Source organism: Sphingopyxis sp. H073 (assembly GCF_001468395.1).
Lineage (GTDB): Bacteria > Pseudomonadota > Alphaproteobacteria > Sphingomonadales > Sphingomonadaceae > Sphingopyxis.
In genome coordinates this window covers 387,956-441,922 of sequence record NZ_LNSG01000001.1, presented here as the reverse complement: position 1 = coordinate 441,922, position 53,967 = coordinate 387,956, and the positions used below count along the sequence as shown (strand labels likewise).

Annotated in this window: 60 protein-coding genes (1 of these 60 running past the window's edge); 27 read left to right on the top strand and 33 right to left on the bottom strand. The window is 65.7% G+C overall.

Annotated features, from left to right (window positions below; all coding sequences use genetic code 11):
• Positions 1-92: 92 nt before the first annotated feature.
• From ATE64_RS02265 to rpmF, 3 genes are read right to left on the bottom strand one after another with little or no spacing between them, the layout of a single operon-like run.
• Positions 93-1,058 carry a beta-ketoacyl-ACP synthase III gene (locus ATE64_RS02265; RefSeq protein WP_058454538.1) on the bottom strand — a complete coding sequence of 322 codons (966 nt, stop codon included), beginning with the start codon at positions 1,056-1,058 and terminating at the stop codon, positions 93-95.
• The gene (gene plsX / locus ATE64_RS02260; RefSeq protein WP_058454539.1) at positions 1,055-2,089 is read right to left on the bottom strand and encodes a phosphate acyltransferase PlsX; all 1,035 of its coding nucleotides are present in this window, start codon (positions 2,087-2,089) and stop codon (positions 1,055-1,057) included. Before plsX ends, ATE64_RS02265 begins: the two co-directional genes overlap by 4 nt.
• Positions 2,090-2,111: 22 nt before the next feature.
• The gene (gene rpmF, locus ATE64_RS02255; RefSeq protein ID WP_053553947.1) at positions 2,112-2,288 is read right to left on the bottom strand and encodes a 50S ribosomal protein L32; all 177 of its coding nucleotides are present in this window, start codon (positions 2,286-2,288) and stop codon (positions 2,112-2,114) included.
• 430 nt (positions 2,289-2,718) lie between these two features.
• Between rpmF and ATE64_RS02250 the strand changes: the two genes are divergently transcribed.
• Complete coding sequence (locus ATE64_RS02250) at positions 2,719-3,159, top strand: MAPEG family protein (protein WP_082657542.1); 441 nt, start codon at positions 2,719-2,721, stop codon at positions 3,157-3,159.
• Between the two features lie 6 nt (positions 3,160-3,165).
• Here the strand turns inward: ATE64_RS02250 and ATE64_RS02245 are convergent, their stop codons facing one another.
• Genes ATE64_RS02245 through ATE64_RS02230 form a run of 4 tightly spaced genes read right to left on the bottom strand, consistent with a single transcriptional unit; the run spans position 3,166 to position 5,831 of the window.
• Positions 3,166-3,837 (bottom strand): MBL fold metallo-hydrolase, encoded by a 672-nt coding sequence (locus tag ATE64_RS02245; RefSeq protein WP_058454540.1) that lies wholly within the window; start codon positions 3,835-3,837, stop codon positions 3,166-3,168.
• A gap of 53 nt (positions 3,838-3,890) precedes the next feature.
• Complete coding sequence (locus tag ATE64_RS02240; protein WP_058454541.1) at positions 3,891-4,439, bottom strand: TIGR02281 family clan AA aspartic protease; 549 nt, start codon at positions 4,437-4,439, stop codon at positions 3,891-3,893.
• A gap of 40 nt (positions 4,440-4,479) precedes the next feature.
• On the bottom strand, positions 4,480-5,091 hold the full coding sequence (locus tag ATE64_RS02235; RefSeq protein WP_156416426.1) for a hypothetical protein: 612 nt from the start codon (positions 5,089-5,091) through the stop codon (positions 4,480-4,482).
• An 11-nt stretch (positions 5,092-5,102) separates the two neighbouring features.
• On the bottom strand, positions 5,103-5,831 hold the full coding sequence (locus ATE64_RS02230) for a folate-binding protein YgfZ (protein ID WP_058454543.1): 729 nt from the start codon (positions 5,829-5,831) through the stop codon (positions 5,103-5,105).
• Between the two features lie 59 nt (positions 5,832-5,890).
• Here ATE64_RS02230 and pyrC point away from each other — a divergent pair, with 59 nt between their 5' ends.
• Positions 5,891-6,913 carry a dihydroorotase gene (pyrC, locus tag ATE64_RS02225; RefSeq protein WP_058454544.1) on the top strand — a complete coding sequence of 341 codons (1,023 nt, stop codon included), beginning with the start codon at positions 5,891-5,893 and terminating at the stop codon, positions 6,911-6,913.
• Between the two features lie 100 nt (positions 6,914-7,013).
• On the opposite strand, the gene rarD is transcribed toward pyrC, so the two are convergent.
• Both rarD and ATE64_RS02215 read right to left on the bottom strand, forming a co-directional pair.
• Positions 7,014-7,931, bottom strand: coding sequence for an EamA family transporter RarD (rarD, locus tag ATE64_RS02220; protein WP_058454545.1), 918 nt, complete (start codon positions 7,929-7,931; stop codon positions 7,014-7,016).
• 19 nt (positions 7,932-7,950) lie between these two features.
• Positions 7,951-8,172 (bottom strand): hypothetical protein, encoded by a 222-nt coding sequence (locus tag ATE64_RS02215; protein ID WP_058454698.1) that lies wholly within the window; start codon positions 8,170-8,172, stop codon positions 7,951-7,953.
• Positions 8,173-8,352: 180 nt separating this feature from the next.
• Here ATE64_RS02215 and ATE64_RS02210 point away from each other — a divergent pair, with 180 nt between their 5' ends.
• From ATE64_RS02210 to ATE64_RS02195, 4 genes are all read left to right on the top strand, one after another.
• On the top strand, positions 8,353-8,751 hold the full coding sequence (locus ATE64_RS02210; RefSeq protein ID WP_058454546.1) for a glycine zipper 2TM domain-containing protein: 399 nt from the start codon (positions 8,353-8,355) through the stop codon (positions 8,749-8,751).
• A gap of 160 nt (positions 8,752-8,911) precedes the next feature.
• Positions 8,912-9,463, top strand: coding sequence for a GNAT family N-acetyltransferase (locus ATE64_RS02205; RefSeq protein ID WP_058454547.1), 552 nt, complete (start codon positions 8,912-8,914; stop codon positions 9,461-9,463).
• Positions 9,460-9,906 (top strand): DUF1330 domain-containing protein, encoded by a 447-nt coding sequence (locus ATE64_RS02200; RefSeq protein ID WP_058454548.1) that lies wholly within the window; start codon positions 9,460-9,462, stop codon positions 9,904-9,906. Before ATE64_RS02205 ends, ATE64_RS02200 begins: the two co-directional genes overlap by 4 nt.
• A gap of 86 nt (positions 9,907-9,992) precedes the next feature.
• Positions 9,993-10,742, top strand: coding sequence for a hypothetical protein (locus ATE64_RS02195; protein WP_058454549.1), 750 nt, complete (start codon positions 9,993-9,995; stop codon positions 10,740-10,742).
• Between the two features lie 198 nt (positions 10,743-10,940).
• Here the strand turns inward: ATE64_RS02195 and ATE64_RS02190 are convergent, their stop codons facing one another.
• Positions 10,941-11,123 carry a CsbD family protein gene (locus ATE64_RS02190; RefSeq protein ID WP_058454550.1) on the bottom strand — a complete coding sequence of 61 codons (183 nt, stop codon included), beginning with the start codon at positions 11,121-11,123 and terminating at the stop codon, positions 10,941-10,943.
• A 114-nt stretch (positions 11,124-11,237) separates the two neighbouring features.
• The gene (locus ATE64_RS02185; protein WP_058454551.1) at positions 11,238-11,957 is read right to left on the bottom strand and encodes a Crp/Fnr family transcriptional regulator; all 720 of its coding nucleotides are present in this window, start codon (positions 11,955-11,957) and stop codon (positions 11,238-11,240) included.
• Between the two features lie 125 nt (positions 11,958-12,082).
• Between ATE64_RS02185 and ATE64_RS02180 the strand changes: the two genes are divergently transcribed.
• Entirely contained in the window at positions 12,083-13,474 is a 1,392-nt protein-coding gene (locus ATE64_RS02180) for a DUF1254 domain-containing protein (RefSeq protein WP_058454552.1), read from the top strand.
• A gap of 110 nt (positions 13,475-13,584) precedes the next feature.
• On the opposite strand, the gene ATE64_RS02175 is transcribed toward ATE64_RS02180, so the two are convergent.
• Positions 13,585-14,355 (bottom strand): bifunctional sulfur carrier protein/thiazole synthase protein, encoded by a 771-nt coding sequence (locus ATE64_RS02175; RefSeq protein ID WP_058454553.1) that lies wholly within the window; start codon positions 14,353-14,355, stop codon positions 13,585-13,587.
• The gene (gene thiS, locus ATE64_RS22370; protein WP_058454554.1) at positions 14,352-14,555 is read right to left on the bottom strand and encodes a sulfur carrier protein ThiS; all 204 of its coding nucleotides are present in this window, start codon (positions 14,553-14,555) and stop codon (positions 14,352-14,354) included. Before thiS ends, ATE64_RS02175 begins: the two co-directional genes overlap by 4 nt.
• A gap of 81 nt (positions 14,556-14,636) precedes the next feature.
• On the opposite strand from thiS, the gene ATE64_RS02165 reads away from it, so the two are divergent.
• From ATE64_RS02165 to ATE64_RS02150, 4 genes are all read left to right on the top strand, one after another.
• A complete protein-coding gene (locus ATE64_RS02165; protein ID WP_058454555.1) occupies positions 14,637-15,077 on the top strand; it encodes a type II 3-dehydroquinate dehydratase in 441 nt (146 codons plus the stop codon).
• Positions 15,078-15,144: 67 nt separating this feature from the next.
• Positions 15,145-15,630 carry an acetyl-CoA carboxylase biotin carboxyl carrier protein gene (gene accB, locus ATE64_RS02160; protein ID WP_058454556.1) on the top strand — a complete coding sequence of 162 codons (486 nt, stop codon included), beginning with the start codon at positions 15,145-15,147 and terminating at the stop codon, positions 15,628-15,630.
• Positions 15,631-15,640: 10 nt separating this feature from the next.
• The gene (accC, locus tag ATE64_RS02155) at positions 15,641-16,999 is read left to right on the top strand and encodes an acetyl-CoA carboxylase biotin carboxylase subunit (protein WP_058454557.1); all 1,359 of its coding nucleotides are present in this window, start codon (positions 15,641-15,643) and stop codon (positions 16,997-16,999) included.
• A 156-nt stretch (positions 17,000-17,155) separates the two neighbouring features.
• Entirely contained in the window at positions 17,156-18,526 is a 1,371-nt protein-coding gene (locus tag ATE64_RS02150; RefSeq protein WP_058454558.1) for a L,D-transpeptidase family protein, read from the top strand.
• A 40-nt stretch (positions 18,527-18,566) separates the two neighbouring features.
• On the opposite strand, the gene ATE64_RS02145 is transcribed toward ATE64_RS02150, so the two are convergent.
• Complete coding sequence (locus tag ATE64_RS02145; protein ID WP_156416427.1) at positions 18,567-19,313, bottom strand: murein L,D-transpeptidase catalytic domain family protein; 747 nt, start codon at positions 19,311-19,313, stop codon at positions 18,567-18,569.
• Positions 19,314-19,483: 170 nt separating this feature from the next.
• On the opposite strand from ATE64_RS02145, the gene ATE64_RS02140 reads away from it, so the two are divergent.
• Positions 19,484-19,828, top strand: a complete 345-nt coding sequence (locus tag ATE64_RS02140; RefSeq protein WP_058454560.1) for an arsenate reductase family protein — start codon at positions 19,484-19,486, stop codon at positions 19,826-19,828.
• 97 nt (positions 19,829-19,925) lie between these two features.
• Here the strand turns inward: ATE64_RS02140 and rplA are convergent, their stop codons facing one another.
• From rplA to sugE, 6 genes are all read right to left on the bottom strand, one after another.
• Positions 19,926-20,624 (bottom strand): 50S ribosomal protein L1, encoded by a 699-nt coding sequence (gene rplA, locus ATE64_RS02135; RefSeq protein ID WP_058454561.1) that lies wholly within the window; start codon positions 20,622-20,624, stop codon positions 19,926-19,928.
• Positions 20,625-20,628: 4 nt separating this feature from the next.
• Positions 20,629-21,060 (bottom strand): 50S ribosomal protein L11, encoded by a 432-nt coding sequence (rplK, locus tag ATE64_RS02130; protein WP_058454562.1) that lies wholly within the window; start codon positions 21,058-21,060, stop codon positions 20,629-20,631.
• A gap of 155 nt (positions 21,061-21,215) precedes the next feature.
• Positions 21,216-22,142: an acyl-CoA thioesterase II gene (locus ATE64_RS02125; protein WP_082657540.1), complete on the bottom strand. Its 927-nt coding sequence runs from the start codon at positions 22,140-22,142 to the stop codon at positions 21,216-21,218.
• A gap of 40 nt (positions 22,143-22,182) precedes the next feature.
• Positions 22,183-22,719, bottom strand: coding sequence for a transcription termination/antitermination protein NusG (gene nusG, locus ATE64_RS02120; protein ID WP_058454563.1), 537 nt, complete (start codon positions 22,717-22,719; stop codon positions 22,183-22,185).
• A 31-nt stretch (positions 22,720-22,750) separates the two neighbouring features.
• The gene (gene secE / locus ATE64_RS02115) at positions 22,751-22,948 is read right to left on the bottom strand and encodes a preprotein translocase subunit SecE (RefSeq protein ID WP_058454700.1); all 198 of its coding nucleotides are present in this window, start codon (positions 22,946-22,948) and stop codon (positions 22,751-22,753) included.
• A 205-nt stretch (positions 22,949-23,153) separates the two neighbouring features.
• Positions 23,154-23,474, bottom strand: a complete 321-nt coding sequence (gene sugE, locus ATE64_RS02110) for a quaternary ammonium compound efflux SMR transporter SugE (protein WP_058454564.1) — start codon at positions 23,472-23,474, stop codon at positions 23,154-23,156.
• A gap of 283 nt (positions 23,475-23,757) precedes the next feature.
• On the opposite strand from sugE, the gene ATE64_RS02105 reads away from it, so the two are divergent.
• From ATE64_RS02105 to ATE64_RS02095, 3 genes are all read left to right on the top strand, one after another.
• Positions 23,758-24,972, top strand: a complete 1,215-nt coding sequence (locus ATE64_RS02105; RefSeq protein ID WP_058454565.1) for a TetR/AcrR family transcriptional regulator — start codon at positions 23,758-23,760, stop codon at positions 24,970-24,972.
• A 202-nt stretch (positions 24,973-25,174) separates the two neighbouring features.
• Entirely contained in the window at positions 25,175-26,074 is a 900-nt protein-coding gene (locus ATE64_RS02100) for an SDR family NAD(P)-dependent oxidoreductase (RefSeq protein WP_058454566.1), read from the top strand.
• A 26-nt stretch (positions 26,075-26,100) separates the two neighbouring features.
• On the top strand, positions 26,101-27,330 hold the full coding sequence (locus ATE64_RS02095; protein ID WP_058454567.1) for an acetyl-CoA C-acetyltransferase: 1,230 nt from the start codon (positions 26,101-26,103) through the stop codon (positions 27,328-27,330).
• Positions 27,331-27,521: 191 nt separating this feature from the next.
• Here the strand turns inward: ATE64_RS02095 and ATE64_RS21455 are convergent, their stop codons facing one another.
• Positions 27,522-28,490: a retroviral-like aspartic protease family protein gene (locus ATE64_RS21455; RefSeq protein WP_058454568.1), complete on the bottom strand. Its 969-nt coding sequence runs from the start codon at positions 28,488-28,490 to the stop codon at positions 27,522-27,524.
• Between the two features lie 204 nt (positions 28,491-28,694).
• On the opposite strand from ATE64_RS21455, the gene ATE64_RS02085 reads away from it, so the two are divergent.
• Positions 28,695-29,789: a histidine kinase gene (locus tag ATE64_RS02085; RefSeq protein WP_167541729.1), complete on the top strand. Its 1,095-nt coding sequence runs from the start codon at positions 28,695-28,697 to the stop codon at positions 29,787-29,789.
• On the top strand, positions 29,786-30,532 hold the full coding sequence (locus ATE64_RS02080) for a LytTR family DNA-binding domain-containing protein (protein ID WP_058454570.1): 747 nt from the start codon (positions 29,786-29,788) through the stop codon (positions 30,530-30,532). Before ATE64_RS02085 ends, ATE64_RS02080 begins: the two co-directional genes overlap by 4 nt.
• Before the next feature lie 184 nt (positions 30,533-30,716).
• Here the strand turns inward: ATE64_RS02080 and ATE64_RS02075 are convergent, their stop codons facing one another.
• The 4 genes from ATE64_RS02075 to ATE64_RS02060 all read right to left on the bottom strand — a co-directional run bounded on the left by ATE64_RS02075 (position 30,717) and on the right by ATE64_RS02060 (position 38,502).
• Positions 30,717-31,946: an MFS transporter gene (locus ATE64_RS02075; protein ID WP_058454571.1), complete on the bottom strand. Its 1,230-nt coding sequence runs from the start codon at positions 31,944-31,946 to the stop codon at positions 30,717-30,719.
• Positions 31,947-32,045: 99 nt separating this feature from the next.
• Positions 32,046-34,412, bottom strand: a complete 2,367-nt coding sequence (locus ATE64_RS02070) for a TonB-dependent receptor (RefSeq protein WP_058454572.1) — start codon at positions 34,410-34,412, stop codon at positions 32,046-32,048.
• A complete protein-coding gene (gene pgmB / locus ATE64_RS02065) occupies positions 34,406-37,375 on the bottom strand; it encodes a beta-phosphoglucomutase (RefSeq protein ID WP_231729013.1) in 2,970 nt (989 codons plus the stop codon). Before pgmB ends, ATE64_RS02070 begins: the two co-directional genes overlap by 7 nt.
• A gap of 131 nt (positions 37,376-37,506) precedes the next feature.
• Positions 37,507-38,502: a substrate-binding domain-containing protein gene (locus tag ATE64_RS02060; RefSeq protein ID WP_082657538.1), complete on the bottom strand. Its 996-nt coding sequence runs from the start codon at positions 38,500-38,502 to the stop codon at positions 37,507-37,509.
• Positions 38,503-39,250: 748 nt separating this feature from the next.
• Here ATE64_RS02060 and ATE64_RS02055 point away from each other — a divergent pair.
• The 3 genes from ATE64_RS02055 (at position 39,251) to ATE64_RS02045 (ending at position 41,131) form a co-directional block, all read left to right on the top strand.
• The gene (locus ATE64_RS02055; protein WP_058454573.1) at positions 39,251-39,796 is read left to right on the top strand and encodes a GNAT family N-acetyltransferase; all 546 of its coding nucleotides are present in this window, start codon (positions 39,251-39,253) and stop codon (positions 39,794-39,796) included.
• A gap of 52 nt (positions 39,797-39,848) precedes the next feature.
• The gene (locus ATE64_RS02050; protein ID WP_058454574.1) at positions 39,849-40,865 is read left to right on the top strand and encodes a zinc-dependent alcohol dehydrogenase family protein; all 1,017 of its coding nucleotides are present in this window, start codon (positions 39,849-39,851) and stop codon (positions 40,863-40,865) included.
• A 65-nt stretch (positions 40,866-40,930) separates the two neighbouring features.
• Positions 40,931-41,131: a hypothetical protein gene (locus ATE64_RS02045; protein WP_058454575.1), complete on the top strand. Its 201-nt coding sequence runs from the start codon at positions 40,931-40,933 to the stop codon at positions 41,129-41,131.
• A gap of 27 nt (positions 41,132-41,158) precedes the next feature.
• On the opposite strand, the gene ATE64_RS02040 is transcribed toward ATE64_RS02045, so the two are convergent.
• From ATE64_RS02040 to ATE64_RS02030, 3 genes are all read right to left on the bottom strand, one after another.
• A complete protein-coding gene (locus ATE64_RS02040) occupies positions 41,159-41,572 on the bottom strand; it encodes a response regulator (protein WP_058454703.1) in 414 nt (137 codons plus the stop codon).
• A gap of 136 nt (positions 41,573-41,708) precedes the next feature.
• Positions 41,709-42,503 carry a universal stress protein gene (locus ATE64_RS02035; protein ID WP_058454576.1) on the bottom strand — a complete coding sequence of 265 codons (795 nt, stop codon included), beginning with the start codon at positions 42,501-42,503 and terminating at the stop codon, positions 41,709-41,711.
• Between the two features lie 138 nt (positions 42,504-42,641).
• Entirely contained in the window at positions 42,642-43,301 is a 660-nt protein-coding gene (locus ATE64_RS02030; RefSeq protein WP_058454577.1) for a BON domain-containing protein, read from the bottom strand.
• Positions 43,302-43,597: 296 nt separating this feature from the next.
• Here ATE64_RS02030 and ATE64_RS02025 point away from each other — a divergent pair, with 296 nt between their 5' ends.
• Positions 43,598-44,083, top strand: a complete 486-nt coding sequence (locus ATE64_RS02025) for an Hsp20/alpha crystallin family protein (RefSeq protein ID WP_231728992.1) — start codon at positions 43,598-43,600, stop codon at positions 44,081-44,083.
• 103 nt (positions 44,084-44,186) lie between these two features.
• On the opposite strand, the gene ATE64_RS02020 is transcribed toward ATE64_RS02025, so the two are convergent.
• Together ATE64_RS02020 and ATE64_RS02015 are read right to left on the bottom strand one after the other, a co-directional pair.
• On the bottom strand, positions 44,187-45,164 hold the full coding sequence (locus ATE64_RS02020; protein ID WP_058454578.1) for a L,D-transpeptidase: 978 nt from the start codon (positions 45,162-45,164) through the stop codon (positions 44,187-44,189).
• Positions 45,165-45,168: 4 nt separating this feature from the next.
• The gene (locus ATE64_RS02015; RefSeq protein WP_058454579.1) at positions 45,169-45,852 is read right to left on the bottom strand and encodes a Crp/Fnr family transcriptional regulator; all 684 of its coding nucleotides are present in this window, start codon (positions 45,850-45,852) and stop codon (positions 45,169-45,171) included.
• Between the two features lie 278 nt (positions 45,853-46,130).
• On the opposite strand from ATE64_RS02015, the gene ATE64_RS02010 reads away from it, so the two are divergent.
• From ATE64_RS02010 to ATE64_RS01995, 4 genes are read left to right on the top strand one after another with little or no spacing between them, the layout of a single operon-like run.
• Positions 46,131-46,379, top strand: coding sequence for a YdcH family protein (locus ATE64_RS02010; RefSeq protein ID WP_058454580.1), 249 nt, complete (start codon positions 46,131-46,133; stop codon positions 46,377-46,379).
• Positions 46,379-46,711, top strand: coding sequence for a TraR/DksA C4-type zinc finger protein (locus tag ATE64_RS02005; protein WP_058454581.1), 333 nt, complete (start codon positions 46,379-46,381; stop codon positions 46,709-46,711). The genes ATE64_RS02010 and ATE64_RS02005 overlap by 1 nt, the downstream gene beginning before the upstream one ends.
• Positions 46,712-46,733: 22 nt before the next feature.
• Positions 46,734-48,011 carry an MgtC/SapB family protein gene (locus ATE64_RS02000; protein WP_156416430.1) on the top strand — a complete coding sequence of 426 codons (1,278 nt, stop codon included), beginning with the start codon at positions 46,734-46,736 and terminating at the stop codon, positions 48,009-48,011.
• Between the two features lie 58 nt (positions 48,012-48,069).
• Positions 48,070-49,389, top strand: coding sequence for a divalent metal cation transporter (locus ATE64_RS01995; protein WP_058454583.1), 1,320 nt, complete (start codon positions 48,070-48,072; stop codon positions 49,387-49,389).
• On the opposite strand, the gene ATE64_RS01990 is transcribed toward ATE64_RS01995, so the two are convergent.
• The 3 genes from ATE64_RS01990 to ATE64_RS01980 form a co-directional block, all read right to left on the bottom strand.
• Positions 49,386-49,709 carry a LuxR C-terminal-related transcriptional regulator gene (locus ATE64_RS01990; RefSeq protein ID WP_058454584.1) on the bottom strand — a complete coding sequence of 108 codons (324 nt, stop codon included), beginning with the start codon at positions 49,707-49,709 and terminating at the stop codon, positions 49,386-49,388. The two genes, ATE64_RS01995 and ATE64_RS01990, sit on opposite strands and share 4 nt — an antisense overlap.
• A 72-nt stretch (positions 49,710-49,781) precedes the next feature.
• On the bottom strand, positions 49,782-50,396 hold the full coding sequence (locus tag ATE64_RS01985; protein ID WP_058454705.1) for a response regulator: 615 nt from the start codon (positions 50,394-50,396) through the stop codon (positions 49,782-49,784).
• A complete protein-coding gene (locus tag ATE64_RS01980; RefSeq protein WP_058454706.1) occupies positions 50,386-52,260 on the bottom strand; it encodes a PAS domain S-box protein in 1,875 nt (624 codons plus the stop codon). The genes ATE64_RS01985 and ATE64_RS01980 overlap by 11 nt, the downstream gene beginning before the upstream one ends.
• Positions 52,261-52,590: 330 nt before the next feature.
• Between ATE64_RS01980 and ATE64_RS01975 the strand changes: the two genes are divergently transcribed.
• Positions 52,591-53,175 carry an NAD(P)H-dependent oxidoreductase gene (locus tag ATE64_RS01975; RefSeq protein ID WP_058454585.1) on the top strand — a complete coding sequence of 195 codons (585 nt, stop codon included), beginning with the start codon at positions 52,591-52,593 and terminating at the stop codon, positions 53,173-53,175.
• A 52-nt stretch (positions 53,176-53,227) separates the two neighbouring features.
• Positions 53,228-53,967, top strand: the beginning of a protein-coding gene (locus ATE64_RS01970; protein ID WP_082657537.1) for an MBL fold metallo-hydrolase. The gene runs 970 nt beyond the window's last position; only the first 740 of its 1,710 coding nucleotides appear in the window; it begins with the start codon at positions 53,228-53,230; the stop codon falls past the right edge of the window.

Genomic DNA, 53,967 nt, shown 5'->3' with positions numbered 1-53,967 from the left:
AAAAGCGAATAAATCCGCCAAACTGAAATGGATGGAGCGAAGAGTTGATGCGACGGGCGTGTTCCGAAGCCCGACTCGCCCGTCGGGTGCCGTCAGACGCGCAGGATCGCCGCGCCCCAGGTAAAGCCGCCACCCATCGCTTCGAGGACGACAAGGTCGCCGCGCTTGATCCGCCCGTCGCGCACCGCAAGGTCGAGCGCGAGCGGAACCGAAGCCGCGGAGGTGTTCGCATGTTGATCGACGGTCAGCACCACGCGCTCGGCAGGAAGGCCGAGTTTCTTCGCGGTCGCATCGATGATCCGCTTGTTCGCCTGGTGCGGGACGACCCAGTCGATGTCGTGCGCCGAGAGTCCGACATCCTCCAGCACCTCGCCCAGCACAGCGGCGAGGTTGGTGACGGCATGGCGGAATACCTCGCGGCCCTGCATCCGGACGTGGCCAACGGTGCCCGTGGTCGACGGACCGCCGTCGACATAGAGCATGTCGGTATATTTGCCCTCCGCGTGGAGGCGCGTCGCCAATATGCCGCGATCGTCCTCGACGTCCTCGGCCGAGAGCACGACCGCGCCCGCGCCGTCGCCGAACAACACGCAGGTCGTGCGATCCTCCCAGTCGAGGATGCGGCTGAAGGTTTCGCTGCCGATGACGAGCGCATGTTTCGCGGCGCCGGTCCGCAGCATCGAGTCGGCGACCGATACGGCGTAGAGGAAGCCCGAGCAGACCGCGGCGACGTCGAAAGCGATGCAGTCGGGCGCGCCGAGGATCGCCTGCACCTTCGTGGCGCTCGCCGGGAAGGTGTTGTCGGGGGTCGCGGTTGCAACAATGATGAGGCCGATGTCCGCGGGCTGGAGCCCGGCGGCCGCCAGCGCCTGCTTCGCCGCGTCGGCGCCGAGCGTCGCGGTCGTCTCGTCGGGTTCGGCGATATGGCGAAAGCGGATGCCGGTGCGCTCGACGATCCATTCGTCGCTGGTGTCGACGCGCTTCGCCAGTTCTTCGTTCGAAACGCGGGTACGCGGCAAAGCCGAGCCGGTGCCGGCCAGAATGGCGCGAAGCGTCATGCCGCGTCGCCGCTGCGGAAATTCGCGAGATCCTCGGTCACCTGACGCGTAATATCCTTCTCGATCAGTTCGGCGCAGAGGTGGACGCAATTCGCAACGCCCTTCGCGTCGGCGCTGCCGTGGCTCTTGAGCACGACGCCATTGAGGCCGAGGAACACGGCGCCATTGTGGTTGTTCGGATCAAGGTGATGACGCAGCAACTCGGTCGCCGGGCGCGAGATCAGGAAGCCGATCTTCGAGCGCGTCGACGAGGTGAAGGCGCGGCGCAGGAGGTCGGTGACGAAGCGCGCCGTCCCCTCGATCGTCTTCAGCGCGATATTGCCCGAGAAACCATCGTGGACGATGACGTCGACGTCGCCGCGCGACAGCTTGTCGCCCTCGATGAAGCCGGTGAACTGCATCGGCAGCCCGTGGGCCTCGCGCAGCAGCGCTGCGGCATCGCGGATCTCGTCGGTGCCCTTGAGCTCCTCGGTACCGATGTTGAGCAGCGCTACGCGCGGGCGTTCGAGCCCCATCGCGGTACGCGCGTAGGCAGCGCCCATGACCGCGAACTGCACAAGATTATTGGCGTCGCATTCGGTGTTCGCGCCCAGGTCGAGCATGACGACGTCGTTGTCGCCAAGCGTCGGGAGCAGCGCCGCGAGCGCAGGGCGGTCGATCCCCGGCATCGTACGCAGCGCGAGCTTGGCCATCGCCATCAGCGCGCCGGTATTACCCGCCGACACCGCGCCACCGGCGTCGCCGCGCTTCACCGCGTCGATCGCGAGCCCCATCGAGGTGCTCTTCGCCTTGCGGATCGCCTGGCTGGGCTTGTCCTCGCCGGTCACGACACCATCGGTGTGGATGATATCCGACGCGGCGCGCAGGTTCGGGTGGTTTTCGAGCGCGGCCTTGATCTGTCCCTCGTCGCCGACGAGGATAAAGCGCAGGCCATCGTGCTTGTGGCGCGCCATAGCGGCGCCGGCGAGCATCATGCGCACGCCGACGTCACCGCCCATCGCATCGATCGCGATTCGCGGTGTGAGGCTCATCCGAACGCTCTCCGGCTAGGTCTTAGGCGCCAGCCACCACTTCGCGGCCATTGTAGTGACCGCAGGCGTTGCAAAGATTGTGCGGGCGCTTCAGCTCGCCGCAGTTCGGGCATTCCTGAAAGGCTTCGACCTTCAGGCTGTCGTGGCTACGACGCATACCGCGCTTCGAGGGCGAGGTTTTTCGCTTGGGAACGGCCATTTTATATCCTGCATTCTGAACTGTTTATACGAATCGGCGAACCCGGACATGTCGCCCCCGTTGCCGGGAATGACTGGCCCGCCCGCCGTGCGAGGGTCGTTTCCGCCTGATAAGAGACAGAAAAACGTCCGCCGGAGGGTGCCTCAACGCCTGTTGGTGTCGGGTGCCGGATCGGGCGCGGCTATAGCGTTTTTGCCCGCAAAGGCAACCCCCGAGGCGATACGGGATCAAGACCCTTTCTTCGTCACTCTCGAACGAGACGCGCGGCTCGGGCGACTTGATCCGGGGTCCGTGCCCTCAGCGCCGCCGTGGATCCCGGATCGGGTCCGGGATGACGAAGCGATACAGGCGCCCCTTGCCCTCCCCCGCCCGCGATGCCACAGCTTCGTCACCGCCGGAATACCGGCCAACGACAAGGGGGGAAGCCATCATGATTATCTTGCCGATCAGCCTGACGATCGCCGCGGGGGCGGCCTTGCTCAACCTGTGGCTCAGCGTCCGCGTGGGACGCGTGCGGACCAAGGAAAAGGTCTTTATCGGCGACGGGGGCAACGACGCGCTCACGCGCCGGATGCGGGCGCACAGCAATTTCGTCGAAAACACCGCCTTCGTGCTGATTCTGCTCGCGCTGGTCGAACTCGGCGTCGGCTCGTCGATGTGGCTGTGGGGCGTCGGCGCGCTTTATCTGGTGGGCCGCATTCTTCACGCGCTCGGGATGGACGGCATGATGTGGGGCCGCATGGCTGGAACGGTGATCACGATGCTGACACAGCTCGGCCTCGCGATCACGGCGCTCGCGATCGTCTATCTGACCCCTACCAGCGTCACCGCGACGAAGATCGTCGAAACCGAAGTCGCTGCGCCGAAATAGACGGGTCTAGCCTGCCGTCCCCATAGCCATGTCGCTTACATAAGGATTGGTACGCCGCTCCTGCGCGAAGCTGCTGTGCGCGCCATGGCCGGGCAGGAAGATGGTGTCGCCGCCGAGCGGCCACAGCTTTTTGGTGATCGAATCGAGCAGTTGCTGATGATTGCCGCGCGGAAAGTCGGTGCGGCCGATCGAGCCCTGGAACAGCACGTCGCCGACGATCGCGAGCTTCGACGGGCGGTGATAGAAGACGACATGGCCCGGCGTGTGGCCGGGGCAATGGATGACGTCGATCTCGAGATTGCCGACGGTCACCTTGTCGCCGTCGACCAGCCAGCGGTCGGGCTCGAACGGCTCGCCCTCCATGCCGAAGCGTTCGCCCGCGGTCGCCAGGCCCTCGATCCAGAAGCGGTCGTCCTCATGCGGCCCCTCGACCGGCACGCCAAGCTCCTTCGCGAACACACCGGCCTGCCCGCAATGGTCCATATGGCCGTGGGTGACGAGGATCTTCTCGATCTCGACTCCCGTCTGGCGGATCGCCTCGCGCAGCTTGGGCAGATCGCCGCCGGGATCGACGAGCGCGCCCTTGTTGGTTTCGGTGCACCAGAGCAGGGTGCAATTCTGCTGGAAAGCGGTGACCGGGACGATGGCGGCCTTGAGCGGAGGATTGGGAGCATTCATGTCCCCGATGTGGGGAAATGCGACGAAGATGGCAAGTCCGCGAGGTTCCGCGCCTATCGCAGCGTCATCGTGTCGCCCTCGACATTCACCTTGCCCAATTTCGCCAGATAGCTCTGGCCGAGCAGCGAAACGCCCATGTCGGCGTCGATCACCGCGGCCTGCACATCGCGAACCTCGATGCCGTCGACCTCGACGCTGCGCAGCGTCGTGATACGCATCGGCACCTGCCCGCCCGCGGTCTGCGCCATGTCGCCGACGGGCAGCCGGTCGACATCGATGCCGACCGCCTCGGCATCGCGGCGGGTCAGCGCAATCATTGACGCGCCGCTGTCAACCATCATGCGAACCTGCCGCCCGTCGATCTCGACATCGGCATAGAAATGCGAGTCGGGCGCCCGGGTGAGACGCGCCTCGCCCGAATGCGACCCGCCGGCCGGCGCCGATGAGGACCAGCTGCTCTGCCCGCGCTTTTGTGTCGTGAAGTTGCTCTGATTGGCATGTTTGGCGGCGGGCGCCTCGGCAGACGGCCGGTCGGCAAAGCCCACCAGACCCACCGAGCCCGCCACGACGATGACGGCAAAGGTAACGAAGCGCCCCAACATGCGGCCGCTTGTCGCAGATCGGGGTTGGGGAATGGTTAAGTCAGCCGCGCTCGACGAAGGCGCGCCAGCGCGGCACGCCGCCGCGCATCGAATAGGCGATGCGCGCGCAGGCATAAGGCCGCCCGGCGCTATTGTCGGCCTCGGCAACGGTGGCAGGCCAGCTCCTCCCGCCCGCCGCCGACCAGCAGACGAGCGCCTCCGCCTCGGGCCGCGCTGCGATCTCCGCACGATCGGCAAGCGAATAGCTCGCGGGAACGGTCCAGCCGAAGATGCGGCGTTCGAGCGGGTTGCCGGAGGCGAGGAGCGGAGCGAAGGCCGCGCATTTGTCGGCGAGCAGCGTCGCGGTCGCCTGCCGGTCGGCCTCGCCGAGCCAGCGACCGCCGAAGAGCGGCTGCCAGGCGCCCGAACGGAGCGCGGGGAGCAGGTCATCCGCCGCCGCCTCGAAGCGCGCGCGCCACGGCGAATCCGGCGCGAGCGGAGCAAGGCGCGCAGGTTCGGTCGCCGCTTCGGGTTCGATCGCGATCAGCGGGGCGCTGTCCGTGGCGGCAGGAGCCACACAGCCGCTTTCCGCGGCGGCCGGCGTGGCGATGAAGGCGGCGACAAGCGCCGACGGGATCAGCAGGGCGCGCATGGCGGGGAGATTAGCACGCATGCCTGTACCTGTCATGAGCCGGCCGCGGTCAAGGCCTCGCGCATCCAGTAAGGCGCGGCGGCCGGAGCGATCGCCTCGACCCGGCGATGCTCGACCGACCAGCCGAGGTTGGGCCAGGCCACGACCTGCCGCTTTTCGTCGGCTTCGGCAACCGGCACAACGAAAAGGCGGCGATTGACCTTTTGCCGCCAGTTCATCCGCGCGGTATTTTCCTGCCCGACATAGCAGCCCTTGGTGAAGCTGACGCCATTCAGCTCGGCGGCATTGCATTCGAGCCAGAGCGTCGTCCCGTCACCGAGTTCGGCGCGCCCTTCGGTGACACCGAGCGACAGGCGATGCGCCTTCCATGCGGCATCGGCGCCCTTGCCCTCGTCGGCGGGCGCCAGCCAACGCTGGCCGAGATCGGAAAGGCGCGGATCGACGACGCCAAGGTCGCCTTCCTTCGCCCAATGCACGGCAAGCCCTTCCTCGCGCCCGATCGTGATCGCGCGGCGCAAGCGATAGAGGGTTAACCGCTTCGCTAGCGCTTCCGCGGCGTCGGCCTCACAGTCGATCAGCACGTCGCCTTCGTCGCCCCAGATCAGGAAATCGAACAGCACTTTCCCCTGCGGGGTCAGCAGCGCCGTCCAGACAGGCAGATTGCCCGAGACATCGTTGGTGACGAGTCCCTGCAGAAAGCCCCGGACATCCTCGCCCGAAAGACGAATGAGGGCGCGGTCGTTGAGGGTGGTATTGGCCATGCCGATAATCTAGGGACGCCCCAGCCAAAGCCAAGCCCCACTTGCTCGTGAGTCTCCCGATGACCGACCGCCTGACGATCCGCCGCCCCGACGACTGGCATGTCCACCTTCGCGACGGCGCGATGCTCGAGCATGTCGCGCGCTATACCGCGCGCCAGTTCGCGCGCGCGATCATCATGCCGAACCTGTCGCCGCCGGTGACGACCGCGAGCGAGGGCGAAGCCTATCGCGACCGCATCCGCGCCGCCGTTCCGGCCGAATATGACTTCACGCCGCTGATCGTCGCCTATCTGACCGACAGCAGCGACGCCGACGAGATGGCGCGCGGCCATGCTGCGGGGGTGTTTACCGCGGCGAAGCTCTACCCCGCGCACGCGACCACGGGCAGCGCGCACGGCGTCACCGACGTCGCGAACATCATGGGCGTCCTCGAACGCATGGCCGAGATCGGCATGCCGCTCCTGATCCACGGCGAAGTCACCGACCATGACATCGACATCTTTGACCGCGAGGCGGTGTTCATCGACCGCACGCTCGCGCCGCTGGTGACGCGGTTGCCCGAGCTCAAGATCGTGTTCGAGCATATCACCACCTCGGAGGCGGTCGATTTCGTCAAGAGCGCGCCCGCCAACGTCGGCGCGACGATCACGCCGCAGCATCTTCACATCAACCGCAATGCTATGCTCGTCGGCGGCATCCGCCCGCACGCCTATTGCCTGCCCGTCGCGAAGCGCGAACAGCACCGGCTCGCGGTTCGCGCCGCCGCGGTGTCGGGGTCGCCCAAATTCTTTCTCGGCACCGACAGCGCGCCGCACGCGGTGCACACAAAGGAAGCTGCCTGCGGCTGCGCCGGCATTTTCAACGCGCCCTATGCGCTCGAAAGCTATATCGCGGTGTTCGACGAGGAAGGCGCGCTCGACAAGTTCGAGGGTTTCGCCAGCGAGCATGGCCCGAACTTCTACGGCCTGCCCTTGAACGGAGGCACCATCACGCTCGAACGCGGCGCGACGGTCGTGCCGGACACGATCGGCGAAGTCGTGCCCTTCCACGCGGGCGAAACTCTGGGCTGGAAGCTTGTCTAATTTTCTTTCGTCACCCCGGACTTGATCCGGGGTACATGACTGCGGCGCCGCGGTGGATGCCGGATCAGGTCCGGCATGACGAAGAAGGCAATCGGCGGCGCTAAGCCGCGGGCATCATCCGGTCGGCACGCATCTTGCGCCACATGTCGAAACTGAACACCGCGATGCTGACCCAGATCAGCAGGAAACAGGCGAGCTGCACCGGTTTCAGCGGTTCGTCGAAGACGAACAGGCTGAGCAGGAACTGGATCGTCGGCGCCATATACTGGACGAAGCCCAGCGCGGCATAGCTCATCCTCCGCGCTGCGGTCGCAAAGAGCAGCAGCGGCACCGCGGTCACCACCCCGCCCGCCATCAGCAGCAGGCTGATCGAATTTTCCGACCCGAAGCCGCGCCCGTCGCCAGCCGCGAGATAATAGCCGGCGACAGCAAGCGAAGGAAGCAACAGCACTGTGGTCTCCACCGACAGGCCGGGCAGCGATCCCACTGGCGCAATCTTGCGCAGCAGCCCATAGATGCCGAAGGTCAGCGCGAGCGTCAGGCTGATCCACAGCGTGTCGAGCGCGCCCGCAAGCAGGATCGCGACGCCGACCCCGGCAATGACAACCGCCAGCATCTGCATCCGCGACAGTCGCTCACCCAGAAAGACCATTCCCAGCATCACATTGACCAGCGGGTTCAGATAATAGCCGAGGCTCGCCGCGAGCACATGATCGGTAAAGATCGCATAGATATAGACAAGCCAGTTGACCGCGATCAGCACCGAACTCGCGAGCAGCAGCCGCAGCACCTTCCAGTCGCGCAGCACCGCCAGATACTCGCCGATCTGCCGCCGGAACGCCATGATCAGGAAACAGAGCGGCAGCGACCAGAGGATGCGCTGCGCGAGCACCTCGACCGGCGGGACACTGCTCAGCAGCTTGAAGAAGAGCGGGACGAAGCCCCAGATGCCATAGGCCGCGAGCGCGTAGGGCAGCCCGCCTTCGTGGCTCCCCGCGGGGGCTGGTGCCGTGTTCATGACGCGCCGCCGCCCTGGATCAGATGAGGCCGCCGCCAAGCATCAGCCGGACGATGCCGATGACGATGACGACGATATTGAGGTTCCGCCCCGCGGTACGGTCCGACATGGCGCCGAGCGCGAGGCCGACGACCGCAAAAGGCACGATCACCCAGTTCGCCCAGCCAAGCAGCGGGATGAAGGCAAAAACGGCCAAAACCAGCGCGATGACGCCGATGACGAGCGAGGCGATATTGAGCATGTGGCCACTGTCGCACGCCTCATGCCACCCTTCAAGCCAGTTTCGGTTCATCGACGGTCAGGCTCGCTTCGTCTTGTTGCCTGCCGTTCATGCAACGCCCGGTGGACCCTGCTCGTTCTTCCCCTCGAAGCGCCCGGTCCCTGGCGGGAAGGAGGCGTCGAAACCAGGAAAGGAAAAAAGATGCGTATTCTGACCAAGGGCCTGATGGGTGTGCTCGTTGCCGCGAGTGTCGTCGGCACCGCCCCGGCCTATGCCGGTCTGTCGGGCGCGGTCCCGGCGCAGCGCTATAGCAAGGCCGACGAAGGCGCGAATTTCTATCGCAAGAAGGATCGCCGCTATTACGCCTCGCGCGACCAGCGCATCAACGGCGACACGCGCATCTGGCGTGGCAGCGACGGCCGCTATCGCTGCAAGAAGGATAACGGCACGACCGGCCTGCTGATCGGCGGCGCCGTCGGCGGTCTCGCGGGTCACGAGATCGCGGGCAATGGCGACAAGCTGCTCGGCACGGTGCTCGGCGCCGCGGGCGGCGCGCTGCTCGGCCGCGAGATCGACCGCGACAAATATCGCTGCCGCTAAACGAAATCGCTGACCCGTCGCGGGTGTGGGTCCGAGACCCCTCCACCTGCACCCCGTGATGGAGAGGGCGCCGGTTAATCGCCGGCGCCCTCAAGCGCATCCTCTTGCCGTTCCCCTCGTCTTCCCGCAAAAGCGTCGCCGACTGCTGCGGGAGAGAAAAATGCTAAACGGCCCCCTGCTCGTGACCGAGCGGCTGATCCTCCGTCCGCCCGCGCCAGAGGATTTCGACGGCTTCGCCGAAATGTGCACCGAAGAAACCACGATGCGCTTCATCGGCGGCACCTGCCCGCGCTCGACCGCGTGGCGGCAATGGTGCACGCTGGCGGGCGCGTGGCACATCCGAGGCTTTTCGATGTTTTCGGTGATCGAGCGCGACAGCGGCGAATGGGTCGGGCGGCTCGGCCCATGGGAACCCGACGGCTGGCCCGCGCCCGAGATCGCCTACGGCGTCCGCGCCAAATTCGCCGGCAAGGGCTATGCCTTCGAGGGCGCGGTCGCGGCGTGCGACTTCGCGGTCGAATTCCTGAAATGGCCGGAACTGATGCACAGCATCGACCCCGCAAATGCCCGGTCGCAGGCGCTTGCCATTCGCCTCGGCGCGACGAACAGCGGGCCGACGCGCCTCCCCGCGCCGTTCGAACAGGCGCCCGTCGACGCCTGGACGCAGAGCGCCGACGCCTGGCGCATCAAACGCAAGGAGTTCCAGCCATGAGCGACAAGCATGTCGACCCCGAACGCGCGCAGTTCGACGCCTTCAAGGCGCTGCCGCGCGACACGAAAATCCACATGCTGAACCTCGTCCGCTTCAAGGACGAGGCGACATATCCCGACGATCATCCGCTCGCCGGCAGAGGCCTGAGCGGCGCCGAAGCCTATGCGAACTATGGTCTGGACAGCGGCCCGGTGTTCCAGCGCGTGGGCGGCAGCATCGTCTGGCGCGGGTCGATGGAGGCGATGCTGATCGGCCCCGAGGGCGAGAAATGGGACGCGATGTTCGTCGCCGAATATCCGAACAGCGGCGCCTTCATGGAGATGGTCACCGATCCCGTCTATCGTCAGGCGGTGGTCCACCGGCAGGCCGCGGTCGAAACGTCGCGGCTGATCCGCACCGCGCCGGGACTGCTTCCGTCTCGCTCCGGCACAGTTTTCGGATAACAAAGGGTTACGCATTAACGCATTTTATTTGAGCCTTTTTAACCAGGATCGGGCATTCCCAAGGGGATATTAAGGGAGTGTTAGCTATGATGGTGCGCGGAAAATGGCTGGTCGCCGGCCTGCTGATCGCGACGGCACCGCTCGCGGGGTGCCGTGACAATCCGGATGCCAAGGCCGACCTCAAGCCGCTCGACGACGGGCTGACCGACGCCGACCCGGCGGTGAAGGGTGCGCTCGAAGACAAGATCATGGTCGACCCGAAGCTGACCGGTCAGGCGAACCGCAACGCCGCGGGTCCGGGCAACCGGCCGGTCGATGGCGGCGCGCCGGGTATCGCGGCGGGCAAGGCGGCGACCGCCGCCGAGGCCGCCGCCGCGCTGAAAGCCGGCAAATTGCTACAGGCGCCCAAGGCGCTGGCGTTCGAGGAAAATTGCGGCGCCGACTGCGACGCCAAGCGCCCGGTCACGATCGGCGCCCTCGCACGCGACCAGCAAAAGGGCAGCTGCGATGCGAAGCTGACCTATGGCAACCAGTGGGCCAATCGCCTGCCCGCCGCGTTCAAGCTCTATCCGCGCGCGACGCTGCGCGAGGCCGCAGGCGTCGCCGGCGGCAAGTGCAACATCCGCGTCGTCAACTTCCAGACCGCCGCCTCGATCCAGGGCGTGCTCGACTATTATCACACGATGGCGATCCGCGCCGGCTACACCAGCGATCACCGCGTGCGCGGCAATGAGCATATGCTCGGCGGCACGAAGGGCGACCTTGCCTATGTCGTGATGCTGCGCCGCGACGGCGGCATGACCGATGTCGACCTCGTCGCGTCGGGAGGACAATAATATAGGATCCTCCCTGTGGCGAAGCCATGGGGAGGTGGCAGCGCGAAGCGCTGACGGAGGGACTGGTTCCTCTCACCCCTCCACCATCCTTAGGATGGCCCCACCGCCGCGCGGCAGCGAGGAACAAGTGATAAAGTGAAAAGGCCCCGGGGGAGGGGGAACCCCGGGGCCTTGTTCATGCGTGACGGCACATGATCGTCAGATCTTGTCGCCGAGCGCTCCGGCAACCTTGCCCTTCAGATTCTGGGCTTCGCCCTTGCGTTCCTGCGCTTCGCCTTCGGCGCGAAGGCGCTCGTTGTCGGTCGCCTTGCCGATCGCCTGCTTGGTGTTGCCAATCGCCTCGTTCGCGAGGCCCTTGGATTTGTCCTTCAGTTCACCCACGGGGGTTCTCCTTGTTCGAAGAGGCGGGGAGCCGCTTCTCAAGGGTACAACCTGCAGGAACGGCATGATGTTCCCGGGGCGTGGGACAAAGCGTTCTTTACAAAGGATAACCAGTCAGTCGCCGCCTTCTGCGATCGCGTCGAGCGCCGCCGGGTCGCGGATCGTGATGCGGTTATAGTATATCGCGATCAGCCCCGCTGCCTCGAAACCGCGGAGCAGCTTGTTCACGCTCTGCCGCGTGACGCCCAGCATCGCCCCGAGTTGTTCCTGCGGCAGGCGGAGGCCGAGTTCGATCCCCGGTCCGCCTGCGGTCCCGTGGATGCGCGCTAGGTCGACGAGCGTCGCCGCCATCCGCTGGTCGAGCGACCCCAGATTATGGTCGCCGAGCAGCCGCAGACTGTCGCCGTGCCGCGCGCACATCAGCAAGGCGACGTCGCGCCACAGCATCGGTTCGGCATCGAGGATCGCGGCAAGGCCATCAGCGGGCAGGTGCAACAGGACGCTCTCCTCATAAGCGCGATAATCATAGCGGATCGGCGGATCAGTAAGCAGCCGGACGATCGCGAGGATCTGCGGAGCGCCGTTGATGCCGAGCACGAATTTCTTGCCCTCCGCCGACCCGCGGCTGACCTCGACCTCGCCCGAGGCGATGACGAACGCCTCGCGCCTTTCGGGATCATGGGCGAAGATTTCGGTGCCGCGCGGGTAGAATTCGGCGCGCGCGATTGCGGCGAGTTCGGCGATCCGCACCTCGGGCCAGCACGCGAAGAGCGGACAGCGGCGAAGCGCAGCTTCGCGTTCGTCCTGCGACCATGGATGCGCCTTCGTCGCCATCGCCTTCTCCCCCGGCGACCTTAGGCTCGCGCGATAAAATTCCCAGCAGATTGTCGGCAGGATGACAGACTGGACGCGGCGCGGCATCTAACGGGCGGCAGTCCCTGTTCAGGAGTCGCTCCGTGATGAAAAGCCTGCTTGCCCTGTTGACGATGGCCGCCGCCTTCCTGTCCGGTACCGCTTCGGCGGCGCCCGTCACCGAAGACGAAGCCTATACCATCGGTATCGAAGCCTACACCTACGCCTATCCGCTGGTGCTGATGGAGACCACGCGGCGCGTTGCGACCAACACCGGCGCACCCGGCCTGATGCGCGCGCCGGTCAACCGGTTCGGGCATATGAAGACCTACCCCGACGCCAGCTTCAAGGACGTTGTGCGACCGAACGCCGACACGCTTTATTCCTCGATGTGGTTCGATGTCGGCAAGGAGCCGCTGGTGCTCACCTTGCCGAACACGCAGGGCCGCTATCATGTCATTCCGCTGATGGACATGTGGACCGACGTGTTCGCGACGCTCGGCACGCGCACGACGGGCAATGATGGCGGCATCGCTGCGATCGTCGGCCCGAACTGGAAGGGCACGCTGCCAAAGGGCATGCGCCTGGTCCGTAGCCCGACCGAGATGGGCTGGATCATCGGCCGCATCCAGACCAATGGCGCCGCCGATTATGACCATGTCCATACATTGCAGGCGGGGCTCAAGGCCACGCCGCTGTCGCGCTGGGGGAAGCCCGAGGTCGCAGCGGCCACGCCAACAGCCGACGCATCGGTCGACATGAAGACCCCGCCGGTCCAGCAGGTGGCGCAAATGGCGCCGCAGGCCTTCTTCGCCTCCTTCGCCGAGCTCATGAAGCGCAACCCGCCGCACGCCAGCGACTATTCGATCGTTTGGCGCATGGAACGCCTCGGCATCGTTCAGGGCCAGAGCTTCGATCTGTCGAAGGCCGATCCCGCGGTCCAGCGCGGACTCACCCGCGCCGCCGCCGACGCGTATCAGCGTATTGTCACGCGGCGGAAGGCGCTGGGGATCGGCCGTACCGGCTGGGGCGCGATCGGCAGCACCGTCGGCGTCTATGGCAACGACTATCTGGCGCGCGCCTTCATCGGCTTTGCAGGGCTCGGCGCCCTCCCGCCCGAGGAAGCCGTCTATCCGATGGCGGTGCTCGGCGACGACGGCAAGCCGCTGACGGGCGCCTCGAATTACGTGCTGCATTTCGAGAAGGACCAGATCCCGCCCGCCGACGCCTTCTGGTCGCTGACGATGTATGGCGAGGATCAGTTCTTCGTCGCCAACCCGATCAATCGCTTCGCGATCGGTGATCGCGACAAACTGAAATTCAACCCCGACGGTTCGCTCGACCTCTATATCCAGAACGCCTCGCCCGGCGCCGACCGGGAAGCCAACTGGCTCCCCGCACCAACGGGTCCGTTCACGATGAACCTGCGGCTGTATCTGCCTCAGCGCCGCGCGACCGATGGAAGCTGGACGCCGCCCCCGGTGAAGCGGGTGCCTTAAACCAGCTTGTGCCCCTGCGAAGGCAGGGGCCCATCTCCGGAAGGCGCTATCTTGCACGGACATGAGATGGGTCCCCGCCTGCGCGGGGACACACCGCTAGATTTGCGCTATCAGATCAATCCCGCCAGCGGGCTCGACGGGTCGGCGTAGCGTCGCAAACCCATGCGCCCCGCGAGATAGGCATCGCGCCCTGCCTCGACCGCCAGCTTCATCGCGCGCGCCATGCGGACCGGGTCTTTCGCTTCGGCGATCGCGGTGTTCATCAGCACGCCGTCGCAGCCGAGTTCCATCGCCACCGCCGCGTCGCTCGCCGTGCCCACGCCCGCGTCGACGAGCACGGGCACCGACGCGCCCTCGACGATCAGGCGGATGGTGACGCGGTTCTGGATGCCGAGGCCCGACCCGATCGGCGCGCCCAAGGGCATGATCGCGACCGCGCCCGCATCCTCAAGCTGCTTCGCGGCGATCGGATCGTCGACGCAATAGACCATCGGCAGAAAGCCCTCTTTCGCGAGCACTTCGGTCGCCTCGAGCGTCTCGCGCATGTTCGGATAGAGCGTCTTCGCCTCGCCGAGCACCTCGAGCTTCACCAGATCCCAGCCGCCGGCCTCGCGCGCCAGCCGCAGCGTGCGGATCGCGTCGTCGGCGTTGAAGCAGCCCGCGGTGTTCGGCAGGTAGGTGATCTTCTTCGGGTCGATGAAATCGGTCAGCATCGGCGCGGTCGGGTCCGAGACATTCACGCGGCGCACCGCGACGGTGACGATCTCGGCCCCCGACGCCTCGACCGCCGCAGCATTCTGCTCGAAATCCTTGTACTTGCCGGTGCCGACGATCAGCCGCGACGTGAACGTCCGTCCGGCAACACTCCAACTGTCGGTCAACACCCGCCTCCTACGAAATGAACGATTTCCAGCGCGTCGCCTTCGACCAGAGCGACGTCGGCCAGCGTCGAGCGCGGCACAATCGCGCGATTGCGCTCGACCGCGACCTTTTTCGCATCAAGCCCCAGCGAAGCGACGAGTTCGGCGATGCTGCCCTCGCGCACCTGCCGGGGTTCGCCGTTGAGAATGACCGATATCACGGGGGAATCCGCCTTGCTTTGCCTTTTGCTTGGCAGCCCATATAGGGGGAGCGCATCGCGTCGCAACCGAAAGACCGTCTCTTGCCCGAACTTCCGACCGTCTATGTCCTCTCCGGCCCCAACCTCAACCTGCTCGGCACGCGCGAGCCGGAGATTTACGGGCACGACACGCTGAACGACATCCACGCGCGACTGGAGACGCAGGCGGCCGGACTGGGGCTACGGCTCGAATGCCGCCAGACGAACCATGAAGGCGTGCTGATCGACTGGTTGCACGAGGCCTATGTCGCGGGCGCCAAGGCGGTGCTACTGAACGCCGGCGGCTATACCCACACCTCGATCGCGATTCACGATGCGATCAAGTCGATCAGGGTGCCGGTGATCGAGGTCCATCTGTCGGACCCGATGAAGCGCGAGGAATTCCGCCACATCAGCTATGTCGGGATGGCCGCCGCAGCGCATTTTGCAGGCCATGGCGCGAACAGCTATACGCTCGCGCTGGACGCGGCGGCACGACTCTGACAAGAGGGCGCCAGAAAAACAGGGGTCAGGGCATCGGACCACGATGCCACAGAACAGGAATTGCATCATGGGTGACCATAAAGAGCACGGCATCAACATCGATCCGGCTTTCGTCCGCGCACTCGCGGAACTGCTCGACGACACGCAGCTGTCGGAAATCGAGGTCGAGGACGGCGACCGCAAGGTGCGCGTCGCGCGCACGCTGACCGCCGCCGCACCCGTCGCTTATGCCCCCGCGCCCGTCGCGGCGCCCGCTGCTGCCGCTCCGGCTGCGCCCGCCGCCGCTGCCGCAGCCGCAGCGCCCGCCGCCGACACTTTCGCCGATGCCGTAAAGTCGCCGATGGTCGGCACCGTCTATCTGGCCCCCGAGCCCGGTGCCGCGAATTTCGCAGCTGTAGGCTCGGCGGTTAAGGCCGGCGACACGATCCTGATCATCGAGGCGATGAAGGTCATGAACCCGATCGTCGCGCCCGCCGCCGGCACGCTGAAGGCCGTGCATGTCGAGAACAGCCAGCCGGTCGAGTTCGACCAGCCGCTGTTCACCATCGGCTGAGCCCCACCCGATGGCTATCGAGAAACTGCTGATCGCCAACCGCGGCGAGATCGCGCTGCGCATCCACCGCGCGTGCCATGAAATGGGCATCAAGACCGTCGCGGTCCATTCGACCGCCGACACCGACGCGATGCACGTTCGCCTTGCCGACCAAGCGGTATGCATCGGCCCCCCGGCGGCGAAGGACAGCTATCTCAATATTCCGGCGATCATCTCGGCCGCGGAGATCACCGGCGCCGACGCGGTCCATCCGGGTTACGGCTTCCTTTCCGAGAACGAGCGGTTCGCGGAGATCATCGAAGCGCATAACATGATCTTCGTCGGCCCGAAGCCCGAGCATATCCGGACGATGGGCGACAAGGTCGAGGCGAAGCGCACCGCGGTTGCGCTCGGCCTTCCTGTCGTTCCGGGTTCGCCGGGGGCGGTGACCTTCAGCGAGGAAACAAAAAAGCTCGCCAAGGAAATCGGCTATCCCGTCCTCATCAAGGCCGCCTCGGGCGGCGGCGGACGCGGCATGAAGGTCGTTCCCGACGAGGACAGCCTGGAAAGCCTGATGGGTCAGGCGTCGAGCGAAGCGGCCGCAGCCTTCGGCGACCCGACCGTCTATATGGAAAAATATCTCGGCAACCCGCGCCACATCGAATTCCAGGTGTTCGGCGACGGTCAGGGCAATGCCATCCACCTCGGCGAACGCGATTGCTCGCTCCAGCGCCGCCACCAGAAGGTGCTGGAGGAAGCTCCCTCGCCGATCATCTCGGCCGAGGAACGCGCGCGCATGGGCGGCATCTGCGCCGACGCGATGGCGAAGATGGGCTATCGCGGCGCCGGGACGATCGAGTTCCTGTGGGAAAATGGTGAGTTCTTCTTCATCGAGATGAACACGCGCATTCAGGTCGAGCATCCGGTGACCGAGATGATCACCGGCTTCGACCTCGTCCGCGAACAGATCCGCATCGCCGGCGGCGCCGGGCTTTCGGTCAAACAGGAAGACCTCGAATTCCGCGGTCATGCGATGGAATGCCGGATCAATGCCGAGGATCCACGCACATTCCTGCCCTCGCCGGGCAAGGTCACCGCTTATCATCCCGCGGGCGGGATGCACGTCCGCGTCGATAGCGGGCTCTACGCCGGCTATTCGATCCCGCCCTATTACGACAGCATGATCGGCAAGCTGATCGTCTATGGCCGCAGCCGCGAAAGCTGCATGATGCGGATGCGCCGCGCGCTCGATGAAATGGTGATCGCCGGGGTCAAGACGAACATCCCGCTGCATCAGGCGCTGCTCGCCGACTCCGACGTGATCCACGGCGATTATACGATCAAGTGGCTCGAGGAATGGCTGGCGAAGCAGGACGAAGGCACGGCCTGAACCCTATAGCTTCGTCATGCCGGACTTGATCCGGTATCCATTCGTGCGGCGGTGCACGGACCCCGGATCCAGTGCGGGGTGAGGATATTTCGGATGCGCCGACCTGTGCCGCCGCTCACTTTCACTAGGGATGGTTTTTGGCTATGGGCTTTGACCATGGCTAAAAATTCCCCCCTTTCGCTGCGCCGGTCGGCGGCACTTGTCTTTCCCCTGACCCTTTTTGCAACGCCGGTTTTTGCGCAGACCGGCGTCAAGGAGGATTCGGTCGTCCTGCAACCCGACAAGGTGACCGACGACGCGCCGGTCGTCGAAACCGTGACCGAAGCCAATCTGCCGAGCTGGTCCGAAGCCAATGCGACCGAGCTTTTGAGCTTCATCGAAAAGGTCGGCAGCGAGGGACTGTTCCCGCAGGACTATAACCCCGACGGCCTCGCGCAGGCGATCCTCGCGAAGAACCAGATCCAGCTCGACAAGGTCGCAACCGACAGCTTCCTGCTGCTCGCGACGCATCTGCGCGACGGCCGCACGCCCAATGCCGCGCGCAAGCAGTGGTTCATGACCGACAGCGATGCGCAGGCCACGCCGCTGATCCCTTTGCTGACCTCGGCGCTCAATTCGAATTCGGTGTCGCGCTCGCTTGCGGGCCTCGACCCCGTGCATCCCAATTTCGCGGTTCTGAAGGCGGCGCTCAAGAGTGCAAAATCGCCTGGCGACGCCAATGCGATCCGCGTCAACATGGAACGCTGGCGCTGGATGCCGCGCGACCTCGGCGACCGCTATGTCGTCAGCAACGTCCCCGAATATCTGACCCGCGTCGTCCATGGCGGCACGATCATCGCGACGCACAAGGCCGTCGTCGGCAAACCGACGACGCCGACGCCGCAGCTCAACCCGATGGCGACGGGGATCATCGTCAACCCGACATGGACCCTGCCCAAGAGCATCATCGCCGAGGGCATCGGCGCCACGATCGCGCGGAGCCCCGCCACGGCGCGCGCACAGGGCTATACATGGACAGGGAGCGGCAAGACGCTGTCGGTCGTGCAACAGCCCGGCGCCAACAATGCGCTGGGCGTGATGAAGATGGAGATGCTCAATCCGCACGCCATCTACCTGCACGATACGCCGTCGAAGGGTGCCTTCGCTTCCGCCGCGCGCGCCTTCAGCCACGGCTGCATCCGCACCGAGCGCGCGCTGCATTTCTCCGGGCTGATGGCGGTCTATTTCGCCGGCAAGAGTCCCGAGGAGTTCGGCGAAGCGATCGCGAGCGGCAAGACGACGAAGTTCAGCTTCGAAGACCCCTTCCCGGTCTATGTCGCTTATTGGACCGTGGTCCCGAACGCGGCCGGGAACGGCATCGCCAAGCTGGCCGACATCTATGGCCGCGACGCGCCGGTAGTGACAAGCTTCGCCAAGCCCGGCCGCGCCGCCGCGGTGCTGATCTCACCCAACCCGCCCGCAGTGGTCCCGACCGCGCCGATGACAACGACGCAGGTCAATAAGCCCGGCAACGGGGGAATTTACTGAGACACTGTTCCCGTCATTGCGAACGCAGGGACGGACCTGGTCAATCTGCGGTCTTGGGAAGCGCCCCGCTGCTCGCGCCGGTGCGAATGAGCTTGTCCTCGCCCGGTAGCGGCTCGCGCGGCATTTCGAACGCCGGCGCCGGCGGCGGCACGCACAGCTTGTCGGCGAACAGCAGGCGGCCGGGGCCGAGCTTGTAGAGCACCTCCGGCAACAGCTCCTCGCCGAACACGAAACAGCCTTCGCTGCGTCCCAGTTTGCCTTGCGTCGCGATGAGCGACGGGTCGGCATACCAGGCGCCATGAATGACGATCGCGCGCATGTCGGCGTTGCTGTTGTCGGGCTCCAGCCCGGCGAGGCGCATCGACGATCCATTTGCGCCCCAATAATAGTCGCTGGTGCGATAGGCGCCGCGCGACGAGGCCAGGCTGCCCGGCGCGTTCGAGAAGCGCTTGAGCCAGCCGTCGTGCTGCGGGTCTGAACCGCGGCCGTGGGTGACCGGGAACATCTCGACCCTGCCCTTCACCATGTCGACGAGCGCGAAGCGCGGCCGCGACGAGGGCAGGCCGAAATCGACGATGCCGACACGGTCGGTCTGCGGAATGGCGCGCGATTGCAACGCGAGCTGCTTTTTCGCTACGGCGAGATAGTCGACCGGCGCCTGAACCGGCACCGGCGGACGCGGCTGGGTGAGCCAGTCGGGCAATTGCGCGGCGCGCGCCGACGTCGCCGCGAACGCGCCTGCACCCGCCATTGCCAGCATTGCCCTGCGATCGATCAACTCATTCACTTGAACCACAACCCCGCATTGGCCGCCTATTGGCGGTCCCTCGATCCTGCATAGATCGGGTTCCCGGCGGCAAAGGCAAGACGGTCGAGCCTCTTCATGCGGGAAAATGTGCCATAATCGCCATGAATAGCCGGTTTACGCTGCGTTACACTCTCGTTAGGGAACGCCGCATGAAAGCGACGATCTGGCACAACCCCGCCTGCGGCACCTCGCGCAAGACGCTGGCGATTCTGGAAGAGACCCCCGGTATCGAGGTCGAGATCGTCCAATATCTGAAGACGCCCTACATCGCGGACAAGCTGCGCCAGCTGTTCAGGGACGCGGGCATGACGGCACGCGATGCGCTGCGCTTGCGCGGCACCGACGCCGAGGAACGCGGGCTAGGCGACGCGGGCGAGGATGCGATCATCGCCGCGATGGTCGAAAATCCCGCCTATGTGAACCGCCCGTTCGTCGAGACCGACAAGGGCGTTCGCTTTTGCCGCCCGCAAGATCTGGTCCGCGAGATTCTCTGACGATTCCCCGGGCGACCCGCATCGCCCCGAAACGGCAACGTCCATAAGAAAAGGGCCGGGGTTTCCCCCGGCCCTTCGCTGTATCCTGTGCGCTTGATCAGGCGCCGGTCACGTCGGCCGTATCGACCTTGATCCCGGGGCCCATCGACGACGAAAGCGCGATCTTGCGGACATATTTGCCCTTCGCACCGGCCGGCTTGGCCTTGACGATCGCATCGACGAAGGCGTCGAAGTTCTGGCGAAGCTTTTCCTCGCCGAACGACAGCTTGCCGATGCCGGCGTGGATGATGCCGACCTTTTCGACGCGGAATTCAATCTGGCCGCCCTTGGCTGCCTTGACCGCTTCGGCGACGTTCGGGGTGACGGTGCCGAGCTTGGGGTTCGGCATGAGGCCCTTCGGGCCCAGCGTCTTGCCGAGACGGCCGACGATGCCCATCATGTCCGGCGTCGCGATGACGCGGCCATAGTCGAGGTTACCCGCGAGCATGTCTTCCATCAGGTCTTCGGCACCGACCTTGTCGGCGCCGGCGGCCAGCGCCTTGTCGGCGTTGTCGCCGCGCGCGAACACGGCAACCTTGACGTCCTTGCCGGTACCGGCGGGCAGCGTGACGACGCCGCGGACCATCTGGTCGGCGTGACGCGGATCGACGCCCAGGTTCATCGCGATTTCCAGCGTTTCGTCGAACTTGGCCGAGGCCAGCTCGCGCACCGTCTTGATCGCTTCGTCGACGCCGTGCAGCTTCAGCGCGTCGACCTTGCCCTCGAGGGCCTTCTGCTTCTTGGTCAGCTTAGCCATGGGTTCAGCCCTCCGTCACTTCGAGGCCCATCGAGCGCGCGCTGCCCTCGATGATCTTCGTTGCCTGTTCCAGATCGTTCGCGTTGAGATCCTTCATCTTGATCTCGGCGATTTCGGTCAGCTTCGAACGGGCGATCTTGCCCCCGCTGATCTTGCCGGGTTCCTTCGAGCCAGACTTCAGGTTCGCGGCCTTCTTGATCAGGTAAGTCGCCGGCGGCGTCTTGGTGACGAACGAGAAGCTCTTGTCGGCATAGACGGTGATGATCGTCGGGGTCGGCGTGCCCTTCTCCATGCCATCCGTCGCGGCGTTGAATGCCTTGCAGAATTCCATGATGTTGACCCCGCGCTGACCCAGTGCCGGCCCGAGCGGCGGCGAGGGGTTGGCGGTGCCGGCGGGCACCTGCAGCTTGATGTAGCCGCTAATCTTCTTGGCCATGGTGGCCTCCTTTCTTTCTGTCGCCCCCGACCGCAATCCGGGGCTCAAAATAAGCGGTCAAGCAGAAGGGCATCACCCCTTCCTCCCGCGCGGAATCACGCCCTTATCTGACGCGAAGCGGCGCCCATAAGCGCAAACGCCGCAGAAAACAAGCCTTATGCGGTCGGAACGAGGCGGATCAGCCCTTCCTGAACCGCCGAAGCGATCAGGGTGCCGTCCTTACGATAGATGAGCCCGCGGTTGATCCCGCGGCTGCCACCGGCCCAGTCGCTGTCCATGACATAGACGAACCAGTCATCGACGCGGATGTCGTCGTGGAACCACATCGCATGATCGAGGCTGGTCGAAAACAACCCTGGCTGCGTCCAGGTCAGGCCGTGCGGCACCATAGCCGACGACAAGAGGCCCATGTCCGATGCGTAAGCGAGCAGCGCGCGATGCGTCAGCGGGTCGTCGCCGACCGGCGCCGCGATGCGGAACCATTCATAATGCATCGTCGAGGCCGTGCCCGCGGGCGGACGAAAGCTGCGGACGTCGAACGGATGGTTGGTTGCCATCTGTTCGAGCCGCGCATCGTCGATCAGCGGATCGGCGGCGATCACATCGCCGAAGTCGCGGCATTGGTCGGGCGGCAGCAGATCGGGCATCGGCGCCTGGTGCGACAGCCCCTGCTCGGGCGCCTGGAAGGATGCCGTGAGGTTGAAGATCACCTTGCCATCCTGGCGCACGACGACGCGGCGGTTCGCGAAACTGCGTCCGTCGAAATCGCGGTGGACGCGGAAATGGAGCGGCTTCGCCTCGTCGCCCCCGCGCAGGAAATAGGCATGGAGCGAATGCACGCCCTTCCCCGCGTCGACCGTTCGCGCCGCAGCAACCATCGCCTGCGCGATCACCTGCCCGCCGAATATCCGCTGGCGCATAGGCTTGGTGAAGGCAGGGAAGGTAAATTCGTCGGGCTCTTCAGCCGCTTCGAGGTCGAAGAGCTTGGTGACGCGGCGGACGACGCGCTCCCGGTCGACCGCGGCGTGGATGGCGCGCGCACGATCGGCACGAGCCTGAATCTCTGAAGGAGTCAGACCCATGCGACCGTCCAATCTTTTCGGAGAGCGATGGCCCGAGCCATCACTTCATGCGTTCGACCTGCTCGAAATCGAGCTCGACGGGGGTCGCGCGGCCGAAGATCGACACGCTGACCTTGACGCGCGCCTTGTCGAAATCGAGTTCCTCGACGACGCCGTTGAAGCTCGCGAACGGACCTTCGAGCACCTTGACCTGATCGCCGATCTCATAATCGACGCGGATCTCGGTCTTCGGACGCGCCGCGGCCTCTTCCTTGCTGTTCAGGATGCGCGCGGCCTCAGCCTCGCTGATCGCCTGCGGCTTGCCCGACGACCCCAGGAAGCCGGTAACCTTCGGCGTGTTCTTGACAAGGTGATAGACGTCGTCGGTCATCGTCAGCTTGGCGAGGACATAGCCGGGGAAGAATTTCCGCTCGGCCTGAACCTTCTTGCCGCGCTTGACCTCGGTGACCGTTTCGACGGGCACTTCGACCGCCTCGACGAGCTGGGTCAGCCCCATGCGTTCGGCTTCGGCGATCACCGAATCGCGAACCTTGTTCTCGAAGCCCGAATAGGCGTGAATGATGTACCAGCGCGCCATTATGGTTGTTCCTTAATCCCTGGATTCGCGCTTAGCGCGCGAGCGACGTCAGCCAGCCGACGATCAGCTTGAATACCGAATCGACGCCGAAGAAGAAGAGCGACAGGATCGTCGTCATGATCAGCACCATGATCGTCGTCTGCACCGTCTCGCGGCTCGTCGGCCACACGATCTTCGTGGCTTCGGTTTTCACCTGGTTGACGAATTCGCCAATCTTGGGCCTCGCCATATCGATCGTCCTGTCCTTCATGCGTCAATGTTCCGGGCCAGATGGGTTGCCGTCCCCCGCACGTCAACCGTGCTTCGGGCAATAGTCCGCCCACCCTCCCCGAGCATGTCGGCGAAAGGCGGAAGGAAAACGGCGCATCTGTCCGAATGAAGCGCCTTTAGCCGCGCGTCCGGACGATGGCAAGCGATAGCGGCAGATCGCGGCGTCACGCCCGCGTGGCAATTTTCATCAGCACCAGCCCGGCGACGATCAGCAGCGTCGCGACGATGCGCATCGCACTCGCGGCCTCGCCCAGCATCGCGATCCCGACCAGAAATGCCCCGACCGCACCGATCCCAGTCCAGATGGTGTAGGCGGTACCGAGCGGCAGTGACTTCATCGACAGCGAAAGCAGCGCGAAACTCGCGATCATTGCGGCGATGGTGACAATCGTCGGGCCGGGGCGCGTGAAGCCATCCGATTGTTTCATGGAAAAAGCCCACACCACCTCGAACAGCCCGGCGATGACAAGATAGACCCACGGCATGGGCAGCCTCCTTTAAAAAGACTGCCGGGCCGTCCCGGACCTGAAACCCGCCGCAGGGCGGGCGGGGACGTGGCCCCTTTGGCGAACCGGCGGGAATCCTGCCGCCGTCTCCGATATAGCGACCGGCCGCCGGATTACCACGATACAAAGGCGATCGTCGAAGCAACGGCGGCGGCGCTTCGTCTGCCGAACGCCGCGGCAGGATGATGGATTGTCGCCGCATCTTTTGTTACGCGCTCCGCAAGGCGGCATTTTTTTCTGCGCCCGATCGAGCCCCTGTCCCATGACCGCATCCGCCTCTCCCAAACCCGACAGACGCTTTCGCCGCCGCGACGCGGTTGTCCAAACCGCGGTCGAACTGATCAACGAAAAGGGCGTCCACGGCATGACGCTCGCGGAAGTCGCGGCGCGCCTCGACATCGTCGCGACCGGCGTCGCCTATTATTTCCGGCGCAAGGAACAGCTTGCCGCGACATGTTTCCTGCAGGCGATCGACCGCTTCCAGCAGATTGTCGGCGAGGCCGCGCGCCAGCCGACACCGTTCGAGCGCGTCGCGGCAGTGTTTCGGGCATATGCCGCGCTCTATGCCGATATCTGCGAGGGCAGCACGCCGCCGATCGTCCATTTCCACGATGCGCAGGCGCTGGGGGACGAGGAGGTCAACGCCGCCTTTGTCCGCCTCTTCCGGTCGTTCCGGGGATTGCTTGTCACCGCCGACGCACCGGTCGACGCCACCGCACTTGCCGCGCAGACGCATCAGTTGCTCGCGGCGCTCTTCTGGTCGCGGCGGATCATGGAGAGTCACGACAGCCGCTATTTTGCCCAGATCGCCGACGGCATCCTCGACATATTGCGGAACGGTATCGGTGCGCTTGCGGCCGGAGAAAGCGCCCCTGCCCTGCCCCTCGAAATCCCGCCGCCCGCATCGCCGTCGGAGATCGGCCCCGAACGCTTCCTCAAAGCAGCGACCGAATTGATCAACGATCAGGGCTATGCCGGGGCATCCGTCGAACGCATCTCGGCGCGGCTCAAGGTCACGAAGGGCAGCTTCTATCATCATGTCGAGACGAAGCACGACCTGGTGATCCAGTGCCTCGAACGGACGATTGCGATCATGCGCGCCGCACAGCGGCAGGCCGACGAGCAAGGGGGTAGCGGGCTTCACGAGATATATGCCAGCTTCGCAGCCTTGATCGACTTCCAGATGTCGGAGGCCGGTCCACTGCTCGCACTGAAAGCCGTCGTCAGCATACCGAATCCCGAACGCGATGCGCTGCTCAAGCAATTCGGGCGCCTTTCGAACCGCTCGGCGCTCGTCATCGGCCGCGGCATCGCCGATGGTTCGATCCGGCCAATCGACGCACATATCGGCGCCGAACTCCTGCTCGCGATCACCAATGCTGTCGGCGACCTCCGGCTCTGGGCGCCCGAACTCGACAAGACGACGATCGACGCCGCCTACACGCGCCCCTTCTTCGCCGGGCTACTCGCGCACTGACGCGCCAGCCGCCATCCCGAGCTCCAAATTTTTCGGCCGCCGTATCCGCAGATCCGCGGACGGGGCCGTTCTGCGCCCCGACTATTCGCGCCAAACAGGAAACCAAATACGCAAACTTGGCCAATCAGAATTGACTCTTGTCGATCTGCTGGGGTCTAGGACCAGAAAATTTCATACCGAAACCTAAAATAATGAGGATGCGATGCGGTTCGACGGCAAGGTAGCAATCATCACCGGCGCAGGTGGCGGGCTTGGCCGCGCCTATGCGCTCGAGCTTGCCCGTCGGGGCGCGAAGCTGGTGGTCAACGATCTCGGTGGCTCGCTCGACGGCTCGGGCCGGTCGAGCGAAGCCGCCGACCGCGTCGTCGACGAGATCCGCGCCGCCGGCGGCGAGGCGATGGCGAGCGGCGCCTCGGTCACCAGCGTCGCCGACGTTCAGGCGATGGTCGATGCCGCGCGCGGCCGGTGGGGCCGCATCGATATTCTGGTCAACAATGCAGGCGTCCTTCGCGACAAGAGCTTTGCGAAGATGGAGATCGAGGATTTTCGTCTCGTCATGGACGTCCATCTGATGGGCACCGCGATCTGCTCAAAGGCGGTGTGGGACCTCATGCGCGAGCAGAATTACGGCCGTATCGTCATGACGACCTCCTCGTCGGGGCTCTACGGGAATTTCGGCCAGGCGAATTATGGCGCCGCGAAGATGGGGCTCGTCGGCCTGATGCAGACTCTGTCGCTGGAGGGCGCAAAGAACGACATCCGGGTCAACTGCATCGCGCCCGTCGCGGCGACGCGCATGACCGAAAATCTGATGGCGGAAGAGATTCTGGCCCGCCTCCAGCCCGAAGCCGTCGCGGCCGGACTTGTCTATCTGGTCTCCGAGGGGGCGCCGACGCGTACCACGCTGTGCGCCGGCGCCGGCGGTTTCGAGACTGCCAACATCACGCTGACCAAGGGTATCTATGACGAAGCGCCGACCCCCGAACTCGTCGCCGCGCGCTTTGCCGAAATCGCAGATCGCACCGACGAGGCGGTGCCCGAGAATGGCGGCGGTCAGCTGCGCGGCGTGTTCGCCAAGGCCATGGCCGGCGCGGCCGCCTGAGCTCTTCTTTTCGAAAGGATATTTGCATGACCGAAGCATGGATCATCGACACCGCCCGCACCCCACGCGGCGGCGGCAAGATCGGCAAGGGATCGCTGACCGAAGTCCATCCGCAGCGCCTGTTGTCGACAGTGTTGCGAGCGCTCGCGGCGCGGAATGACATCGACCCCGACGATATCGACGAAGTGATCGCGGGCTGCGGTTCGCAATTCGGCAAGCAGGGATCGTGCATCGCGCGCATGGCCGCACTCGACGCGGGCTTCGGCCCGGCTGCGCCCGGCTTTACGATCGACCGTTTCTGTGGCTCGGGGCTTACCTCTGTCAATGTCGCGGCGATGGGCGTGATGTCGGGAATGATGAACCTGACGATGGCGGGCGGCGTCGAATCGATGTCCTTCATCAGCACCACCGACCGCAGCCCGTTCGTCGATGCCGGGAATGAAGATCTGCGCCGCCGACACCCGCAGCCGCACCAGGGCATCTGCGCGGACCTGATCGCGACGCTCGAAGGCTTCACGCGCGAAGAGGCGGACGCGCTCGGCCTCGAAAGCCAGCGCCGCGCCGACGAGGCGATCAAGGATGGCCGCTTCGCGAAGTCGGTCGTGCCCGTCCACCATGTCGACGGTCGCCTCGCGCTCGATCATGACGAATATCCGCGCCCCTCGACGACGATGGAAGGCCTGTCGTCGCTGGCGGCCGCGTTTCCCGGCTTCATGGAGCGCCCGCTTGACGAGGCGGGAACGACCTATGCGCAGCTTGTCCGTGCGACGTACCCCGAGGTCGAGATCAACCACATCCACCACGCGGGCAACTCGTCGGGCGTTGTCGACGGTGCCGCGGCGGTCGTGATCGCATCGCCAGACTATGCAAAGGCGCATGGGCTGAAGCCGCGCGCGCGCATCCGTCACCTCAGCTCGGCGGGCGACAGCCCCGAACTGATGCTCAACGCGCCCGTCCCCGCCACGCGCAAGGCGCTGAAACAGGCGGGTATGGAGATCGGCGACATCGACCTGATCGAGATCAACGAAGCCTTCGCGGTCGTGCCGCTGAAGTTCATGCGCGACCTCGACGTCGATCCGGCGAAGGTCAACGTCAACGGCGGCGCGATCGCGCTCGGCCACCCGATCGGCGCGACCGGCGCGATCATCCTCGGCACTTTGCTCGACGAGATGGAGCGCCGCGATCTCAATACCGGGCTTGCCACCATGTGCACCGGCGGCGGCATGGCGCCGGTCACGATCATCGAACGCATTTAACGAGGCATTGCGCGGTCCGGCACACCCTCTCTCCCGGGTCGGACCGTGCTCCTTGCCCCGCGATGGGCGTCGCGGGAAATCCAACGGGGCACGTTGGGCACGAACTGGGCGCGCGGTATCCCGTACCGCGCGCCTTCTTTTTGGGCGGGCTTATCGGCGGGCGTTCGCAGCACCGGCCCGCCCCTGCTCCATCAGGGTTGCTTCGGTCCGGAAGCAGGGTCCGCCGGCGGCGAGACATGCAGGCGGAGCCCCGGATGATCGATGACGAAGCGCCGGTCGGCGAACATGTCGATGCCCAAGATCACCGCGGGCTGGTCGGCCTCGAAGCCGAGCACCTTGAACACCGGCAGGTCGGCGATGCGGATGTCGCGATCGCGCATTTCGGCGGTATCGATCGACAGGCGGGCGAGTTTCGCCTTGACGCTCGGCGTCGCGTGGGCGGTCGCTCCCCTGACATCGGTTCCCTTGACCAGTCCGGGCGTATCGGGGGTCAGGCCGATCGCCTTCGCGGCCGCCCAGTTTATGATGGTCCCGCGCGCTCCGGTATCGAGTACCGCCGGAACCTCGACGCCGTTCAGCCGGATCGTCAGTCGCGGCGCGCGTTCCTCGTCGAGCGTGAAGGGAACCGATGCTGTTAGCCCGCGCAGCATCGCTGCATCGGCGGACCGCGTCATGCGCCAGCGATGCGCCGGAATGTCGAGTTCGACCGCGAAGTCGGCGATGATGTCGGCGCCCAAAATGCCGTCGACGCCCAGGCCATCGACCGGCCCCGGCGGCAGCACCAGCGCTTCGAGCGAGCGAAAGCCGAAACCGGCGACCTCCAGCAGACCCACCGTCGCGGTCTCGACCTCCGACCGCCCCGCCGCGCCGTCGAGCGGCTCGTCCGACGGCTTGACGACGAGCCCCACCATCGCCGCGCGAAGTTTCGGCAGGATCGTGGTCTCGCTTGCCGCGGTGTCGATGACGAAACGCCTTGGCGGAGACCCGTCGACCGCGACCCGAACCACCGGATGGCCCGACGGCAGCATCTCGAGCGGCTGGAAAGCAGCGGCTGCGGGCGTCGCAGCGACAGGCTCGGACGCGTTGGTGCGTCCCTCGGCGACGATCAGGGTGCCGAGCAGCCCGAGGGCGATCAGCCCGGTGCGGTAACGATTTGCCACAGTCTGTCTCCTGGCGGCGGAATGCCGCGAATGGAGGCCGGCTATCGGGCCCGGCATATCGGCTCCATCCTTCTGCTACGAACCCGGATCGCGGGTCGCCCGACCCGATTTCGTGCGACGAAGACCGACGCCGGCGCGACGGGGAAGGACGCCCGCGGCGCAGGCTTCCCTTATGCTTGGCGCGCATTACACAAAGGAATCGCAATGCCGCTGAGACCCGAACATCGCCAGACCATCGCATTGGTCATCGCGACCTGGACGCTGTCCGGGGTGCTGTATCTGATCCCCTATCATGTTTTCAGCGGTGCCAGCCTCTACGTCACGGTGTCGGTGATCAACATTTGCGTGATGGGCGTCCTGCTTTCGGGCGGCGTCTATTGGGCGGTGCGCAGGACGCGCCGCGGCAACATGGTCGTTCGGCTGGCCGCGATGGGCGCTGCGGTCATCCTGGCGTCGGCGACCCTGGCCCTGATCGACGCCGCGACCGGCGAATGGATCGGACGGCTCGTCGTATCCACGCAGAAGATCGCCCCCTTTGCCTTGCGCGCCACGAACAACTTCATCGCCCTCGTCTGGCAATTCGCGCTGCTGGGCGCGGCGTTCACCGTGATCGAAGCGAACAAGCTTGCCCGCGAGCGCGAACTCGAACTCGCCGCCGCTCGCGAGGCGGCAAGCCGCGCAGAGGCGGCGGCGAGCGCCGCCAGCCTTGCCGCGCTGCGCTACCAGCTCAACCCCCATTTCCTGTTCAACACGCTCAACGCCATCTCGTCGCTGATCGTCACGCGCGATTATGGCGCGGCCGACGCAATGCTTGCCAAACTGTCCGAATTTCTGCGCGCGACCCTGTCCTCACAGCCCGACGCGCTGCTGCCGCTCGAGGACGAGCTGGCGACGCTGCAGCATTATCTGGAGATCGAGAGCGTCCGCTTCGGCGATCGGCTCGCGGTCGAATTCACCTGCCCGCCTGCGCTCAACGGCGCGCTGGTGCCGGGCTTTCTGCTCCAGCCGCTGATCGAGAATGCGATCAAATATGCGCTGGCGCCTTCGGCGGAGCCCGTGACGATCAAGGTCGAAGCCTCGCGCGACGGCGACACCCTGGTCATCGCGGTCGAGGACGACGGCGCGGGCCTCGAACAGGACGCGCGCCCCGGCACCGGGCTCGGTATCGCGAACGTCCGGCAGCGGCTCGACACGCACTATGGCGCCAAGGGCACGCTCGAGACGCGGACGCGCGACCGCGGCTTCCTTGCGATCGCGCGCCTGCCGCTCGAACGGAGCGACGAGGGAGTGGCGGCGTGAGCGCGCTCCGTGTCCTGCTCGTCGACGACGAGCCGCTGGCGCTCCGCCGGCTCGAAACGCTGTTCGGCGATATCGACGGCGCCGAGGTCGTGGGCACCGCCGCGACGGGCGAGGAAGCCGAGGCGCGGATCGCCGAACTGCGTCCCGACCTGGTCATGCTCGATATCTCGATGCCGAAGAAAAGCGGGATTCGTGTCGCCGCCGACCTGGTCGTCGCCCCGCGCCCGGAGATCGTCTTCGTCACCGCTTTCGAACAATATGCGCCCGATGCCTTTGAGGTCGAGGCGGCGGATTATCTGCTCAAGCCCGTCCGCTTCGACCGGCTGCGCCAAGCGGTCGAGCGCGCACGCCGGCGCCACGCGATGCGCGATGCCGCCGAGCGGCTGGCAACCGCGCCGCCGCACGAGACCCACAACGACGCGATCTGGGTTCAGACCGCGAGCGGCAATCTGCGCCTGCCCGTCGCGCAAATCGAATGGGTCGAGGCGGCGCGCGACTATGTGCTGTTTCACACCGCGACGCGCAGCTACATCCATCGCATCTCGATGGGCGCGCTCGAACAGCTCCTCGATCCGCAGCAATTGATGCGCGTCCACCGCTCGACCTTCATCCGTCCCGCGCTGGTGAAAGCGGTACGGCGGCTCGGCAAGGGCTTGATCTCTTTGGAGATGGAGGATGGCGCAGTCGTACAGGTCGGCCCGACCTATGTGAAAGCGGTGCTCGAACGACTGGGCTTGCCTTGACCCCTTGACCGATCTCATCCGTCTTGGACCGCCCGACCATGAGGCAAAGGGTCAAACGGGATCGACGGCGCCGGCAATCAACGCCCCAGGGAAGGTAAGCGTGAACACGGCGCCTCGATCGGGATCATTGGCAGCGGCGATGTCGCGGTCAAGCGCGTCAGCTTGCGTTTGCCTTTTCCGGCGATCAAGCCTCGGAGGCCCGGATTCTGCGGCGAAGCATGAAGAGCCCGACCGTCAGCGCTGCGGTGGGGACGAGCATCAGCGTGAAGGCTGTACGCCCATCGAAATGCGCGAAGATTGCGCCGGTAATGATCGAGCCGGTGGTGCCGCCAAGCGCGGAAAAAATCACGACCAACCCCATCAGCGGCGGATGCTGGCGATGAGGCATTGCGCTCAGCATCACCGAGATGATCGTCGGGTAAATCGGCGCGAGCGCGATCCCGATCAGCGGGAACAGGAACGCGGCAACGGGGGCGTCGCTCCAGCTGTGGATCGCACCGGGCGTCAGCCCGTCGGCGAGCGGCAGGACGAGGATGATCAGCGCCGCGAGCAGCGCAAGGCAGACGTTGAGCACCGGATACCAGTCGAAGCGCGCCATCACCGCTCCGGCGCCGAACCGCCCGATCGCGATGCACGCCGCGAACAGGCTGGCGGCCTGCACGCTCATCTGCGCGGGCAGGTGCAGCACTTCGTTGTTGAAGACCGGCAACCATGTTCCGATCCCCTGCTCGATCAGGACGAAGACGAAGGCGCAGAGGATGAAGACGAGCACCAGCGGCAGCCCCGCGAGCTTCAGCATCGCCAGCATCGGCGCGCGCCCCATCCCCGGCTCCTCATCGCCGATATGCGTCCGGTTTTCGTCGACCCCGGTCGACAGCAGCAGCGCGAGCGCCAGCGCCGGGATGATCGCGAGCACCCAATAGGCGTCGAGCCAGCGCAGCCCTGCGGGATCGATGAAGGCGCTGAACACCCAATAGGAAGACAATACGCCGACCATGAACATGCCCTCGATCAGGCTGGTCAGGCTGGCATGTTTGCGCGCGTCGTCGGTCACGAGCCCGATCATCGAATAGACGACGACCTTGGCGACCGCGAAAGCCGCGCCGACGAGCGCGAAGTGCAGCCGCGCGACGTTGAAACTGCCGAACAAAGGCATGATGAAACACGCCGCCACCGCGAGCGCGAGCGCGCCGATCAGCGCCTTGCGCAGCCCGATCCGCGGCAAATAGCTCGCCGTGACGAACGACACGACTGCGATGGTGATGTCCTTGAAGCCTTCGAGCGTACTCGCCTGGGGCTTGGTGACATGGAAACTCGAAATCGACTGGAGGATGACCGTGCCGACGCTGTTGAGCAGCATCGCAAAGGCGACATAGGTCAATATCAGTGCGGCGATCAGCCGAGTACGCGCCATGTCCGTCCCCCGTGAGACCTAAAAGAAGGGGTGGCCGCGAAGAGGCCGCGACCACCCAGTAGGAGAGTTACGAAAAGAGGTCGATCCCCCTCCCCCCTCTTAGAATTTATAGGCCGCACTGAAGCGGAACGAACGGCCGAGGATCGGGCGCGCGTTGACGACTTCGCCGCCAGTCTGGCCGATCGTGCGCGGATCGCCCTCGGTCAGCCCGACCTTGTCGGTCAGATTGTCGGCGGTAACCGCGAAGGTCAGCGCGCGATTGACGTCGAAGGTGACGCCCGCATCGATCTTGAAATAATGCGGGAGATCCTGCGTATTGCCGGTGTCGGAGAAGCGGTCGCCGACATAGGCGAAGGTCGAATAGAGCGAGACCTTGCTGTCGCTGCCGAATTCGATGTCATACGACGGCGTCACGCGCCACTGCCACTTCGGCTGCCGCTGGACGCGGTTGCCGCTGAGGTCGGTTGCGCCGTTGTTGGCGAAGAAGTTGCGATATTTCGCGTCGAGCCAGGTGCCCGAGAAGGCGATCGCGAAATTGTCGATCGGACGGATCTGTCCTTCAAGCTCGACGCCGGTGCTGCGCGCGCCGCCGATCGACGCCTGCGGTCCGCTATTGCCGATGACCGTCGTCACCAGCCCCTTGAAGTTGGTGTGGAACAGCGTGGCATAGAGCGACACGAGGTCGGTACGCAGCTTGATCCCGCCTTCATAATTGTCGACGCGCGGCGAGACGCGGATGCCGTCACGCAGATTGTCGAAGAAGGGGTTGGTGTTGCCGCGATTGTAGCGGACATAGGCGCCGAGCGACGAGGTGAAGTCATAGTTCAGGCCCGCCGTCCACGACCAGGCGCCCTTCTTGTACGAAATCGTGTTGAAGGTGCCGTTCAGGACTGCCGTGTTGCTGTCGTAGAGCGTGTTCGCATCGCCATCGACGTCGACGCCGAAATTGTTGTTCTCCAGCGTGCCCGTCGCCTTGTAATTCTGATACCGGATACCCGCGTCGAACCGCAGTTCGGGCGTGATCTGATATTCGTCGACCGCATAAAAGGCATATTCGCGGCCGTCATAGGCGGCGTTGACGTTGAAGAACGAACCCTGCGTGAAACCGCGATTGGTGACGACGCGGCCGTCGGCGAGGACCAGGTCCAGGACGCGCGCATTATTCTCTGCGGTCAGCAGGCGGATGTTGCCGAGGTTCCACTGGTCGTTCGACGAGAAGTCGGAGAAATAGGCACCGACGGTGAACTTGTTGTTCCCGCTCTTCCATTCGAGGTTGAGATCGTTGGTGAAATCCTCGATCTGCTTGCGCACGATCCAGGTGCCGGCGCGGATGACCTGCTGCGTGCCCGCGACCGCACCGCCGCCATTGACATAGGTCAGGCTGCCGATCGTCCCGCCAAGGCTTGCCGCATAGTCGCTCGCCGACTGCGCGGTGCTCGCGGGAACGAGGCCCGTCGTATCGGCATCGCCGTTGAGATAGCTGGCACGATAGCGGACCTGCAGGCCATCACCGATTTCGTAATCGAAATTCGTACCGAGGTTGATCAGCTTCGCACCGCGGCCGTCGGCCAGATCGGCCCGGCTACCGTCGGGCAGCAGGCTGAGCCGCGTTTCACGGCCGGCGAGCGCTCCCGTACCGGGGTCGATGTTGCCGAACTGGCGCACCTTGTCGCCGTCGCGGACGACCGGGATCGGCAGCAGCCACTGGCCATGGTCGTTGAGGTAGCGCGCGAAGACGAGGATCGAGCCCTTGTCGAGGTCATGCCGCACGTTCGCGGTGATCTGGCCGCCCTTCTCGGGCGAGAAGCCCGGGTTGCGGATGCCATGGCCGGTCGAATAATAGCCACCGACCAGGAAGGTCGTATTGTCACCGAGCGGACCCGAAAGCACCAGGTCGCCGCGCACGTCGCCATAATCGGCGATGCTGGCCTTCACCAAGCCTTCGAACTCGCTGCCGCCTTCCTTCTGGACGAAGTTGACGGTCAGGCCGGGCTGGCCGTTGCCGAACAGGGCACCGGTGCCGCCGCGAACCGCCTCGACGCGCGCGATCGTCTCGTCGACGCGGATAAGCTGGGTGTTTTCGAGGAAGGACAAGGTCGGCGGCGAGAAGAAGGGCACGCCCTGCGTCGTCAGCGTCACGAATTCGGCATCACCGCCGGAGGGATAGCCGCGCACGAAGATGTTCGCGCCATTCTGGCCGCCCGAGCTTTCGGCCGAGACGCCGGGGATAACCTTGAACAGATCGGCGGTGCTGTTCGGCGCCGCTTTTGCGATCGCGTCGGCAGTGATGTTGGTGATCGCGAAGGCAGCGGACTGACGGTTGATGCCGCCGCCGGCGGTGCCGGTCACGATGATCTCGTCCTCGGCGGGCGCGGTATAATCGGTCTGAGGCGCTTCCTGGGCATAGGCGGCGGTCGGCAGCGCAAAGAGCGCGGCGGACGCCAGCAGACGGGTCCGGTTCAACATGAGATTTCCTCCACTTTATCTGGTCTGGTTGAAAGGCCCCCGCGCGCCGCCGCAGCCCGTTCGAACGACAGGATATTGGCGACCGTGAGCTGGCCTGTGGCGGGGACGTGCATGTCGGCGTCGGGCAGCGCCTCTTCTGACCCGATGCCAATGGCCACCATGCCCGCCGCATGGATGGCCGAAACCCCGGCCTCTGCATCTTCGATACCGATGCACTGGTCCGGGCGAAGGCCCATGCCGTGGGCACAGGCCAGGAAGATATCGGGCGCGGGCTTGGCGTTCGCGACCGCCCCCGCATCCGCAATGAAATCGAACTGGTCGGCGATGCCGAGCAGGCGCACGACGTCAGGCGCGTTGCGGCTGGCCGACGCGAGGCCGATCTTCAGCCCCGCGGCGCGCAGGCCGTCGAACAGCGCGCCGACCCCCGCGAAGAGGTTCGCGGGCGAATAGGCGGCAAGCCGTTCGCGATAAATGTCGTTCTTCTCCGCCAGCATGGCGTCGAACCTCTCCGCTTCGACCTCCGCCCCCGCATGTTCGAGGATCAGCCGCAGGGAGTTACGCCGATCGACACCCTTCAGCCGATGATTGACCTCGCGATCGAATGCGAAGCCATAGGAGTCGGCGAGCGCCTGCCACGCTTGATAATGGTCCTCGGCCGTGTCGGTCAGCACGCCGTCGAGATCGAAAATCACGCCTTTCAGGCGCGGCCGGTCCATGACGACGGGATCGCTGCCCACGCGGAGCGGGCGCCCATGGTCGAGAATGTCGACGGGATCGCCCGACACCAGCCGATAGGTGCAACCCTCGCCGCTGACCGCCAGCTCGATCACGCTTCCGCGCCATTGCAGGCGAAAGCGATAGCTCGTCCATGCGGCCGGAAGCTGCGGCCGGAACGACGGCGCCGCGCTGTCGAGGCGCAGCCCGCCCCAGCCCTGCGCCAGCACCAGCCAGCTACCCGCCAGCGCCGCCATGTGCAGGCCGTGCGAGGTGTTGCCGTGGCGGTTCTCAAGATCGACGAACGCGCATTCGCGGTGGAAGTCGAGCGCCGCCGCTTCATCGCCCAGCCGCGCCGCCGCGATCCCGAACGACACCGAAGACAGCGTCGAATCATGCGTGGTGACGCGCGCATAATAATCGAAATTCCGCCGCTGCCGCGACACGGGCATTTCAACCAGATCCATCGCCATCGCCTGAACGACATTGCCCTGCTTCGCGACCTGGTGCCGAAACAGGATCATCGGGTGATAGCGCATCAGCAGCGGCCCATGGCCGTCGCGCGCCGAGGTTAGCCCGGGGAGTTCGGGACGGCTCAGAAACGCATCGTCCTGCGGATTGATGCCAAGCGCCGGATCGACCGGCAGCCACATCGCGTCGGCCGCGCGGCGCCACGCGGCGACCTCCCCATCGCTCAGCCCGATCGCCGCCGTCGCCGCGGCAAGCTTGCCGCGCGCGCGCAGCCATTCGGCTGTTTCGGCAGCATAGACCAGATGCCGGCGCGCGATCGCGTTGGTGTAGAAATCATTGTCGACCAGCGCCGAATATTCGTCGGGGCCGGTCACGCCGTGGAGGCAGAAAGCGCCACCACGCCGCGCGTCGAAGGCGCCGATCTCCATCCACATCCGCGCGGTCTCGAACAGCATTTCGGCTGCCTCAGCGCGAAACGCCTCGTCGCCCGACGCCGCGACATAGAGGGCGAGCGCATAGGCGATGTCGCCATTGATATGATATTGTGCAGACCCCGTCGGATAATGCGACGAACATTCGTCGCCGGCGATCGTCCGCCAGGGATAGAGCGCGCCGCGCGCATGGCCGATCGCCCGCGCATGGGCCCGCGCGCGATCCAGCTTGCCGATGCGATAAGCGAGCAGCGTCCGTGCCCTTTCCGGCGCCTGCAGCGCAAGCACCGGCAGCATGAAGGTTTCGGCGTCCCAGAAATAATGACCCTCGTAACCCTCGCCCGACAGCCCCTTTGCGCCGATGCTGTGGTTCGCATCGCGGCTTGCCGACTGGTGGAGCTGGAACAGGTCGAAACGCAGCGCCCGCGCCAGTTCGTCGTCGCCGTCGATGTCGAGCGCCGCGCTCTCCCACAGCGCCTGCACCGCCGCGCGCTGTCCCGCGGCGATCGCATCGAAATCCACCGCCACGCCACCCAGCGCGACAAGGTCGACCGGGCGGCCGCGGGCGCAAGCCATCGCGACCACCCGGTCGATCGTCAGGACGCTGCCGGCGACCAACTCGCGGCGCACCACATGACCCGCGTGGACCGCCGCGACCTGAGCGGCCGCGCTTGCGACATGTTGGCGGTAGGCGAGTTCGACAGCATCCTGCGCGAACCGGGTGACGGAAGGGTTGTCACCCGGCAGGGGGGAAATGATGCTCCAGACCGGACGCAAACGTCCGGAAATGCGGGGGTCGTCGACCTCGGCACCACCCGTGCCCTCGGCTTCGGTGCCATAGGTCAGCCAGGCCTGAAAGCTGCCCGCGAAGTCGAGCGGGCGGATGCGGATGCGCGAGGCGACACATGCGGCGCCAGCGAGCGGTACGATGCGCTCGACCGCGATTTCGAGCGTGCGACCGTCCTCGATTCGCCAGCTTGAGACGCGGCGAACCGCGCCGGTCGTCAAGTCGAGCACGCATTCGGTGTCGAGCAGCTCGGCCGCCGCAAAATCGACAGGCCGGCCGTCGATATGGAGGCGGACCAGCAGCGGGCTGGGGCACGGCACGCGCGTGTCGGTCGCGGTCGCGTAGCCCGGGAAACTCTCATGATAGGTGATCGGCCGCCTGACATAGGCGTCGGGCAGATAGGCGCAGGGACTCGACGCGCGCTCGTCGATCACGCCCGCGACGCCGCACAGCCCGTTCGCCAGCGCGAACAGCGCCGCCGCCTGCTCGCCGACCGCATCGGGGCCGCGCCGGACAAGCCGCATCGCATCGAGAGACATGTCGGAAATCGCCACGCGCATCCTCACCACGGCAACGGCTGCTCCGGCCGGTGCTTCTCGACGCTATGTCCGGCAAAATGGTATCGATGTCAAGATATCGATACCATTTTGCCCTTTCGCTCGGTTTTCGGAGAGTTTCGCAATATCGGAGATCAGCTTTCGCGGGTGACCAGTTCGACCGGCATGGCGCGGGATTCGACGCGTTTTCCTGCCACGAGGTCCAGCACCTTCTGCGCCAGCAAGGCTCCGCCGGTGGCCCAGTCCTGACGCACGCTGGTGAGCCGCGGCGAGAAGAGCGATGCCCCCGGCGAATCGTCAAAGCCGACGACCGAGACATCGCCCGGGACCGAGAGCCCCTGCGCCTCGACCGCCTCGATCGCGCCCATCGCGATTGCGTCGCTCGCGGCAAAAATGCCATCGAAGCCCTTGCCGCGTTCGAGCAGTTTCGACGTCGCCTCGCGCCCTGCGGCGACAGTAAAGCCACAGGCGACCCGGTCGACAATCGCCGCCCCTGCCCCTTTCAGCGTCGCCTCGAATCCGCCCAGGCGGTCTTCGACTTCGCCATGCTGGGTTTCTCCGAGGAAGAGCAATTTCGTGCGCTTCTTTTTGAGGAGGTAATCTGCGGCAAGCCGGCCGCCATCGCGATTGTCGCTGCCGACGACGATCCGTTCGGGCGGGCCATGCGCGGCGCCCCAGACGACATAGGGAAGCCCCGTCGCCTCGATCATCGCAGCGGCGTCGTCATGCACGCCCTGCCCCAACAGGATCACCCCGTCGGTCGAGGGCGGGTGCGCGGCGAACAGGTCGATGGTGGTCAGCACCATATTCTGCCCCGCCGCAGTCAGTTCCTGCATGATCCCGCCGAGCAGCGACAGCGGATAGGGTTCGCTCATCAACCGGTCGTGCGACGGCGCCATTTCGATGACCACCGCGATCGTCCGCGTGCGCTGTTGCCGCAGGTTGCGCGCCGAGACGTTGAGGCGATAGCCCATCCGCTCGGCGGTCTCGCGGATCAGCGTGCGCGTGCTTTCCTTGACCGTCGAATGCTCCGACAATGCGCGCGATACGGTGATCTTCGCGACGCCGAGTTCGCGGGCGACATCCGCCATGGTCGGCCGCGCGCGCTCGTTGGGCTTGTGCGTGCTCATCCGCGACCCGGCCTGGCGATCGCTGACGAAGGATTGATATGCTGAGCCATGCCCCACCCCTAACGCCCGACGGAGGACTTTCACAAGCGGCTTCGCGGTCAGTCCTCAAGCGCGCGAGGCGCACGACGCGATTTTCACATGCCATCCCGGACCATGGGCTCTCGACTTCCAGGGTCGGGAACCTCTCGCGATAGGGGTGACACGACGTTGCACCGCATCGGTCGTGGACCGGCAGGCAACGTCGCCGGCGGCAATTTGGCAAAGCTGCCAGCCCGCTGGCCGAGCCGATGGCAAACTTCGGTTCGCGCTCGCGGATTGGCGCACCGCGGCTGGAGTCGAGCTGTCGCTTGATCGTGCGGCTCTCGAAATGAGGCTCGCCCGTGCTTGGGATAGGCTCATTTGACCCCGAACGGTTGAAGCCAAGCCGCCAAGCCGGCTTCCCGGCCTCAAAATCCGCATCGGATCGAACCTGTGACACGGCTGGGCTCGCATGGGAGCATCGCTTTGGAGGCCCGGAAGTCCGTATAATTACGAAATGCGCCGACCGCGCGGGGCGCTAGCCTGAGGCCACAAAGGAGCAGGCGATGCCGAAACCCCGTCCATTGACCCTCTGTCGCGCGCACCCGCGCCGGACCCCGGTGAATCGCGCACCGCCGGACCCGCGGCGCGAGCAAAGCCGCATCGCGGGCACCCTACCCCTTCGCGCTTCGCCGCTTCGGCGGCCCGTCCCAAATCAAGGAGTCAGAGGATGACGCTTACCAATGCGCCCGACACCACGCTGAGCGAGGCGACCGAGACCTGTTTGCAGACCCGCAGCGGCGCCGATCTCCGCCTGCGGCCGGTCACCGACGGCGACGCCGACATCGTCAATCATTTCTTCGATGGGCTGACTCCCGACGATATGCAGTTCCGCTTCCTGAGCGGCCAGTCGCACCTGTCGAGCGTGCAGCTCGCGGCGATGATCGGGGTCGATCACCGGCATCGCGAGCATCTGCTCGCGTTCGATGCGGCGACGTCGGAGCTGGTCGCGAGCCTGCTCATCGCAGCCGACGAGGCGTTCGTGACTGCCGAGGTCGCGATTTCGGTCGCGCCGGCGTATAAGACGCGCGGGGTCGGCTGGACGCTCCTCAACCATGCCGTCGATCTCGCCCGGGCCCGCGGCCTCACGACCCTGCGGTCGATCGAGAGCCGCGCCAATCGTGGCGCGATGGAGGTCGAACGCACGCTGGGGTTCAAGGCGAGCGACTATGACGGCGACGCCACGCTGGCGCTGCTCGAACTGGAGCTTCGCTGACTTGGGCGATCGGGTCGGCGCCCCGAGCGGCAGGCAGTCGGAGGCGCACCCAATGGACCAATGTTTTTATGCCATGCAGCTCGACACGCCGGGGGCGCCGCTGCGCCGCGTCGAGCGGATGATGCCCACACCGGGCGACGGCGAGATCCGGATCGCTGTCCTCGCGTGCGGCGTATGCCGGACCGATCTCCATATTGCCGACGGCGACATCAGCGGTCGGCGCCCGATCATTCCGGGCCATGAGATCGTCGGCCGCGTCGATGCGCTCGGCCTGGGTGTCACGCGGTTCGGGCTTGGCGACCGGGTCGGCGTGCCCTGGCTCGGCCGGAGCTGCGGCGCCTGCCCCTATTGCGCTACGGGCCAAGAAAATCTCTGCGACGCACCCGAGTTCACCGGCTTTACGCGCGACGGTGGTTTCGCGTCGCACGTCGTCGCCGATGCGCGCTTCTGTCTCGCAATCCCCGCCGCCTTCGACGATGTTCACGCGGCGCCTTTGCTCTGCGCCGGACTGATCGGTTACCGCGCCTATCGCATGGCGGACGGCGCGAAGACGCTTGGCCTCTATGGCTTCGGCGCCGCCGCGCATATTCTTGCGCAGATCGCGATCGCCGACGGCGCCGACGTCTATGCCTTCACGCGCGAGGGCGACGCGGCGGGCCAGGATTTTGCGCGCCGCCTCGGCTGCATCTGGGCGGGCGCGTCGAACGAGGCCCCGCCCGCCGCGCTCGATGCCGCGATTCTCTTCGCGCCGGTCGGCGCGCTGGTGCCCGAAGCGCTGCGTCGGGTACGGAAGGGCGGACGCGTCATTTGCGCCGGCATCCATATGAGCGACATTCCCGCCTTTCCCTATGCCGATCTCTGGGAAGAACGATCGATTCGGTCGGTCGCCAATCTGACCCGTGCCGATGGCGCTGCGTTCCTCGAGGCCGCGGCGCGCTGCCACGTGCGCACGCATGTCACTGTGCTGCCGCTCGCCGATGCGAACCGCGCGCTCGACCGGTTGCGCGCCGGCGAGGTGGAAGGCGCGCTCGTCCTCGTCCCCGAGGGAGTGGCTACGGGGAATCCCTAATGGCGCGCCGCGGGCAGCGGCGCGAAAGAGGCGAAGGCCAGACCGGCCGGTCAGGAGAAACTGCCATGGATCGTTTCGAGCGAGACACCGCCAGCGCGGCGCGCCCTCCCGAGTGTCCCGATTGCGACCCGCCGGCACAGCCCGACAAGGCCTATCCCGAAACACCGGCGCCAAACCCCGATCGCCAGCCGTTGCGCACGTCGCCCGAAGCGCCGACGCTTCCCGACAGCCATCCCGAAGCCACGCCGCGCGAATATCCCGAATAGACCCGCCCGCAGGGAGCAGGGCAAGGCTTAAGGGCTTGCCGACGGCGTACCGCTGCTAGTGAGACGGGTCACGGCATCGACGAGCATATGCTCGCGCAGCGGCTTTTCGAAAACAAGCGCGAAGCCCGCCTTGAGCGCACGGGCGCTCAATTCCTCGGACGGATAGGCAGAGATGAGGATCGCCGGTCCATCCCAGCCCTGTGCACGCAGCGCGCCGAGCATCGCGATGCCGTCGCTGCTCTCGAGCCGGTAATCGACGATCAGACAATCGGGCGCGGCGCGCGCCGCCTCGGCGAGTGCGGGATCGGCGGCGGGCCAAGCCTTCGCCGCAAATCCGCGCCCGTGCAAAAGCAGGAGGAGCGAGCGGCGCACCGCCGGGTCATCCTCGACGATAAGGATGGTCGGCGGCGCCTCGCTCCAACCCGATCGGGCGATCAACATGTCCATGGTCCCGTTATCGAAATTTTTGCATGGCGACTGGTTCCTGGTCGCACCATGCTAGGTCATGCAAGATCGTCGGGCTCGCCATGTCGGAAGCGCGAGCCCGAAGCTGGAAAGCAGGGCCAGGGGTCATCGATCAATGGCTCATCAGCAGGGGGAATTTGCTCTTCGAAAGCAGGTTCTTCGTGGTGCCCCCGAAGGTTTCGCGCAGTCGGCCGCGGCCGTAGGCGCCCATGACGATGTAATCGGCGCGGAACAGCTTGGCCTCGTCCGAGATCAGGAAATCGGCGTGGAACTTGCCGATGTCGGTCTTGCGCACATTCGCCGCGATGCCGTGGCGCGACAAATAGGTCGCGGCATCCTCGGGGGCGATATGATTGTCGGGCGCTTGCGCGGTGAATATCTCGACCTCCTTCGCAAAGGCGAGGAGCGGGACCGCGGCGCGGAGCGCGGCCGCAGCGGATGGGCGGCCGTCCCATGCGACGAGCGCGCGCTCGAGCTCGAAGCGCTCGAGGGTCTCGGGCACCGCGAGCACGGGCGCGCTCGCGCGCGCCACGATGCGGCTCGCAATGTCGCGCATGTCGGGCATCGGAAAGCCGTCGAGCGCGCAATTGAGGATGATGAGGTCGGCGAGGTCGGCGGCATCGAGCACCGCATTGGCGATCTCGTCCATCGCGTCGATCCAGCTCCAGCTGACATCCTCGCGCGACAGGCGGTCGCTGATCACCGACTTGTTCTTCGCTTCGCTTTCGCGCTCGTCGAGGACGACGACGGTCTCGGCAAAGCCGAACCCGTCGCCCGCGATAAGCGGATAGGGGGTGACGTCGATACAGGTCATATGCCCTTCCACCGCGCGGGTGATATCGAGCGCCGCCTGCAGGCGTGCTTCCTGGCCATGGTCGTCATGTACGAGCAACAGGATATTCTTCATGAGCCGTCTCCTTGGTTTCTTCGCCGAGCCTATGTGCCGCCCGCCCAAGCCGATATGCGCAATGATACGGATAGAAAGGCGGCCGCCCGGATTTCCGGACGGCCGCGGGGGGGTCGCCTCTTCCCCGAGCGAGCGGGATCAGCTGTCGACTGCGAGATAATCTTCTACGTCGGTCACGCCGGGCGCCGACCAGGCCGCGAGCTCTGCCATGCGCCGTTCACGCCAGGCCTTGACGCGGCCGCGCAATGTCACCGTGCTGCCGTCGGTCGTCACCGAGACGCTGCTCGCGTCAAGGCCCGCCCGACGCCTGAACGCCGCCATGATCCGCGCCTTGACGTCGGCAGGGGTCGGAACATCGCCGACCTTGATCATGTTCGACACCCCGGTGACCCCCGATATCTGGCCCGCGGCACGCGCGACTTCCTTCGCGATAAAGTGCCAATCGACCGTTCCGCTCAGCGTGACCCAACCATGCTCGACCTTGACCTTGATCTGGCCTTCGGGGATCGCGACCGTCCAGCCGATTATGTCGACGATCCGCCTGGCGATTTCATGATCGGCGGTCTTGGGATCGGACGCGAAGCGCACCTTCAGTTCCTCGGCAAGCGCGCGCACGCCCGCGACGCGCCGCACGGCGCGTTCGGCCGCAACCTTTTGCGGAAAGCTCTTCACATAGCCGGCAAGCGTCACGACGCCGTCGTTGACCGAGACGCCGATATCCGCGTGATCGACGCTTGGGTCCCATTCGAGCTCGGCGACCAAGTCATCCTGAAGCTGGCCGTCACTCTTGTTCGGCATGATCTTTCTCCTTTGAGGGGCGTCCGCCCCCTTGCGAGCGGACCGACGCCCGCCGAGCGCTGGCAAGGAGCCGCCGGGCGATTATGGCCACCCTTACCGGGGACGAAGCTGGCGGCTTATTCGCAACTTCCCGTAAGGAGAGCTCCGCTTGGGAGCTTCCCGGATTCTGCCGTCGCGGCCTGCTCGCTAGGTTCCGATAGCGCACCGGCGCATTACGGCGATGAGGCCCTTCCGAGAGAGTTCCTCGGACACAACCCGCCGCCGCGATCCCTCTCGATTTCAGAAGGAGCAAGCTGATGAATGATCTCACCCCGACCCGCACCGCGGGTAGCCAGCCCGCGCAGGCGGAGCTTGGCGCCATGAACTGGCTGCGCGGCGAACTTGACCGCATGTTCGAAGAGTTCGCCGTCCCCGGCCGCAGCCTGCTGAGCTATGTCCCGCGGCTCGTGAGTCCGGTCCCGGCGGTCGAGCTGGTCGATACCGGGTCAGCCTACAAGCTGACGGCCGAACTCGCCGGGCTCACCGAGAAGGACATCCAGCTCGAAGTCGCCGACGGAGTGCTTCTGCTCGCGAGCGAAAAAGACGAATCCTCCGAGCGCCGCGAGGACGGGCGTCTGATCAGCGAGCGGCGCCATGGCAGCTTCCGGCGCCGCATCGCGTTGCCCGGGGATGCCGATGCCGACAAGATCGAGGCGAAGTTCAAGCATGGGTTGCTCAGCGTCGAGATCGCGAAGACCGAGAAGGCGCGCGATCCCGCCCGCAAGATCAAGATCAGCAGCTAGACGCGTGCGCCGGGCCGCCTGGGGCGCGGTTCCGGCCGCCGCCCCCCTTCCGGGGCAGACAAATGTCACTCACCTTCAGCCGCTGGACCGATTCGGTCACGCCTTAGGGCGTTGGCGCGCTGCCCTCGTCGCCGCCGAGTATCTCCACCGGCTGCGGGCTCGAGGTGCGAAGCGAGTCCGGCGTGACGATAACGCTGGTTCCCACGGTAATGAGAGGCTCAAGCAGCGCGCGTAGATCGGCTGCTATATCGACGCGCCCTGCGAAGCGCTCCGGCACCTTGGCGGCAATTGCCTCCGGAATGGGGACCTCGAGCCAGGCTGCCGCGCCCGATTCGTCCGACTGGCGGACGAATGCCGAGGTGCCCGTAACCGGGCCTTCGAGGCGCACGGGCGCCGATCCGATCATCATCCCGTTGCGCAGCACCAGCAGCCGCTGGTCGGCGGCGCTGACAATGATCGACACGGGGCCGCTTGGCACCCGGTCCGGCTCCCATAGCACCGCCCCCTCTGCCGGCGTCGGCCCGGTCCGGAGCAGGGAATCGCCGGGAGCTGCGCGCGGAACGACTGCGGCCTCGGTGACGATGACCGTCATCCCGAGCCGCGTCACGCCATAGAGCAGGCGGGCAAAGGCCTGCGGCAGCCGGATGCAGCCGTGCGAAGCAGGATAGCCCGGCAAGGTGCCGCCATGTAGCGCAACTCCGCCCCAGGTCAGCCGCTGCATATAGGGCATGGGCGCATCGTCGTAGAGGTTCGAGCGATGATCGGCGTCGCGCTGAAGGATCGTGAAGACACCGGTCGGGGTTTCATGGCCCGCCTTGCCCGTCGAGACGGTGGTGATCGCGATCGGGACGCCATTGCGATAGAGGGTGCCACGCTGGGTCGCGAGGCTCACGATCATCATCAGGGGGCCGCGCGGGGCGATCTCGGGCGCCCAGATATACTCTCCGGGCTTCAATCGCTCGGCCGCCTCGCCAACGCTCCCGTGCGGTCCAGTGGGCTCGCCCGACGCCGCGAGTGGCAGCAGCAGCGCAGCCCCCAGCAGCAGCGCCGCCCTTCCGGCCAGCTTCGCGCAAGCTCCCATTGTCTCAGCCGGCCATCGCAGCCACTCGCGCCCGGTCGTTGATCCGCACCGCGCGCCTCGAGGGAAGGTCAACGAGGCCGTCGCTGCGCATGCGCGTGAGCTGGCGGCAAGTCGTCTCGATGGTCAGCCCCAATATGTCGGCGATCTGCTGGCGACCGAAGGGCAGCTCGAAGCCGCCAGACGCACCGTCGGCGGCACCGGGGAGCCGTTCTTCCATATCGAGCAGAAAGGAGGCGACCTTCTCGGACGCCGATTTGCGGCCTAGCAGCATCATCCAGTGCCGCGCCCGATCGAGTTCGTCGAGGGTGCGGTGGAGAAGCTTTTTTTGCAAATGCGGGTGGCGGCCCGCGAAGTCGTCGAACTGATGGCGATTGAAGATGCAGACCTCGGCGTCGGTCATGGCGGTCACCCGGTAAGGGCTTTGCTTGCCGAACGGGCGGCCGATAAAATCGGAAGGGAAGACCAGGCCAACGATCTGTTCGCGGCCATCGGCGGTGGCCACGACGAGCTTGAGCACCCCCGACAGGACATTCGCGACCGTCGGCGCTTCGTCGCCTTCCCATAGCAGGGTGTGACCCGCCCTCACACGCTGCCGACGGCCAATGCGGCCAAGTTCGGCGGCTTCGTCGACCGCGAGGCTGGCGCAGATGGCGCGGCAGCGCACGGCGCAGGACGCGCAATCGCTCATTGCCGTGCTCCGGCAAGTGACGCGCGAACGGCGCTCGGGGCCCGTGTCGGGCGGTGGCCTCCCTGGTAGCGGAATGGATTTTGCTGAATCCCCATGCAGTCCGGATAGCGAGTCGTCGCGCAGAGGTGATTACGCAACTGTACGTACACCTTTCATCTGGAGCGCGGCCGGATGGCGTCGGCCGCCGGAGCTACGCCGAGCGTAAGGGCTATTGCGTAGCGACAGGCGAAGTGTCCGGGCGCAATTTGGGAGGCAAATCCATCACGAAAGGACCGAAGATGAGCGAATCTGGTCACGACCTTCACACGTTATTTCCTGACCACGGGCCAGCGCTGCATGCGCTCAAGCTCTCCAGCGCGAACTATCGTCAGCTTGCCGAAGAGCATCATGACCTTCAGAGCCAGATTCAGCGCGTGGAAGCCTGCCTTGCCGCACTCGCCGACGACGAGCTGGAGGAACTCAAGAAGAGGCGGCTGTTCATCCTCGACGAAATCGCCGCGCTCATTGCGGTCGAGGAGAATGGCTGATGCATAATCTGTCCGAAATACGCGCCGGCCTGGTCGCGCGCCTCGACCGGCTCGCAGCGCAGGTCGAACGGCTGGAAAGCCAGCAGCGCGTGCCGCTCGACGACGATTCGGGCGAGCAGGCAATCGAACGCGAAGATGACGAAACGATCGATGCACAGCAAAGCGCGGCAGCGGCGGAGATGAAGGCAGTCCGGCTCGCGATTGCCCGGCTCGATGCAGGCCATTACGGCCTCTGCACCGCATGCGGCATACCGATCGATGCCGCGCGCCTCGAAGCCGTTCCGCACGCCGCGCATTGCATCGAATGCGAGCGCGAGTTTGGCGGCGGCTGAACCTCCGCGCCGGGTGAGCGACATGATCGAGTCCTTTCGATGCGCCCAGTTGCAACCGCTCGCCGGCATCGGGCTTGCGCTTTTTCTTGGGCTGCTCGTCGGCGTCCAGCGCGGCTGGAGCCTGCGCAACGAAGCCGCGGGCAGCCGTTTCGCGGGCGTGCGAACCTTTGCCCTGTTCGGCCTCGCGGGCGGTATGGCGGCGGTCACCGCAGCCCCCGCCCCGGCTATGGCCGCGATCGTCTCCGGCGCAGCAGCGATCCTCATCCTCATCGGCTATGCGAAGAGCGCGCGGGCGCCCGACCAGCTCAGCGGGACAACGAGTCTCGCCGCGCTCATTACGCTCGGCTGCGGTTATCTCGCCGCGAGCGGTCGAAGCGAGATGGCGACGGTGATTGCCGTAGCGCTGACGCTGGTGCTCGCGCTTCGCGACAAGTTGCATCGCTGGGTCGCGGGGCTCAGCGATGTCGAGGTCGGGGCGATCGTCCGCTTTGCGCTGATCGCGCTCGCCATCCTGCCCTTGCTGCCCGACCAGCGCTTCGGTCCCTATGACGCCTGGAATCCGCGTCAGCTCTGGATGGTCGTGGTCTTTGTCTCGGGCTTCTCCTTTCTCGGCTATATTGCCGCCAAGCGCTACGGTGCCTCGCGCGGCACGCTCGTCATGGCTGCAACCGGCGCGATGGTCTCCTCGACGGCGGTCACTGCGGCACTCGCGATGCGGGTGCGCGACGGCGAGGAAAGCGAAGCGATGGCGATCGCCGGGATCGGCGCCGCATCGGCGGTGATGCTCATCCGCGCGGCAATCCTGAGCGCCGTACTGGCGCCGGCGGCCATGCCCGAATTCGGCTGGATTGCCGCGCCCGCGGCGCTGGTGAGTGGTGGAGCGATATTCCTTGCGTTGCGCAGCCGGCGCGATACCAGCGCCACCGACCGCCCCGTCGAACTCAAGAACCCGTTCCGCCTCGCCCCGGCGATCGGCCTGATGCTGCTCGTCATGCTGCTGACCGTCGCCGCACGCTGGATGATGGCGATGGTCGGCGAGCGCGGCCTCGCGCTCGTCATCGCACTCTCGGGACTGGCCGACGTCGACTCGGCAATCATCGCCGTCGGCTCGCTTCCCCACGGCCTGCTCAAGGGCCAGCTCGCGACGATCGTGATCGTCGCCCCGGTTCTCGCCAACACCTTGTTCAAGGGCGCGACCGCCTTGGCGATCGCCGGCTGGCGGAAGGGGTGGAAGCTTGCGCTGCCGCTCGTCCTCAGCGTCGCGGCGAGCCTCATGCTTGTCCCGATCCTGCTCTCTTGAAGTCCAAATACCGATCAAGGCCGTCGCGGACGCGAACGTCCGAAAAGAAAGACCATCCATGCCGATCACCAGTGACGAGGACGTAAGGGCTCCCGCCGCATCGGCAGCGCCCAGGCCGAGCCCGAGAGAATTTCTTCGCGCGCTCGGCCCGGGGCTGATCGCCGGCGCCGCCGACGACGATCCGAGCGGGATCGGGACGCATAGTCAGATCGGCGCGGCCTTCGGCTATCGCCTGTCCTGGACCTTCGTGCTCAGCTTCCCGTTGATGGTTGCAATCCAGGGCATCGCCGCCGAGATCGGGCGGGTCACCGGAGCGGGGATCGCCCGCAATCTGCGGCGGCACTATCCGCGCCCGCTACTGTGGTCGATGGTATCGCTCCTGCTGGTGGCGAACATCATCAACCTCGGCGCCGATCTCGGCGCCATGGGCGCGGCGCTGGCGCTGCTGGCCGGCGGCAATGCCGGGCTCTACACCCTGCTGTTCGGCATCCTCAGCATCGTCCTCGAGGTGGGACTCAGCTATCCACGCTATGCCGCGATCCTCAAATGGACGACCCTCACCCTCTTCACCTATGTCGCGGTGCTGTTCGTCGTCCATGTCCCCTGGAGCCAGGCGCTCGGGTCGATGGTGATACCCGATATTGAGCTCAACGCCGCCTATGCCACCGCCTTCGTCGCGATCCTCGGGACGACGATCAGCCCCTATCTCTTCTTCTGGCAGGCCGGGCAGGAAATCGAGGAACAGCATCGCCATCATGCAAAACCGCTGTGCCTGACGCCGGCCGCGGCGGGCCCCGAGCTCAAGCGCATCCGTATCGACACGCTGACCGGCATGGCACTGAGCACGGCGATCTCGCTTGCGATCGTCTTCGCGACCGCGGCGACGCTGCATGCGGAGGGTGTGCGCGACATCGCGACATCGGCGCAGGCGGCAGAAGCGCTGCGCCCGGTCGCGGGGGTGTTCGCCTTCGCGATGTTCGCGCTCGGGATCATCGGCACCGGCCTTCTCGCCGTTCCCGTGCTCGCGGGATCGGCCGCCTATGCGGTGACCGAGATGGCGGGCATGGCGGGCAGCCTCGACGCCAAGCCGCTTTCCGCCCGGCTCTTCTACGGCACGATCGCCGCGACGACGCTCGCGGGGTCTTCGCTCTCGGCGATCGGGATCGACCCCGCGCGCGCGCTTTACTGGGCCGCGGTCGTCAATGGCGTGCTGGCCGCGCCGCTCATGGTCGTGATGATGCTGATTGCGCGCAATCCGCGTGCGATGGGGCGCCTCCGGATTTCGCGGCGGCAGCTCTGGTCAGGCTGGGCGGCGACTGCGGTGATGGCAGCGGCCACCCTGCTCTTCTTTTTCTTCCTTGCCGCGGGGAAGGTCTAGGCCCGCGCCTTGGCCTGTTCGGCGATCAGCGCGTCGATCCGGTCGCGCTGCGGCAGGACGATGCCGAGAAGCCCGGCAAGCGTCGCAGCGCCGAGCTTGCGCATCAGGCGTGCCCGATGGATTTCGACGGTGCGGTGGCTGATACCGAGTTCCTGTCCGATCTGCTTGTTGGTGAGACCGCGCACGAGACCGTCGACGACTTCGAGTTCGCGATGCGTCAGGTGGTTGATGGTGGGAGAAGACGGCCGCGGGCGCGCGGCGCGGTCCGGCGCGGGACGGCGGATCGTCCTCGCAGGGTCTTCGCAGCGGCCTGTCGTCATGCGGTCCATCCTCCGATGGACAATGATCTACCCATCGGAAAGAGCGCGGTCGTTACGTAATGTCCGCAGATTTCAGGCGCCGAGCCCGGCGGCGAAGGCGAGTCGCAGCGCGTCCGAGAGACTGCGGACTTCGAGCTTCGCCATGAGGTTGGCGCGGTGAACCTCGACCGTGCGCGGCGAGATGCCGAGATCGTAGGCGATCGTCTTGTTGGGCAGCCCCTGCGCGAGACCTTCAAGAACCTCGCGCTCGCGCGGCGTCAGGATGCCAAGCACCACCTCGGCCTCGGCAGAGCGTGCCGCCGCGCCTTCCGCCGCCTCCATGCGAGCGAAAGCGGCTTCGATCGAGGCGATGAGTACCGCCTTCTCGAAGGGCTTTTCCAGAAAATCGACCGCGCCGGCCTTCATCGTGCGCACCGCGATCGATACGTCGGCATGGCCGGTGAGCATGATCACCGGCATGGTGACCCCCCGCTCGAGCAAGGCCTGCTGGACTTCGAGCCCGTCCATCTCGGGCATGCGCACATCGAGCAGGATGCAGCCTTCGGAGACATGCCGGATTTCTTTCAGGAAAGCGACGCCATTGGCCCAGGTCTCCACGGCATAGCCAGAGGTCTTGAGCATGAAGCTCGCCGAACGCCGGATCGCCTCCTCGTCGTCGACGATATGCACGAGCTTCCTATCCGACATCATCTTCCTCCGCTTTCGCGCTCACCAGCGTGAAATGAAATTCGGTCCCGCCGTCGGCACCTCTCTCCATCCAGATGCGGCCTCCATTGGCTTCGACGATCGTCCGGCAGATTGAAAGGCCGAGGCCCATGCCTTCGGCCTTCGTGCTGACGAACGCCGTGAAGAGTTGCGCGGCGACCTCGGGCGTGACGCCCGGGCCGGTATCGGCGACAATCACCCGGACAAAACCGCGCTGGTCGGGACGGCTCGTGACGGTCAGCTGCCGTACCGGGCTGTCGGCCATCGCTTCCACGGCGTTGCGGATGAGGTTGATCAGCACCTGCTGAATCTGGACCTTGTCGACGAGCACGGGCGAGGCATAGGGATCGAGATCGAAACGCGGCTCGACGCTCTTCTCGCGTGCGCCCATCAGCCCGAGAACCGCCGCCTCGTTGATGAGCAACGGCAGTTTCTCGATCGTTTTCTCGACCTCGCGCCGCGCCACGAAATCGCGCAGCCGCCGGACGATGTGCCCGGCGCGCAGCGCTTCCTTCGCCGTATCGTCGAGCGCATCGCGGATCATCGGCATATCGGCAGGTGCGGGGCTCGCGAGCAGGTCGCGAACGGCCTCGACATAATTGGCGACGGCGGTGAGCGGCTGGTTGAGCTCATGGGCAAGGGTCGAAGCCATCGTCCCCATCGCACTTACGCGCGAGACGTGGATCAGCTCGGACTTAAGCGATTCGAGCCGCGCCTCGGTCAGCTGGCGCTCGGTGAGATCGCGAATGAAGCCGGTGAAGAGCGGATGGCTGTCGCTCGACGCCTCCCCGATCGACAATTCCATCGGAAAGGTCGAGCCGTCCTTGCGCTCGGCGAACACCACCCGTCCGATTCCGATAATGCGCTTTTCCCCTGTTTCGAGGTAGCGGCGGATATAGGCGTCGTGGCGTTCGCGATCGGGCGAGGGCATGAGCCGGCTGACATTGACGCCAAGCAGTTCGGCCTCCTGATAGCCGAACAGCCGCTCGGCGGCGGCGCTGAACGAGACGATCAGACCCCGATCGTCGATCACGACCATCGCGTCGGGCACGGTCGACAGGATCGAGCGGAGATGGCTTTCCCGCGATCGCAAGGCTTCCTCGGCGGCGCGGCGCCCGGTGATGTCGGAGACGATCTTGGCGAAGCCGCGAAGGCTTCCGTCTTCGTTGCGAAGCGCGGTGATCGACACGTCGGCGAGAAACTCCGAACCGTCCTTGCGGACGCGCCAGTCTTCGGCGTCGAGGCAGCCGTCGCGGGCGGCCGTGGCGAGATCCTCGGCGGGCTTGCCCGCGGCTATCGCATCTGGCGGGTAGAAGATCGCGGCATCCTCTCCGACAACCTCGTCTTCGCGCCACCCCTTGAGGCGCTCGGCGCCCTTGTTCCAGATCGTGACCCGGCCTCGGGCATCGAGCAGATAGATCGCATGGCCCTCGACGCCATCGATCAGCAGATTGAGCTCCTCGGCGACGAGCGCTGCCTCGGCATCGCGCTGCGCGGCATGCCGGTCACTTTCGTGCATGCGCTTGCGCATCCGCTCGAAAGCCTGCGACAGCGCAACGACGCCGCCCGCCGTGAGCAGGAAAACCGCGGCTTCGACCAGATTAGGGGTTCTGTAGCCCCGGTAGCCGGCAAAATAGAGGCCGATGAGCAGAGCCGGAGCCGTCGAGATCGATGTCGCGAGCGGTCCGGCGAGAACGGCGGCGGCGAGGATCGCGGGCGCGAACAGCAGGAAGGCTGCGTTGCCGGCGAGCCAGGGCTCGAGCGCATAGCGCAGCAGCGCCGCGGCGGCGATTAGAGCCAGCGCGCAGACGAGACGCGCCGCAAAAGAGCGTTGCAACATCGACATCGACCGCGCAGCCTCCGCCCGCGCTGTAAAAAAGGCGCCGCCATCCTCAAGGTTCGCCTTCCCGCGGACGCCTTCCATAGCGATTTTCGGGCCAGAGCGAAACGATCGCTGCGACCGCGATCCGCGTTGATCCTTATGGGGCATGCCGTTTCGCCAAGGCCGTGCGCGTGGCGGGGCCATGCGGGAAACTACGGATAGGAGGAATGCGTCCGCAATCCCAAAAGCGGCAGGCGGATCGCCGCGCCGCGCCCGTCCCGTCCAGCTCGGCCCGGCGCGGTGTTCCGTTCCAGTCGCGCCAACGCGCGCACCCCGAACCTTTAGGAATTCGGCATGGTGGCCAGACGGATCACGCTGATCGACGGACACCCCGACCCCGATCCGGGGCGGTTCGTCCATGCGCTCGCCGACACATATGCGGCGGCGGCGCTGGCGGCAGGTCATGACGTCCGCCGCATCGCCGTCGCAGGCCTCGCGTTCGATCTGCTCGAAAGTCGCAAAGAGTGGGAAGAGGGTGCGCTTCCGCCCGCGATAGCCGAGGCACAGGACGATATTGCCTGGGCCGAACATCTGGTGATCTTCTACCCGCTCTGGCTCGGCGACCTGCCCGCCCGCCTCAAGGGCTTCTTCGAACAGGTGATGCGGCCCGGATTCGCCTTCGCGCCCAAGGCAAAGGGCTTGCCCGAAAAACGCCTCAAAGGCCGAACGGCCCATATCGTCGTGACAATGGGGATGCCCGGGCTGTTCTACCGCCTTTATTTTGGCGCGCACAGCCTGCGCAGCCTCGAGCGCAATATTCTCGGCTTTGTCGGCATCGCGCCCACGGAGCGAAGCATCGTCGGCAATGTCGAAGGTGATGCCGAGCACCGCACGAAGTGGCTCGAGGCGATGACCCAATATGGCGCGGCGGGGCGCTGAGCGCAATGCGAGGCCGCCTCTCCGTCCACCTGCGAACGAAAGATCGAGTGTCATGGCCGACCCCGAAACGCCGCTGAAGATTGCCTTCCATGGCGCCGCGGGAACGGTCACCGGCTCGTGCATGGAACTCACGCTCGGACAGCGAAGGATCCTGATCGACTGCGGGCTGTTCCAAGGATCGCGAAGCCTCGAGACGCTGAACCATGGCGCCTTTGGGTTCGACGTCGACAAGATCGACGCAGTTCTGCTTACCCATGCGCATATCGATCATTGCGGACTGTTACCGAAGCTCGCGAAGGAGGGATATCGCGGTCCCCTTTGGTGCACCGCGCCGACCGCTGACCTTCTCGAATTCATGCTCGCCGACGCGGGGCGAATTCAGGAGAGCGACACGGCGCGCCGGAACCGCCGCTACGACCGCGCGGGCGAGCCGATGTTCGAGCCGCTCTACACCGAGGCCGATGGGCTGCGGGCGTGGCGCCTGACCCAGCCCGCCGAGCTTGGGACCTGGTTCGAGCCCGCCCCGGGTTTCAAGGCGCGGCTGTGGAATGCCGGGCATATCCTGGGATCGGCCTCCGTCGAGCTTGAGGCGGGCGGTGTTCGCCTGCTCTTTTCGGGCGATCTGGGACCCGGCAACAAGGCATTCCAGAGCGATCCCGATGCGCCCACGGGCATGGACTTCATCATATGCGAATCGACCTATGGCGACCGGCCGCGGCCGAAACTGACGATCGAGGACCGCCGTCAGCTCCTCGAAACCGAAGTGAAGGCGGCGCTCGCGCGCGGTGGCAA

Bases quoted from the DNA above. Each gene is read 5' to 3' on its own strand.
- ATE64_RS01975 (WP_058454585.1), top strand. From the start codon at position 52,591: ATGGTGGCCAGACGGATCACGCTGATCGACGGACACCCCGACCCCGAT.
- ATE64_RS02150 (WP_058454558.1), top strand. From the start codon at position 17,156: ATGGCTAAAAATTCCCCCCTTTCGCTGCGCCGGTCGGCGGCACTTGTC.
- sugE (WP_058454564.1), bottom strand. From the start codon at position 23,474: ATGCCGTGGGTCTATCTTGTCATCGCCGGGCTGTTCGAGGTGGTGTGG.
- ATE64_RS02105 (WP_058454565.1), top strand. From the start codon at position 23,758: ATGACCGCATCCGCCTCTCCCAAACCCGACAGACGCTTTCGCCGCCGC.
- ATE64_RS02000 (WP_156416430.1), top strand. From the start codon at position 46,734: ATGATCGAGTCCTTTCGATGCGCCCAGTTGCAACCGCTCGCCGGCATC.
- pyrC (WP_058454544.1), top strand. From the start codon at position 5,891: ATGACCGACCGCCTGACGATCCGCCGCCCCGACGACTGGCATGTCCAC.
- ATE64_RS02140 (WP_058454560.1), top strand. From the start codon at position 19,484: ATGAAAGCGACGATCTGGCACAACCCCGCCTGCGGCACCTCGCGCAAG.
- rplA (WP_058454561.1), bottom strand. From the start codon at position 20,624: ATGGCTAAGCTGACCAAGAAGCAGAAGGCCCTCGAGGGCAAGGTCGAC.
- ATE64_RS02185 (WP_058454551.1), bottom strand. From the start codon at position 11,957: ATGGCGACGAAGGCGCATCCATGGTCGCAGGACGAACGCGAAGCTGCG.
- accB (WP_058454556.1), top strand. From the start codon at position 15,145: ATGGGTGACCATAAAGAGCACGGCATCAACATCGATCCGGCTTTCGTC.
- rarD (WP_058454545.1), bottom strand. From the start codon at position 7,931: ATGAACACGGCACCAGCCCCCGCGGGGAGCCACGAAGGCGGGCTGCCC.
- ATE64_RS01980 (WP_058454706.1), bottom strand. From the start codon at position 52,260: ATGTCGATGTTGCAACGCTCTTTTGCGGCGCGTCTCGTCTGCGCGCTG.
- ATE64_RS02010 (WP_058454580.1), top strand. From the start codon at position 46,131: ATGAGCGAATCTGGTCACGACCTTCACACGTTATTTCCTGACCACGGG.
- nusG (WP_058454563.1), bottom strand. From the start codon at position 22,719: ATGGCGCGCTGGTACATCATTCACGCCTATTCGGGCTTCGAGAACAAG.
- ATE64_RS01990 (WP_058454584.1), bottom strand. From the start codon at position 49,709: ATGACGACAGGCCGCTGCGAAGACCCTGCGAGGACGATCCGCCGTCCC.
- ATE64_RS02020 (WP_058454578.1), bottom strand. From the start codon at position 45,164: ATGGGAGCTTGCGCGAAGCTGGCCGGAAGGGCGGCGCTGCTGCTGGGG.
- ATE64_RS02015 (WP_058454579.1), bottom strand. From the start codon at position 45,852: ATGAGCGATTGCGCGTCCTGCGCCGTGCGCTGCCGCGCCATCTGCGCC.
- ATE64_RS02030 (WP_058454577.1), bottom strand. From the start codon at position 43,301: ATGCCGAACAAGAGTGACGGCCAGCTTCAGGATGACTTGGTCGCCGAG.
- ATE64_RS02235 (WP_156416426.1), bottom strand. From the start codon at position 5,091: ATGCGTGCTAATCTCCCCGCCATGCGCGCCCTGCTGATCCCGTCGGCG.
- ATE64_RS02050 (WP_058454574.1), top strand. From the start codon at position 39,849: ATGGACCAATGTTTTTATGCCATGCAGCTCGACACGCCGGGGGCGCCG.
- ATE64_RS02045 (WP_058454575.1), top strand. From the start codon at position 40,931: ATGGATCGTTTCGAGCGAGACACCGCCAGCGCGGCGCGCCCTCCCGAG.
- ATE64_RS02265 (WP_058454538.1), bottom strand. From the start codon at position 1,058: ATGACGCTTCGCGCCATTCTGGCCGGCACCGGCTCGGCTTTGCCGCGT.
- ATE64_RS02075 (WP_058454571.1), bottom strand. From the start codon at position 31,946: ATGGCGCGTACTCGGCTGATCGCCGCACTGATATTGACCTATGTCGCC.
- ATE64_RS02085 (WP_167541729.1), top strand. From the start codon at position 28,695: ATGCCGCTGAGACCCGAACATCGCCAGACCATCGCATTGGTCATCGCG.
- ATE64_RS02195 (WP_058454549.1), top strand. From the start codon at position 9,993: ATGATGGTGCGCGGAAAATGGCTGGTCGCCGGCCTGCTGATCGCGACG.
- ATE64_RS02070 (WP_058454572.1), bottom strand. From the start codon at position 34,412: ATGTTGAACCGGACCCGTCTGCTGGCGTCCGCCGCGCTCTTTGCGCTG.
- secE (WP_058454700.1), bottom strand. From the start codon at position 22,948: ATGGCGAGGCCCAAGATTGGCGAATTCGTCAACCAGGTGAAAACCGAA.
- plsX (WP_058454539.1), bottom strand. From the start codon at position 2,089: ATGAGCCTCACACCGCGAATCGCGATCGATGCGATGGGCGGTGACGTC.
- ATE64_RS02210 (WP_058454546.1), top strand. From the start codon at position 8,353: ATGCGTATTCTGACCAAGGGCCTGATGGGTGTGCTCGTTGCCGCGAGT.
- ATE64_RS02125 (WP_082657540.1), bottom strand. From the start codon at position 22,142: ATGGGTCTGACTCCTTCAGAGATTCAGGCTCGTGCCGATCGTGCGCGC.
- ATE64_RS02035 (WP_058454576.1), bottom strand. From the start codon at position 42,503: ATGAAGAATATCCTGTTGCTCGTACATGACGACCATGGCCAGGAAGCA.
- ATE64_RS02230 (WP_058454543.1), bottom strand. From the start codon at position 5,831: ATGGCCAATACCACCCTCAACGACCGCGCCCTCATTCGTCTTTCGGGC.
- ATE64_RS02100 (WP_058454566.1), top strand. From the start codon at position 25,175: ATGCGGTTCGACGGCAAGGTAGCAATCATCACCGGCGCAGGTGGCGGG.
- ATE64_RS01985 (WP_058454705.1), bottom strand. From the start codon at position 50,396: ATGTCGGATAGGAAGCTCGTGCATATCGTCGACGACGAGGAGGCGATC.
- ATE64_RS02250 (WP_082657542.1), top strand. From the start codon at position 2,719: ATGATTATCTTGCCGATCAGCCTGACGATCGCCGCGGGGGCGGCCTTG.
- ATE64_RS02055 (WP_058454573.1), top strand. From the start codon at position 39,251: ATGACGCTTACCAATGCGCCCGACACCACGCTGAGCGAGGCGACCGAG.
- ATE64_RS02060 (WP_082657538.1), bottom strand. From the start codon at position 38,502: ATGAGCACGCACAAGCCCAACGAGCGCGCGCGGCCGACCATGGCGGAT.
- ATE64_RS02245 (WP_058454540.1), bottom strand. From the start codon at position 3,837: ATGAATGCTCCCAATCCTCCGCTCAAGGCCGCCATCGTCCCGGTCACC.
- ATE64_RS02215 (WP_058454698.1), bottom strand. From the start codon at position 8,172: ATGCTCAATATCGCCTCGCTCGTCATCGGCGTCATCGCGCTGGTTTTG.
- ATE64_RS02025 (WP_231728992.1), top strand. From the start codon at position 43,598: ATGAATGATCTCACCCCGACCCGCACCGCGGGTAGCCAGCCCGCGCAG.
- accC (WP_058454557.1), top strand. From the start codon at position 15,641: ATGGCTATCGAGAAACTGCTGATCGCCAACCGCGGCGAGATCGCGCTG.
- ATE64_RS02005 (WP_058454581.1), top strand. From the start codon at position 46,379: ATGCATAATCTGTCCGAAATACGCGCCGGCCTGGTCGCGCGCCTCGAC.
- ATE64_RS02040 (WP_058454703.1), bottom strand. From the start codon at position 41,572: ATGTTGATCGCCCGATCGGGTTGGAGCGAGGCGCCGCCGACCATCCTT.
- rplK (WP_058454562.1), bottom strand. From the start codon at position 21,060: ATGGCCAAGAAGATTAGCGGCTACATCAAGCTGCAGGTGCCCGCCGGC.
- ATE64_RS02180 (WP_058454552.1), top strand. From the start codon at position 12,083: ATGAAAAGCCTGCTTGCCCTGTTGACGATGGCCGCCGCCTTCCTGTCC.
- rpmF (WP_053553947.1), bottom strand. From the start codon at position 2,288: ATGGCCGTTCCCAAGCGAAAAACCTCGCCCTCGAAGCGCGGTATGCGT.
- ATE64_RS02240 (WP_058454541.1), bottom strand. From the start codon at position 4,439: ATGTTGGGGCGCTTCGTTACCTTTGCCGTCATCGTCGTGGCGGGCTCG.
- ATE64_RS02200 (WP_058454548.1), top strand. From the start codon at position 9,460: ATGAGCGACAAGCATGTCGACCCCGAACGCGCGCAGTTCGACGCCTTC.
- ATE64_RS01995 (WP_058454583.1), top strand. From the start codon at position 48,070: ATGCCGATCACCAGTGACGAGGACGTAAGGGCTCCCGCCGCATCGGCA.
- ATE64_RS02205 (WP_058454547.1), top strand. From the start codon at position 8,912: ATGCTAAACGGCCCCCTGCTCGTGACCGAGCGGCTGATCCTCCGTCCG.
- pgmB (WP_231729013.1), bottom strand. From the start codon at position 37,375: ATGCGCGTGGCGATTTCCGACATGTCTCTCGATGCGATGCGGCTTGTC.
- ATE64_RS02095 (WP_058454567.1), top strand. From the start codon at position 26,101: ATGACCGAAGCATGGATCATCGACACCGCCCGCACCCCACGCGGCGGC.